Below are 50563 nucleotides of genomic sequence, written 5' to 3'. Positions count from 1 at the left end.
CACACCAATTGAAAAATACAGGGAACTGCTTCCTGACAGATGGGAAAAGGCTAATGACTAAAAAGGGATCATTAGCCTTTTTATTTTAATACACTATATAGAATCGCGGAGACGCTTACCGTGAAAGGATGGGTGAAGGGAACACCCTTCACCTATAAACTGCTTATAGATAGGATAATACAAGGAAAAGTGAAGGGTGAAGAAATTGTTCATTATAACTCTTCGCATACCCGCATTTCCATACCTTTATATACCACTACAATCTTGTGTAGTTGCGTGGAGCCGATAGCTTGTTTCACCGTGTCCGTGTCGGCATAGCGGTTGGCTTGGGCGATGGCTTCTTGACGCAATTCCTCCACACGGTTTTCAGAATCGCGATATTTGGCGTACTTCAACTCAACGATGTAGCTGTGCTTCATGTCAGAATATATGTCCAACATGGGACAGAGGAAAATATCGACGTAACCCGCTTGTGTATCTTGCTCGGAGATAGGGCGGTAGAAGCGGTTTTGCGCGGTCATGGCCAAGGTGAAGCCGTGAACGAAGAATTCGCCCTTTTGCTTGTCACGCTGGGATGCATAACGTTTTAGGCAGTCGGCAATGTAACCGAAATAGGCTTGCCAATTGCCATCATAGGCGAGCTGGCTTGAAAGTTCGCTCTTTTCGTAGCTGCTGAAATTCAAGTCTGCGTCGTTGTAGGTATTCAGCAAATAAGTGTAGAGCTGCTCTTGAACCACCAGGTTCGGAATGGTCAGTTTGGTCTTGCCTTTATATATTCCGCTAATGGTCAACATTCCGAAATAGTAGAGCAGGCTTATAAAATTGTCAGGATTGGTGATGTTGACGGCAGGGAAACCTTTCTTCAGTTCGCCAGTGATATAACCTTGACTCACTAAAGTTTGAATGACGGAAGCATCGTGTGCAAACTCCTTATCCTTTCGAATGAGCATACGCAGCTTTTCATAATCGATGCGTATATTATCTTCTATCATTTCTCGTGGCGCTTTGCCGTTATCTATGTAATTCTTCACGAAGTAGAGCACCATGTTGGAGTTGTACATGGTAGTTTCACCGTAACAATCCTGTGCGAAGCAATAATTGTCGTACCATGGTTTCATTATTTCTATCAGTTCGTCAACAGTATGGCGGAAAGGGCTGTTCGTTGAATAATAAGTCAGCATTTCGCGCACTTCTTCTTCGGTGAACCCCATCATTTGGTTAAATTGGGGGGTAAGTGAGTAGTTTGTGCCGATGTTGAAGCCACTCGTCAGGTCATCCATCGTTACGGGGCTTACACCGGTGATGAAACAACGTTCTATGCTGGAATAAGTTCCTGCCTTCACCTTATTGAAGAAAGCACGCAGATAACCTTCGCCATGCGTTTCATCAGTGTAGCGGTGCAAGCTTTCCGCATCGGAAAGGATGGCGTTGGTGAAGTGGTCGTATTCGTCGATGAAGAGATACATTTTCTGTCCGGCACGTTCGCACTCCGAAACCAAATAGTCCAGTTGGTTGACAGCCCCGTCCTTTTCGTCCAATCGTTCTCTGATACCTTGTGGCAGGAGGTCGGAATAGACTTCACAGAAGAAGTCGAAGCGGATTTGGCAATGTGCATCCAGTCCTTTTCGATAATCGTTCAGTTCGCCGGTGATACCTGAAAAGTTGAGGTAAAGCACTAGGTAGCTGTTACGGTTTGCTGTGGGATGCTTCCCGATGTAGAGGTCGCCAAATAAGTCGTCGAACTTATCGCGGGTACGCACATCGTAGTAGTGTTGGAGTACGTTCAGCGTGAGACTCTTGCCGAAGCGGCGGGGACGGATGAAGAAGAAGAACCGGTCTGCCTGCTCTATCATAGGAATGAAGCGGGTTTTGTCTACATAATAATAGTCTTCGCGGCGGATGACTGCGAAGTTCATCATACCGTAAGGTAAACGCTTTCTGTTGGGTACTATATATTCCATTGGATCCATTTTCTGTCCTCCTGCTGATTTCTTTTTTATAACTTGCTTATTAATAGCGTTAACGACACAAAGATAGTAAAAGTTCTTGTTGGGTACGAGGCATCCTCAAAAAAGTATTGGAAAAACTCATTCACACTAAGAATTGCAGCCTTGGCAAAGCTATTCTGAAACAGTAGTGAAGGGGCGGAAATAATTCTCGAGATTAGCTTGTATTTACTGAAAGATACTGTATTTTTGTGCAGAACTAAAAAACAGATTATGTTGGACATTATTTTGATTGTAATTAGTGCCCTTTGTATGATAGCCGGGTTAGCAGGTTGTATTCTGCCGTTTCTTCCCGGTCCGCCTATTGCTTATGTGGGGTTGGTCATTCTGCACTTCACGGATAAGGTACAATATTCTACGACACAATTAATCGTATGGCTATTGATTGTAGCTGTTTTGCAGGTATTGGATTATTTCACTCCGATGCTGGGAAGTAAATATAGTGGCGGTAGTAAATGGGGGAATTGGGGATGTATTGTAGGAACTCTTGTCGGTCTTCTTTTCTTGCCTTGGGGTATTATTCTTGGTCCGTTTCTAGGGGCGGTGATTGGTGAACTATTAGGAAATAAAGAGTTCTCGCAGGCACTCAAATCAGGTGTGGGTTCTTTACTCGGATTTATATTCGGAACTTTACTGAAGTTCCTTGTCTGTGGCTATTTTTGCTATCAATTTATCATAGGTCTTATTCGGTAACCTATTTGATGTTGTAAAACATTCGTAAGAATAACCTATCTATTGCCTTTACATAGAGTACTAAATCGATGTGCGTTCGTCTTTATTGAAGTAGCACATTGAGGTAGTACCATGAAAAAGACTTTTACTTATCTTTCTTTTATCATTTTCTTGGGGTGGTTTCCCTCGCTTTTTGCGGGAGAAATTTATGTATCCCTGCAGGGGAATGATAAGAATCCCGGGACAAAGGAAGCCCCGTTTTATACATTAAACCGGGCGATCAAACAGGCTCGTGAATGGCGTAGACTGAATCGGCCGGAAGTAGCCGGAGGAATTTATATTCGTTTGGAAGAGGGTGTTTATGCCCAGCGCAATTCTCTGTTTCTTCGTCCGGAAGATAGTGGGACACCCGATTCTCCAACGGTGATTTGTGCAGTAGATGGTGCTCACCCTGTAATTAGTGGTGGAGTTGCTGTTACGGGGTGGAAGCGTGGATGTAATCATCCGGCAATTCCTGAAAAGTTAAGGCAGAAGATATGGTCGGCAGAGGCTCCCCTAATAGGAAATAGAAGAGTAGAAACCCGGCAAATGTGGGTGAACGGTCATAAAGTTCAAAGAGCTGCGCAATTTCCTGACGGAGGATTGGAACGAATGATTGACTTCAATCCGGAAGAGCAGACAATTACGATCCCCGTTTCTCAAAGTGTAAATTCGGAAAGACTTCAAAATGCCGGTCAACTGGAAATGATTGTCCATCAACGCTGGGCAATTGCTATTTTGCGTGTGAAAAGTATAGACGTGAAAGGCGGACAAGCTGTAGTTCGCTTCCATGAACCTGAAAGTCACTTGGAGTTTGCGCATCCCTGGCCGCAACCCGTCATCGGAGGAGAGAAAGGAAATTCTTCCTTTTGCCTGACCAATGCACTGGAATTGCTGGACCAACCCGGTGAATGGTTTCAGGAATATCCTTCCGGCACGATTTACTATTATCCGCAGGCGGACGAAAATATGGAAACAGCTGAAGTGATTATCCCTGCCTTGGAAACTTTAGTGACCATAGACGGTACATTGTCTCGTCCGGTAAAACATATACAATTTAACGGAATTACTTTTGAGCATACCTCCTGGATGCGTCCTTCTTATCAGGGACACGTCACCTTGCAAGGGGGATTTCCTTTATTGGATGCCTATAAACTACAAGAACCGGGGCTTCCGGAAAAAGCAGAACTGGAAAATCAAGCTTGGATCACCCGTCCCGAAAGAGCGATACGTGTAAGAGGTGCCGAACATATTGATTTCAAGCATTGCACCTTCCGTCATTTATCGTCCACCGGACTGGATTATGAATGGGCAGTCACAGCATCGAGCGTCGAAGATTGTCAATTTACGGATATTGGAGGAACGGCTTTACTGGTCGGTGCGTTTCCGGACGGAGGATTTGAGACGCACGTCCCTTTTATTCCTGCTGACGTACGGGAATTATGTTCCCATATTACTATCAGAAACAATTTCATTAGTAATGTGACTAATGAAGACTGGGGATGTGTAGGTATCGGCGCCGGATATGTCAGAAACATGGATATTTCTCATAATGAAGTCTGCCATCTGAACTATTCAGGGATTTGTGTAGGCTGGGGATGGACATCGCTGGAGAGCGGAATGTGCAACAACCGGATAGAAGCAAACTATGTACATCACTTTGCCCGTCGGCTATACGATGCAGGCGGTCTGTATACTCTTTCCAACCAGCCGGGTTCCGTCATGCGAAATAATCGGATCGAATATTTAATCGAAGCCCCCTACGCTACGAATGACCGGGCTTTTTATATCTATCTGGATGAAGCTACGGACGGATATACAATGGAGAACAACTGGTGTCCTGCTGAACGTTTTGATTCGAACCGCCCCGGGAAAAAGAACGTGTGGAAGAATAACGGCCCTCAAGTGGCGGACAGTATTAAATACAAAGCCGGAAGAATAAAGCAAGATTGAAACAAATCAATGGATTAACATAGTCATCAATGTACTAGTATAGCAATCAATAAACTAGTGTAATAATCATTAGAACTAGACTAGTATGGTAATCATTCAAACTAATATGATAATTATAGTAATCAATAAACGATATTTAATCAATAAAATAGATGAAACCAACGAACTACCATTTATTTGATTTCCTTGATTTCGATACCGAGTTATTAAGGAATGAGTCGCTTTGGAAAGCATACAAGCCAACGGCTGTTTATGAAAAGGAAGGAGATATTTACGTAACAGTTCCCTTTCAGAAGCAAAAGCTGGCTAACGATATGATGGCGGATACCGATGTTCCCCAGGAGGAATATACGTTAATCATCCGTCAGTATAACATCGGCATCACCCGCCTGTTTCTTGGCTTCGGCGATTATGTACTGACAGATGAGTCGGAAATGCTACAATTCAGTGACCGGATTCAGAAAGTGCCCCTGTTTATAAAAGAACAAAAAGGAAAATGGATTCTTTCGACGGAAGACGGAACGAAGCGTGCCATTATCAATGTGGAAGAGCCTCTATTAGACCGATGGAGCGAATTGCTTCCCGACCCTCAAGAAACGCTTGACATCACTTTATACCCTGACGGAAAGCGTGAAATCCGCTTGTCAGCCTACGACCATTTTTCGCCTCCCCGCTACGATGCGCTACCTGTTGCCTTTTGCAAACGCGACGGTCGGAAAGAACGTGCAACGCTTTCTTTTGAATGTAAGCCCGATGAGTGTTTTGCCGGAACCGGAGAACGTTTCTTTAAAATGGACTTGAGCGGACAGACTTTCTTCCTGAAAAACCAGGATGGGCAAGGAGTCAATAACCGGCGTACTTATAAGAATATCCCTTTCTATCTATCCAGCCGCATGTATGGAACATTCTACCATACATGTGCTCATAGCAAGCTCTCGCTGGCCGGACATTCCACCCGTTCCGTCCAGTTTCTAAGCGACCAGGCATTGTTGGATGTATTTGTAATAGGCGGTGATACGATGGAAGATATTCTTCGCGGTTATCGTGACCTGACCGGCTATCCGTCTATGCCTCCTCTTTGGAGTTTTGGCGTTTGGATGAGCCGTATGACTTATTTCAGTGCCGATGAAGTAGACGAAATATGCGACCGCATGCGTGCCGAACACTATCCCTGTGACGTAATTCATCTGGATACGGGCTGGTTCCGTACCGATTGGCTCTGCGAATGGAAATTCAATGAAGAACGGTTCCCCGATCCGAAAGAATTCATCGGGCGATTGAAAAAGAACGGCTATCGTGTCTCTTTATGGCAACTTCCATACGTTGCGGAAAATGCAGAGCAGATTGATGAAGCCAGAGCCAATGATTATATAGCCCCATTGACCAAACAACAAGCGACCGATGGTTCCAACTTCTCCGCCCTGGATTATGCCGGAACAATCGACTTTACTTATCCGAAAGCAACCGAATGGTACAAAGGACTATTGAAACAACTCCTGGATATGGGAGTAACCTGTATCAAAACCGATTTCGGTGAAAACATTCACATGGACGCCCTCTATAAAGGTATGAAGCCGGAATTGTTGAACAACCTGTATGCCCTGCTTTATCAAAAGGCCGCTTACGAAATTACGAAAGAAGTGACAGGTGACGGCATAGTCTGGGCACGTTCCGCATGGGCGGGATGCCAGCGTTATCCTTTGCATTGGGGAGGCGATTCCTGTAGTTCCTGGGATGGAATGGCAGGTTCTCTGAAAGGCGGTCTACATTTCGGCCTGTCGGGATTTGCTTTTTGGAGCCATGATGTTCCCGGCTTCCATACATTGCCCAATTTTATGAACTCGGTAGTAGCAGATGATGTGTACATGCGTTGGACCCAATTTGGCGTATTCACATCGCATATCCGTTATCACGGAACCAATAAGCGTGAACCCTGGCACTATCCGGCCATAGCTCCGTTGGTGAAAAAGTGGTGGAAATTGCGTTATTCGCTCATTCCATACATCGTAGAACAAAGTAAACTAGCCATAGAAAGCGGCTATCCGCTCTTGCAGGCACTCATTCTGCATCATCCGGAAGATAAACTTTGTTGGCATATAGATGATGAATACTATTTCGGCAATGATTTCCTGGTAGCTCCGGTGATGAACAGCGAAAACCTTCGGGATATCTATCTTCCCGAAGGAAAATGGGTGAACTTCTTTACGGGAGAACGTTTGGAAGGAGCATGCTGGTTGAGAGACGTGTATGTTCCGTTGGAAGAAATGCCCGTATATGTGCGTGCAAATGCCATGATCCCCATCTATCCGGAAGACGTGGACTGTACGGATGAAATGGATTTAAGCAAGAGCATAGCTTTACGCATAGATAATGATTATAAAGGATTTTGGAATAGTTCACCACAGATTACACAGATTGACACAGATGATAAGGGGAGATAAATCATATCTGTGTTAATCTGTGTAATCTGTGGTGGACTATGATAGATTGTGGTAGAAAATTAATTAATTTAGTATAGTATGAAAACATGGAAGAGTAATTTAGAAGAAACAAAACAACGTTATATAAATTGGTGGAACCATAAAGGAATCATTCTCAATATGTGGGAACACTTCCAGGAAGGAGTGCAACCACATGCAGAGATAGTACCTCCTGCGCCGGCAAAAGATTTGTCGCAAAAATGGTTCGACCCTCAATGGAGAGCTGAATATCTGGACTGGTACGTAGCGCACAGCAGTCTGAAAGCGGATATTCTTCCGGTTGCGAATACCCAACTGGGTCCCGGTTCTCTAGCCGCCATTTTAGGCGGAGTGTTTGAAGGCGGGGAAGACACCATTTGGATTCATCCCAACCCGGATTTCACCGATGAAATAGTCTTTAACCCCGAACACCCGAACTGGATTCTTCATAAAGAACTCCTGAAAGCCTGTAAAGCGAAAGCCAACGGACACTACTTTGTCGGTATGCCCGACCTGATGGAAGGATTGGATGTCCTGGCCGCACTGAAAGGAACGGATAGGGTATTATTGGACACAGTGATGCAGCCCGAAATCCTGGAACAGCAGATGCAGCAAATCAACGACATCTACTTCAAAGTATTTGATGAACTATACGACATCATCCGTGAAGGCGACGAGATGGCTTTCTGTTATTTCTCGTCCTGGGCTCCCGGAAAGATGAGTAAACTGCAAAGTGATATTTCGACCATGATTAGTCAGGATGATTATCGCCGGTTTGTGCAACCTTTTATTCGTGAACAATGTCAGAAGATTGATTATACTCTTTATCATCTGGATGGAGTGGGAGCCATGCATCACCTGCCTGCTTTGCTTGAAATTGAAGAATTGAATGCGATTCAATGGACCCCCGGAGTGGGCGAACCACAGGGAGGATCTCCCAAATGGTACGATCTGTATAAGAAGATTCTGGCAGGAGGAAAGAGCGTGATGGCTTGCTGGGTGACATTAGACGAACTAAAACCCCTATTGGATCATATCGGCGCGGACGGTGTACATTTGGAAATGGATTTCCATAACGAAAAGGAAGTGGAACAGGCCATGCGGATTGTCGAAGAATATACCGGTTCTTCTACCGCTGTAAATACCAATGAACATCAACAGGATGCCGACTTGGCAGCTACCGAACAGGAACGTATTTGTATACGGGAAGAACAACATCGGGAAGAGGATAAACTGAAACCTCTGTATGAAGCCATTGTTGCCGGGAAACTGGAACCTGCGGTTGAAATCACCCGGCAAGCTATTGCGGAAGGAGTAGCTCCCCAAATGATTATCAATAATTATATGATTAAAGCAATGGGCGAAGTGGGACAACGTTTCCAGGATGGAAAGGCTTTTGTTCCCCAACTGTTGATGGCAGGACGTGCCATGAAAGGGGCTTTGGAACTACTGAAACCTTTATTGGCAGAAAGTGCTTCCACTACAATCGGTAAGATTGTCATCGGTACAGTGAAAGGAGATCTCCATGATATTGGTAAAAACCTGGTGGCTTCCATGCTGGAGGGGTGCGGCTTTGAAGTCATAAATATTGGTATTGATGTGACTTGTGACAAGTTTGTGGAAGCTGTGAAGGAAAACCATGCTGACATCTTGTGCATGAGCGCATTGCTGACTACTACCATGACGTATATGAAAGAGGTTATCCAGGCATTGGAAGAGGCCGGTATTCGTAATCAAGTGAAAGTGATGATTGGCGGAGCACCCGTCAGTCAGGGGTTTGCTGACGAAATCGGTGCGGACGGATATAGTGATAATGCGAATACAGCCGTGGCAGTTGCCAAAGAACTGATTGGAAATAAAAAATAGAATAAAAAGGCACGGATTACACGGATCAACACGGCTCTTAATTACATAGCCTATTAAAACCGTGAAATCCATGTAATCCTTGCCTGAAAGAAAATTAGATTTAAACTTACGTTACTTATTTAATACTTGAATTATGCATGTGAAATTCTTAGAGACATTAGATTGGAGTATTCTGATTGCCTACTTCCTTATTTTGATAGCTATTGGTATATGGGCAAGTTCAAAACGAAAAAAGGGGAGTAGTCTTTTCCTTGCGGAGAATTCGTTGAGATGGTATCATATCGGCTTCTCCATGTGGGGGACAAATGTCGGACCTTCCATGTTGATAGCTTCCGCAAGTGCCGGATTTACTACCGGTATTGTTTCGGGGAATTATGCCTGGTATGCATTTGTCTTTATATGTCTGCTTGCTTTTGTCTTTGCTCCCCGATATTTGGGTAGTCGCATCACGACATTGCCCGAATTTATGGGAAAACGTTTCGGACAATCTACCCGTAACATCCTTGCCTGGTATACCATTATTACCATTCTTATTTCATGGCTTGCATTGACTTTATTTGCCGGTGGAGTTCTGATCCGTCAGGTCTTCGATATTCCTATGTGGCAATCGGCATTGCTGTTACTTGTCATCTCCGCTTTCTTCACGATGCTCGGCGGACTGAAAGCTGTGGCCTACACGAATGTATATCAAATGATACTGTTGATTGTAGTATCAGCCACACTGGCTATCATGGGAATCTATAAAGTGGGCGGTGTAGGAGCACTGGTGGACGCCGTTCCGGCGGATTACTGGAATCTTTTCCATCCAAATGATGACCCGGCTTTTCCTTGGCTACCTATTATCCTGGGTTATCCTATTATGGGAGTTTGGTTTTGGTGTACGGATCAGTCGATGGTGCAACCGGTTCTTGCTGCCAGGAATCTCAAAGAAGGACAGATGGGAACCAACTTTACCGGATGGTTGAAAATATTAGATGTACCTTTTTACATTCTTCCCGGCATTATCTGCCTCGCTTTATTCCCACAATTGGAGAATCCCGATGAGGCTTACATGACAATGGTGACTCATTTGTTCCCGACAGGAATGGTCGGCTTGGTATTGGCTGTATTGACAGCAGCATTGGTAAGTACTGTCGGCTCTGCGTTGAATGCATTAAGTACGGTATTCACGATGGATATCTATGTGAAGAAAATCCGACCGCAGGCCAAGCAGAAAGAGATTATCAGAGTGGGACAAGTGGTTACGGTAGTCGGTGCACTAATCTCTGTGATAATAACCATAGCGATCGACAGCATCAAGGGACTGAATCTATTTAATGTTTTCCAGTCTGTACTGGGATTTATAGCTCCTCCGATGGCAGCTGTATTTCTCTTTGGCGTGTTCTGGAAACGCACCACTACTCTGGCAGCTAATATGGCTCTGACATTGGGAACTGTGTTCAGTATCGGAGTGGGAATTTTGTATTTATGGGTATTTCCGGCCGAACAATATAATGCGTGGCCTCATTTTATGCTGCTTTCCTTCTACTTATTCGTTATCATCGGAATAGGCATGATAGTAGTCAGCCTGTGGGATAAGTCTCCGCAATTGGGCATCTTGAATATGGAAAAGATAGAGGACAAACCTGCACGAATTGTTCTTATCCTATGGGGATTACTTATTGTGACTATGATCGGGCTTTACATCTTCTTCAATGGCCACTAGTTTTTATTCACCACAGAGGACGCAGAGGACACAGAGATTATTATCTAATAATAAAAGACTCTGTGTCCTCTGCGTCCTCTGTGGTGAAACTATTTTCTGCGAAAACAATTTTCGTACGTACACAGCCCGCAAGTATATTCCAGCTTACGGACATGAGAACCCACTCCAATAATACCACTTACAGATTTGATGGGAATCATCAGACTGGAATCAGTCAACTGAATACCACAAGGCGAAGCAACCGGAAATAAGGAGAATAGTTTTTGTTGTTCCGATACGTGCCATCCGCAATAACCGGGGCTGTACCTATTAGTGTGTTTCCAACCTCTTTTTTCGATAAATACAGCCAACTCCTCTTCCATGCAATCAGCAGCCTTTTCTGCAATGATGCTCCCCAATGAATCTGCTATATATATTTTCACCATGTCATCCTCTTGCTGGAGGAGATGTTGGAACTCCTCAAATTCAACTCCGGCAGTTGCGGTAAAAAAGGCAAAAGCTTCCGAACCCCGTAATTGGCGGGTAATGGTTTTACCGATTGAGAGAACCGTATCTTTTACTGTCAATGTTGCTTTTTCGGTGTCGAGCAGTCCATCGGCGATGAAAAAGAAAAAACGGGGACGAAGAAGGGGAGTGGTACGGTCCAGTAAAGTATTTATTTCCTCTATAACCATTCCATCCGGCATAGAATCTTTATATCCCATCGCCTCGTAAATTTCGAGTGATGGGATCTGTAGTTTCTGATAAGTGAGTTCCTGTTCAAACATTATTGAATTCTTCCAATGCGGCATAAAATGCGTCTATATTTGCTGAAGGTGTGAGGGGTGGAATATCACAACCACTTGACAATACGAAGTTGGGATATGCACGAGTAGCTTCTAATAGTTGCAAAGTCGCTTCTTTCATAGTTTCCGGGCCTGCCATCTTGAAAAGACTCACCGGGTCCAGATTTCCCATTGCCAGTGCATCGGTCGGAACCTCTTTCAACGCTTCCTCCATCTTAATTTTATTCCCGAAGTGGTAAGCGGCTGCACCGGTATAAACCATCGCTTGCGTGCAATTCCCTGTGTTTCCGCAATTATGAAGTACTACGGCAAAGTGATCATCCTGTACCTTCTCTACTATTTCTTTCACAAATAAAGAAGAATATTGCAGGCAATCTTCGTTGGATAACAATCCCGCAGCAGGTTCAGCCATGATTACACCGTTCACACCGGTTGCTTTCAATGCCATACAATAGCGGGTGATGAAATCACTGCATTTTCTTAACAACGTATTGGCTGCATCGGGATTAATATAAATCAGCATCATGATTTCCGACATATCATACAAACGTCCGGCCAGCGAATAAGGACCGATGCAACCGGCAAAAACCGGGCGGTCTGTAATATTTCTGGCTGTCAGCATATTTGCTTTAAGATATTCCGGGATTCTTCCTTTATTCAACGCCGGAACTTCCAGCTTTTCAATAGCAGCTTCATCCGCCAGTAAACGGCCGGACACACTGGGCACCTCATTTTTCGGAAAGATAATCTCTGCCCCGAAAGCTTCCGCTTCTACCGTCAGATCCATGATAACGGTTGCTGCCGCAGCCGGATACTTGTCACAAAGAGCTTTGATAGCCTCATAATGAACCTGTCCGTTTGTTACCGCATCATGCACCGTTTTCCCGATAAATTCGATACCCGGATGTGTCATGATCGGAATTGCAATCGTTTCCTTACCTTGGATCGTTTGGCTGATCCATTCTTTCATATTCAGTTTACCCATAATTTTAGTTTTTAACTTCGTCTTGTAATAAAGACGAAGTTACCCCTCTTTTGTAATCTCGTATATGATAAAATCTGATACCGGTATAAAAAAAGCTGCCCTTCAGAAAGAAGAGCAGCTTTACACCTATTTGATTTATCTTCAGGCTTTATTTTACCGGAATCTTATCAATACGATTCTGATGACGGCCACCGTCAAATTTGGTAGAGAAGAACTCTGTCAAAATCATATCCGCTTCTTCAGTGCTGATGAAGCGTCCCGGCATAACCAGTACATTAGCGTCATTGTGCTGACGGGCCAGGTGCGCAATTTCTGCATTCCAACAGAGAGCAGCACGAATTCCCTGGTGCTTGTTCAGCGTCATATTGATTCCGTTTCCACTGCCGCAGATAGCGATACCGGGATAACATTCTCCCGATTCCACTGCAAGAGCCAGCGGATGAGCATAATCCGGATAGTCTACGCTAGCGGTAGAGTTAGTTCCGAAATCCTTGTAAGCCCAGCCTTTTACTTCCAGCCAGCCGCGAACATATTCTTTCAGTTCAAAACCGGCATGGTCGCATGCTAATCCGATTGTTTTCATTAGAGCATTGCTTTTACCTGGTTATATACGTTCTCGGCAGTAAATCCAAGTTTTTCATCCAACACAGTGTAAGGAGCAGAGAAACCGAAAGATTCCAATCCCCAAACTTTACCGTGGCAACCTACCAGACCTTGAAGAGTGACAGGCAGACCGGCAGTCATACCGAAAATCTTCGCATCTGCCGGAAGAATAGCTTCCTGATATTCTTTCGGTTGGTTGCGGAACAGACCTTCAGAAGGAGCAGATACAATGCGTACCTTCACGCCATCTTTGCGAAGTAACTCTGTGCCGGCTACCAATGTAGCTACTTCAGAACCTGAAGCCACCAGGATAACATCCGGATTTTCGTCGGAACCTGCTACGATATAAGCACCCTTGGCTGCTTGTTCGTAATCTGTTCCTGCCGGTAAATTGGCAATATTCTGACGAGAGAAGATTAATCCTGTAGGAGTAGACATATTTTCCATAGCAAGTTTCCAAGCAATGGTTGTCTCTTCTGCATCAGCCGGACGAAGTACCAACATAGAGTTGTGTCCCTTATGGTTTTTCAGTTTTTCCATCAGGCGGATTTGAGCTTCCTGTTCTACCGGTTCGTGAGTAGGACCGTCTTCACCTACGCGGAATGCGTCGTGTGTCCAGATGAATTTCACCGGTTGTTCCATCAAAGCAGCCATACGTACGGCAGGTTTCATGTAATCGGAGAATACGAAGAATGTACCGCAAGCAGCGATTACACCACCATGGAGAGACATACCGATACAGATACAAGCCATTGACAATTCAGATACACCTGCCTGGAAGAATGCTCCGCTGAAATCACCTTTCTTGAAAGAATGAGTCTTTTTCAGGAAACCGTCAGTCTTGTCAGAGTTAGAAAGGTCGGCCGAAGCAACGATCATGTTTTCTACCTGTGTAGCAAGTGCGCCCAATACGGTTGCAGATGCAGCACGAGTAGCGCTACCTGCTTTCTGTTCGATAGCAGCCCAGTCCACTTTCGGAGCTTTGCCCGAGAAGAAGAGTTCCAGTTTTGCTGCCAGTTCCGGGTTTGCTTTCGCCCATGCAGCTTTCTTTGCATACTTTTCAGCAACGATCTTTTTCAGTTCTTCTGCTCTTTTTGCATACAGTTCGGCTACTTCCGGGAATATAACGAACGGGTTAGTAGGATCACCACCTAGATTCTTGATTGTATTTACATAAGCGTCGCCGCCGAGAGGAGCACCGTGTGTAGCGCAGTTAGCTTCATAGCTGCTGCCGTCTGCCTTGCGTGCACCTTTACCCATTACGGTTTTACCGATAATCAGCGTCGGGCGTTCTTTTTCAGCCTGTGCTTCTTTGATTGCTGCACGGATTTCGTCAGGATCATTACCGTTGATACTAAGTACGTTCCATCCCCATGCTTCATATTTCATGGCAGTATCTTCAACGGTTACGTCTTTCGTTTCTGTAGAAAGCTGAATATCGTTGGAGTCATAGAACATAATCAGATTGTCCAATCCCAGTGCACCGGCAATACGTCCGGAACCTTGAGAGATTTCTTCCTGAATACCACCGTCAGAGATGTAAGCGTAAATGGTCTGATTCATCACCTCGTCGAAACGGGCTTTCAAGAATTTGGCAGCGATAGCAGCACCTACTGCAAAAGTATGTCCTTGTCCCAGCGGACCGGAAGTATTTTCGATACCACGCATGATGTCCACTTCAGGGTGTCCCGGAGTAGGGCTTCCCCATTGACGGAATTCTTTCAGCTCGTCCAGCGTGAATTTTCCTGTCAATGCCAACGTAGAATAAAGCATCGGAGACATGTGGCCCGGGTCGAGGAAGAAGCGGTCACGTCCTTCCCAACGGGGATTTTCAGGATCGTATACTAGAAACTCAGAGAAGAGTACATTTACAAAATCAGCACCACCCATGGCGCCACCCGGGTGACCGGAATTGGCTTTCTCAACCATTGAAGCAGCAAGAATACGGATGTTATCCGCTGCACGATTCATAAGTTTGTTATCGTTCATATCATTAAAATTTAATTGATTTCTATCAGATTGTTCGCAAAGATAACTCTTTATGTGGATTTAACAATCCCAAAGAGCTATCTTTTTTATCGACAATTTTACGGTCTTCTTGTTTGTGATACAATAAGTAATTGCCCTAAAATTACTGTAACTCTAAAGTAACAATGGACTTAGCAGGAAGTTTTACCTTCATTGTACCTTTATTGATTTTTACCTCTTTGAAAGGTGCCGGTTTTACAATATTAGGGTTTTCAAAAGAATTGTAATCGGTCAGTTTTGCAGAGGTCAGAATCTCTCCGACTGCTTTTTTGGCTTTCGTATCACCCAGATTGATGGTGATTTCCTGTGCTTCATCAGCATCTACATTGGAAAGAGAAATATGGATCACCCCATCTTTATTTTTGGAAGCTGTGGCGCTCACCATCGGTACAGTGCGGTTATCACGTACACTTATCTTTTCGCAAGTCAGGTCGATAGGAAGATAAGTGGCATCCTGATGTACTTTATACATCTTGAAGACATAATAAGTAGGAGTGAGCACCATTTCTTTGTCTTTTGTCAGAATCATCGATTGAAGTACGTTGACAATCTGTGCGATATTTGCCATCTTCAAGCGGTCTGTATATTTGTGGAATACATCAAGACTTAAAGAAGCCACGAAAGCATCACGCAACGTGTTTTGCTGATACAGATGTCCTTTGATGGTTCCCGGTTCTTCATCCCACCAGGTTCCCCATTCGTCCAGTAAGAGGGCGATTTTCTTGTCCTTGTCATATTTGTCCATGATGGTACAATGTTTCTTGAGTACATCTTCCACTTCCAGACATTTGCCCATCGTCCAGTAATAATCATCCTTGTTGAATTGAGTGGCTGATCCTTTGCTGCCACTCCATCCGGTTACGGTATAATAGTGCAGAGAAAGACCGTCCATCCGGTGTCCTACACGATTCATCAATACATCTGTCCATTTGTAATCATAGTCACTTGCACCACTGGCAATTTTGAACAGACGGTTGCCGTCATAGTTACGGCAATAAGTAGAATAACGACGGTATAAGTCCGCATAATATTCCGGACGCATGCTGCCACCACAGCCCCAGCTTTCATTTCCTACTCCCAGATATTTGAGTTTCCATGCTTTGTCACGACCATTCTTACGACGAAGATTGGCCATGGGAGAGTCCCCGTCGGAGGTCATGTATTCCACCCATTTGGCGAGTTCTTCTACGGTACCGCTACCTACATTTCCACTCACGTATGGTTCGCAACCCAGCATTTCGCAAAGATTCAAAAACTCGTGTGTTCCGAAACTGTTATCTTCAATGGTTCCGCCCCAGTTGTTGTTCACCATCTTCGGACGGTTCTCTTTCGGACCAATGCCGTCCATCCAGTGGTATTCATCGGCAAAGCATCCGCCCGGCCAGCGAAGGACGGGAACGGACAAGTCTTTCAGTGCATTGAATACATCTGTGCGGTATCCCTTAATATTGGGAATATCCGAGTTTTCGCCTACCCAAAGACCGCCGTAGATACATGAACCCAGGTGTTCGGCAAACTGGCCGTAAATTTCCTTCGGTATGATTTCTTTGCCTTGGTCGGCATGTACGGTTATGGTAGCACTCTTTTGTGCAGAAAGAGATACAGATGCTGCCAGAAAAGCCGTGCTGACTAATAGTTTTGCTTTCATAAATGGTATTTGTTTAATGATTATTTTAGTAAACGAACTTCATAAACGGCAGAGGTCCATTCCGTCCCGTCAGGGATAAAACGTATCGGACAACTACCCGTATTCAGTTTTTGAGGCAGAACATAAGAAAGAGTAATGAAACCGTCTTTATCTGCTTCACTGATAGTCGGATGAATAGCCAACTTTTCGTTATTCAAAAGAATAGCCACTTTATTGCGGTCATCTTTCCGTATTGTAATCAGTATGCGGCTTGCTTCCTCTTTCACTTTCAGCTGATAGCCGAACCAACCTTTGGCACGTCGGAAATGCCGGTCTTTATTCGTCCCTGTTTCTGCCTGTTCATACTGGATGCCATGGTCAGACTCCGGCTGCTGTTCGCCAGGGAAGATAAGGTCAATGGTTTGATTAGCCAATTCTGTTGCTTTTCGTTCAGCCGTTGCCATCTCTTCCTGAATCGCTTTAAACTGCTCTTCGCTTGCCTGCCGGAAATAAACGGCATAACGGGAATTATGCAGGCGGAAGAACGGAACGAGTTTCAATGCTTTGCCTTGTGCAGGATACACCTCTCCGTTATAGCTGAAAGTAATCCGGCTATTCTGTTCTTTCTGAAGAGATTTGCAGATTGAATCAGGATTTCCTATCAGCATCGGAACTTCTTGTAAAGGAATTTGTTTGCCATGAGCGATATGGCCGCCACGACTGTCATCGGCATATAAACCATCAAGATATTCAGTGCCTGTGGAAGCTGCAAGAACGATTGGACCATATAAGAAAGCATAATAATCTTTCTTGTCGGGAATCTGTTCCACGCTGACTTTCATAGGCAAGTGGAAAGTAATGACATCCCCTTTTTTCCATTTGCGGGAGAGAGGAAGATACTGGTTACCTTTTGCCATAACGAACATTTTTCTTTTTCCATTGATGCTGACGCTATATCCTTTGGATTGGTTCGCCCATTCCGGAATACGTATCATTAAAGTACGTTTTTTCTTAGGCGCTTCATCTATTCGCAAAGTTACCTTGTCGTCATCAGGGAAACGGGTTTCCTGTGTCAAAATAATGCCTTGCTCTTTCCAGGTCAGTTGTGAAGGAATGAAGAGATTGACATAAAGTGTGTCTTTCCGATACGCATAGATAAATTCACCGTATTTGGTATGATTCTCCAAGCCTGAACCTACACAGCACCACATGGATGTTTCCGGTTGTGAGTATACACGATAGTGTCCTGGACGCATAGGAGTGAAGTAGACAAATCCACCTTTATCCGGCTCTTGTGACGCTAAGATATGATTGTAAAGCGCACGTTCGTAATAGTTTACGTAGTTTGGATCAGGTTCGTTTGTTTGATTCGGATTGTGAGAATTCTGATAAAGCATTTTAGTAAGCCGGAGCATGTTGTAAGTATTGCAGGTCTCCGGTCCTTGAACGTCGTTCAGCATGGACGTGAAGTTATCCGACGGATGGAAATGTTCGCGGACGCTATTTCCTCCGATGCAGACGGAACGGTGATTGACTACCGTGTTCCAGAAAAAACGGGCGGCATGATCCCATTCTGCAGCATGATTCCAAGTCTTGTCGTCTTGTGACACTTCGGCTATTCGCTTGTAGCCGATCACTTTTGGAATCTGTGTGTTGGCGTGCATTCCCGTCAATTTGTCTTCCTCTTTGATAAGCGGGTCTAAGATAAGCTTGTGGGAGAAACGGCGTGCCAGTTCCAGATACTTCTTGTCGCCTGTGATTTCGGCCACGTCAGCGAACGTTTCGTTTAATCCGCCATGTTCGCTACGAAGCATATCCTGCATTTGTTCGTCGCTCAAGCCGGAAGTGATATCGATCATCCAATCTGTAAAAGCGATAAGCATTTGGCGTGCAAGGTCGCTTCCTGCATAGAGATATGCATCCCGCAATCCGGCGTAAGTCTTATGTATGTTGTATAGAGGCACCCATTTGCCGTTAAGGTCGAAACCTCCGGCACGGATCTTTCCTGCTTTTATATCTTTCCAAAGTTGAAGGCTTCCCGGAGTTCCTCCGATGAATCCTGTGCCGACAGTTTGTTGTGCCCGGTTCAACTCATTCAGCATGTAGTTGAGGCGATTATAGACTGCGGTATCTCCGGTGGCGGCATACATCATGGAAAGTGCGGATAAATAATGTCCGCCGATATGTCCGTCCAATCCGGTATTTTCCCAATTGGTGTAGCTGGGGGCTTTAGGCTGTAACCCTGCTTCGCGGAGAAAAGGAGCGAGCAGACGGTCGGGGTCTAATGCAAGTATGTAATGTAAATCAGTCTGTTGAGCTTGCAGAAACGGACTATCCAATAGTTTCACATTCTGTAAAGGGAAGTAAGACACTTGTGGGGCGTTTTGAGCTTTGCCCAGTGAGATGGACAGCACAAGTGCAAGTATGAACGAGGTGGTTTTCATGATAATAGTCTCCCCATCTCCCTCTCCAAAAGAGGAGAGGGGTGGAGATAATTAATGTTTGTACTTAGTTAGAATTGACTCTTGATAAACAGCGATTTATCGGCAATCTCTGATGAACAACAATGGATTGCCGACTGTCAATTATTTAAATTTGACTGCTGCCTCTTCGATAGGCAATCCTGCCTTATAGTTTTCGATGTATGTATTGAAGCCGGCTACATCTTCGGGTGTAGGTGATACCTCGATACCCGCGTCACCGACAAATACGCTTTCATCCAGAAAATCGGCAAGAGATTGTTTCTTTTCATTGTTCACGAGGTAAGAACCTAACAGGGCAATACCCCAGGCACCACCTTCGCCGGCTGTTTCCATCACAGAAATAGGCGAGTTGATAGCTGCAGCAAGTATTCTTTGACCTACTCCTTTGGTTCTGAATAATCCTCCGTGACCAGTAATTCTGTCCACTTTGATTTTTTCTTCGTTGAACAGGATATCGTTGCCAATCTTGAGTACTCCTACTGAAGCATATAGGTGAGTCCGCATAAAGTTTGCCAGGTTGAATTTGTCATTTGCCGAACGTACAAACAACGGTCTTCCGTCAGCAAATCCAGTTACAGGTTCGCCTGAAATATAATTGTATGAAAGCAAACCTCCGCAATCGGTATCACCGGTGAGTGCAATATTGTAAAGTTTGCTATAGATTTCATCCATATTTACAGGTATGCCCAGAAGCTCCTGATATTCCTTGAACAGGTTGACCCACGCGTTGAGATCAGAAGTACAGTTGTTGCAATGCACCATGGCTACCAGACTTCCGTCAGGAGTGGTCACCATGTCAATCATTTCGTATGGCTTCGACAAATCTTTCTCCAATACGATCATAGAGAATGAAGAAGTACCTGCCGATACATTTCCGGTGCGTTGTTTGACTGCATTGGTTGCCACCATTCCGGTACCTGCGTCTCCTTCCGGCGGACAAACCGGTATTCCTGCCTTCAAATGACCCGATACATCGAGCTTTTTACTTCCTTCCGGAGTGAGGACACCAGCATTTTCACCTGCCGACAATACTTTAGGCAGAATATCTTCCAGTTTCCAGCTATATTCTTTCGGAGCAATCAGTTTATCGAACTTAGCCACCATTTCAGCTGAATAGTTGTGGGTTGTCGGATCGATAGGGAGCATACCCGATGCGTCACCGATACCCAATACCTTTTCGCCAGTTATCTGCCAATGCACATAACCTGCCAGAGTAGTCAGGAAATCAATGTCATTCACATGCGCTTCATTGTCCAGGATAGCCTGGTACAAATGAGAAATGCTCCATCGCAGCGGAATGTTGTAGACAAACAGTTCTGATAAGGCTGCTGCTGCCCGACCTGTATTCGTATTTCTCCAGGTGCGGAAAGGCACGAGGATTTCTTCTTTTTTATTGAACGGCATATAACCATGCATCATGGCGCTGACACCGATAGCAGCCAGCGTCTCAATCTCTACGCCGTATAAGTTCTTTACGTTAGCGCGAAGGTCAGCATAGCAATCTTGCAGTCCCGACCAGATAGCTTCAATATTATAAGTCCAAAGTCCGTCAACTAACTGGTTTTCCCAAGTGTGGCTACCTTGAGCAATAGGCTTGTTTTCTTGGTCAATCAAAACTGCTTTAATTCGTGTTGACCCCAGTTCTATACCAAGAATGGCTTTGCCTGCTTCGATGGTTGATTTTGCATCTAATTTCATGTTGAAATCAATATTTTAAGGTATAACGATAATGATAGAAAAAATCAAGTTTCGCAGGTGCTTAATAATTGGATTAAGCTCTTGCGAAACTTGAGAGATCGGCTTTTTAGCAAAGCGCTTTATTCAACATGTAATACACTTCGTTCATGCGCAGTTCTTTTTTGAAGCAGCTGATCGTAGTATCCTTGTTGATATGTACCATTTCGATACCTGCGATTTCAGCGTAATCTTCCCAATATTCTGCTGTCAGGTCGTAAGAGAAGCAAGAATGGTGAGTTCCACCAGCCAGGATCCATGCACCTGCACCCACTTCGAGGTTAGGCATCGGAATCCAGAGAGCAGAAGCAACCGGCAACTTAGGCAGCGGTTTCGGTTCGATACATTCCACATCGTTCACAATCAGGCGGAAGCGGTTACCCATATCTACTACTGTAGCAGTGCATCCTGCGCCTGTCTTTGAAGTAAATACCAATCTTGCAGTCTGGCTCTTGCGGATACCTATACCGAGGAAGTGTACTTCCAGGCGCGGTTTGTTGGCTGCGATAAGCGGGCAGATTTCTAACATGTGTGACTGCAGGATAGAGCTGTTGGCACCGTCGAAGTTCAGCGTGTAGTCTTCCAGGAATGAACAACCTCTGGGAAGTCCCTGATTCATTACCCATACTGTACGGTACAGAGCAGCCGATTTCCAGTCACCTTCAGCGCCGAATCCGTAACCTTCCGCCATCAGACGTTGTGAAGCAAGCCCCGGGATCTGATCGAAACCATTGTATTCGATGTCGCCCAAATCGTCGAAGTTGGTCGTAAATCCTTTAGCGCCTTTAGCTTTCAGGATAGCACGCATGGCAAGTTCTGCTTTAGCGGCATTCCATACTTTCTGATAAGCTTCAGTCGATTTGTCTTCCAAAGAAGCATCGTGGTCGTATTCTTTGAAGTAGGTAGCTACCAATGCATCTACATCTTCATTCTTGATTTCTTTGTGGTATTCCATCAATTCGCTTACCGGACAATAATCTACATGGTAACCCATACGTTGTTCAGCTTCCACTTTATCACCGTCGGTTACAGCTACATTGTTCATCTGGTCGCCGAAACGGATAATCAGCATATCCTGTGAGTCTGCCCAACCGGCACAAACACGCATCCAGACAGCGATCTTGTGCAAAGTGTCTTCCTCTTTCCAGTGACCTACCACTACTTTACGACGGATGCGCATACGGGTACAGATATGTCCGAATTCGCGGTCACCGTGAGCTGACTGGTTCAGGTTCATGAAGTCCATGTCCATTGTATCCCAAGGAATTTCCTTGTTGAACTGTGTGTGCAGGTGTAACAATGGTTTCTTCAACTGTTGCAGACCATGAATCCACATCTTAGCAGGAGAGAAAGTATGCATCCAAGTGATTACACCGATACATTTTTCATCGTTATTGGCTGCTTTGAATACAGTTTCCACTTCTTTAGAAGAGTTGGCAGTACCTTTGTATACCACCTTGACAGGGAGTTTACCGGATTCATTCAGTCCGTTTACCATTTCATTAGAATGTGCGTCTACTGCGATTACTGCGTCACCTCCGTACAGAAGCTGTGCTCCTGTTACGAACCATACTTCATATTGATCAAATACGTTATTCATAATGTTATTGCTTTAATTTTTAATATTTGTTTTTTTAATTGTTACTGTCCATAATAAGCATTCGGACCATGCTTGCGGCTGAAATGTTTTTCTACCAGCAACGGGTTCATTGTTAAATTCGGGTTTACCGCATAAGCGATACTTGCCATTTTGGCTACCTGTTCCATTACCACAGCGTTGTGTACAGCATCGTGCGCATCTTTTCCCCAAGAGAAAGGACCGTGATTTTTTACTAACACTCCCGGTGTATGTACAGGATTCAATCCTTCAAAACGTTTCACTATCACATTACCGGTTTCCAGCTCGTAAGCGCCTTTCACTTCCGCTTCCGTCATATCTGCCGTGCAGGGAATAGCGTCATGGAAATAATCCGCATGAGTTGTTCCGATGTTCGGAATGTCGCATCCTGCCTGTGCCCAGGCAGTCGCATAAGTAGAGTGAGTGTGTACCACTCCGCCAATCTCCGGAAATGCTTTGTAAAGTACTACGTGAGTAGGAGTATCCGAGGATGGCTTCAGTCGTCCTTCAACGACCTTGCCATCCAAATCCACTACTACCATATCTTCGGCCTTCATATCATCATAACTTACACCACTGGGTTTGATTACTACCAATCCGCTTTCACGGTCGATAGCAGAGACATTGCCCCAGGTAAAGATGACTAATCCATGCTTTACCAATTCAAGATTGGCATGAAATACTTTTTCTTTTAGTTCTTCCAGCATAATGATTATATTTTAAATTTCGGGTCTTTGCGGTAAGCCTTGCCGTTGAACTTATACAAGGCAGCGCCCCGTTTGGAACCCAGTTTATCAATTTTATCAGTCTTTTCTATATAATCCATTTCAGCCACTCTTTTACGGAAGTTTCGTTTATCCATTGTTTCACCGTAAATGGCCTCATATAAACTTTGTAATTGGGATAATGTAAAGAGTTTCGGAAGCAGATTGAATCCGATAGGTTCTACGGATGCTTTCTGTTTCATCAGTTCCCGTGCTTTTTCTACCATTTCAGGATGGTCGAAGATAAGCGGGGGAAGTTCGTTCATATTCACCCAGTAAGCATTGTGCTTCTGAACCAGTTTCCGGTCATACTCATTGATGTTAATCAATGCATAGTAAGCCACGGAGATAACCCGTTCACCCGGATCGCGGTCGATTGCTCCGAAAGTTCCTACCTGTTCCATGTAGACGTTTTCCAATCCGGTAAGCTCATGCAATACACGTTTGGCGGCATCATCCACACTTTCATTGTTTTGCACAAATCCTCCCATCAGTGACCATTCACCCATTGCCGGCTCGAAGTTTCTCTTTAACAATAGCAAGCTGATTTCCCCTTCGTTGAAACCAAAGATGATGCAGTCGATGCCGACATAAAAGGTGGGATTCGAGCTATAATAAGCCTCCCCCCGGTTCTTTCCAAAAGAGAGGGAGTTTGAGCTTATCATTGACTCTTGTGAATTATCTTTATCCATTTAGATTGTGATTTTAGTTATAATAAACCAGTCTTTCCGTTGGCAAGACTATTTTTATATTCCTTCAACCTTTCCCAAAGAGAAGGTTGAAGGAAGGGCTTATTTTTTACCAGAAATACCAGTAGAAAGCACCTGTAATAGCCAGAATAATTACAGTATGAATAATATCCCAGTGATTCCAGCTTGCACGTGTAGCTGCTTTTTGTTCTTTGGTAGCTGTACCGAATACTAATCCCTGAATCTTTTCTGCAGTCGGAGCTTTGGTTGCCAGGCTGACCACGATTACTACAATAATGCAGAACAAGAACATCCATCCACAGAAGAATAACCAGTTCATATCATAGAACAAATATTTGAATGTAGAATCTGCTACTTCACCTGCATTGCTATAATATACTTTTGCACCGAGGCGAGTTAAACCGATTACCATACCAGCAATCAATCCCCACATACCACCCTGGGCGGAAGTACGTTTCCAACAGATACCCAGTAAGAAAGCCGCAGCGATACCAGGAGCTAGTACGGATTGAACGTCCTGCAAATAAGTATAAAGTACATCGCCTACACTACGCATGATAGGAATCCAGAGAATACCTAAAATAACGATTACAACCGTTGCAACCTGACCGATACCTACCAGTTTCTTCTCCGGAGTTTCCGGTCTGAAACGTTTGTAGAAGTCGATAGTAAACAGCATGGCTGATGAGTTAAACAGAGATGCAAGAGAACTCATCAAGGCAGCAAGAATACCACATACTACCAGACCTTTCACACCGGCAGGCAATAATTTGGCTACTAATGTCGGGAAAGCGGCATCGGCATTTGCTGTTCCGTTAGCCAGCATCGGCAAGAAACCTTCGCCACCGGCACCGATATATTTTTGATGTAATGCAAATGCGATCATACCAGGAATCAAGAAAAGGAATACAGGCAACAATTTCAGATAAGCACCGAAAATGGTACCACGACGAGCTTCCATTTCATTTTTACCTGAAAGTACACGTTGAACGATGAACTGGTCGGTACACCAGTACCAGAAACCGATAATAGCCGAACCGATCAAAGCGCCCAACCAAGGGAAGTTTGCATCATCATTACTACGGATCAGGTTAGTCATTGTATCACCGTAATTATTTACGGTAACAGCCCCACAGACCCTCATCATTTCGTCCCATCCACCTAATTCTTTGAAGCCGAGTACCAGAATTATTAATGATCCTAGCAGTAGGATAGGGGTTTGAAGAACAGAAGTGTAAAGAACTGATTTCATACCACCGAAGATCGTATAAAGTGCAGTTAACACTACCAGACCGATAGCTGCAATCCAGAAGAAATCAATTCCCCAAAGCTCTTTGATACCGAATACTTGTTGGAATACAAGACCACCGGCATATACAGTCACAGCTACTTTGGTTAACACATAACTCACCAAAGAGATGACCGACAGGATGGTACGTGATTGAGGATTATAGCGGCGTTCCAGAAATTCCGGCATTGTATATACCATGCTTCGTGTGTAGAAGGGTACAAACACCCATCCCAGAATCAAGATCATCCATCCCTGAATTTCCCAGTGTGCCATAGCCATACCACTGGATGCACCGGCTCCTGCCAGTCCGATCAAGTGTTCCGAACCGATGTTGGATGCGAAAATAGAGGCACCGATCGCAAGCCATGTTGCGTCGCGTCCGCCCAAGAAATAATCTGCCGAGTCATTTTGTTTTTGTCTGACTACCCAAACAATAATACCGATCAGAGCCAGAAAAAAAACTCCGATTACTAGCCAATCTAATGCTTCCACAATAAATATGATTTATGAGTTAATATTATTTCTCTACAGAGAATTTGAAAATACATTCACTATTATAAGTTTGTCCCGGTTCCAATACAACAGAAGGCCAGTCTGCCTTGTTAGGGCTGTCAGGATAATGTTGTGTCTCCAGACACACAGAAGCACGTTGGTTGTAAACGATGCCTTTCTTTCCGGTTACGGTTCCGTCGAGGAAGTTTCCTGTGTAAACCTGTACACCCGGTTCGTTGGTATATACTTCCAGAGTAATACCGCTTTCAGGTGAAGTGAGTTTTGCGGCAACTTGCGAAAGATCTCCCTTTGTGTTGAGTACCCAGTTGTGGTCATATCCTTTTCCGTTCTTCAGTTGAACGAAATCGTAGTTGTCGATCTCTTTACCTACAGCTTTCGGAGTGGTGAAGTCCATCGGAGTGTCTTTCACCGGAGCGATTTCGCCTGTAGTCATAAAGGTACTGTCTACCGGAGTATAATAGTCTGCGTTCACATACAATATATTGTCGGTTGAAGCTTTTGACGGATCACCAGCCAGGTTGAAGTAAGAGTGGTTGGTCATATTGATGATCGTCTTTTTATCGGTAGTTGCGCTATATTTGATGTCGATAGCGTTGTCTTCAGTCAGTTTGTAAGTCACTTTAGCTGTCACATTACCCGGGAAGTTTTCGTCTCCGTCCGGTGAGACAAGTGTCAGTTCCAGCGTTGTCGGATCAATCAGATTAGCTTCATAAACTTTGTATTGCCAACCTTTCGGGCCTCCGTGCAGGCAGTGGCCGAAATTGTTTTGCGGCAGTTGGATCGTGTCGCCGTCCAATGCGAAACGTCCTTGGTTGATACGGTTTGCATAGCGTCCGATAGAAGCACCGAAGTCGCTGGGTACATTAATATAGTCAGCAATGCTGTCAAAGCCTAAAACTACATCTTGCATCTTACCGTTCTTGTCGGGTACCATGACAGACACGATACGTCCTCCGAAGTTAGTGATACATACTTCCATGCCTGCCTTGTTCTTTAAGGTGTAAAGAGCTGTTTTGGCATTGTTCACTTCTGTTTGAAATTTTACCGGGTCAAGACCGGACAAGGTCAGCTCGGAAGCCGGCTTGTTATTGCACGCAACCAGCATCAGCGCGGCAAATCCTGCAAGTAGAAAATGTTTTTTCATGGTTTTATTTTTAATGTAAATGAGATATTTATCTTATTTTGGGTGTAAAAGTAACACTTTTGTTTGGTGTATCAAATACACTCTTGTATGTTATGCAGCATAAACGGTATATTTTATGATTTCCCATACACCTTATTATATATATAAATGTACGCTTTCCATCCGTTTATTTTTCATATAATAGAGCGGGTTAATAGGTGTTTTTTGATCTGGTTTCGTATTATAAATATCAGATACGGATGGAAAATTGTGCAAATGAATGGAATTTGATCCTTTTTGACCGATATACACCTGTTAATGATAAAATCGGGTACGGGGAAAATAGAGAATCTGATTATCTTTGCATTTTAACTATATATAATTTTTTATTGAGAACCATGAGAAGATACGCAAATTTATTGGCAGTATTAGCCTTGTCTACTAACCTTGCGCTTCATGCGCAAACTAATGAGTTGGTGATACAGACGAAGAAGCTGGGTGCAGAAATCCAACCTACTATGTACGGACTCTTTTTTGAGGACATCAACTATGCTGCCGACGGCGGACTTTATGCCGAACTGGTGAAGAATCGTTCCTTTGAATTTCCACAACACCTGATGGGATGGAAAACGTACGGAAAAGTATCCTTAATGAATGATGGCCCTTTTGAACGCAATCCACATTACGTACGTCTTTCTAACCCCGGACATGCACATAAGCATACCGGATTGGATAACGAAGGTTTCTTCGGTATCGGTGTCAAGAAGGGGGAGGAATATCGCTTCTCCGTTTGGGCGCGTTTGCCGCAAGGAAGTACGAAAGAAACATTGAGGATCGAACTTGTAGATACCCAATCAATGGGCGAACGCCAGGCACTTGTTGCAGGGAATCTTACGATTGATTCTAAGGACTGGAAAAAATACCAGATAATCTTGAAGCCCGGCAGTACTCATCCGAAATCCGTACTTCGTATTTTTCTTACTTCCAAAGGAACAGTAGATCTGGAGCATATCTCTCTTTTCCCGGTTGATACTTGGAAGGGACACGAAAATGGTCTTCGTAAAGATTTGGCACAAGCATTGGCGGATATTCATCCTGGAGTCTTCCGCTTTCCCGGTGGTTGCATTGTAGAAGGTACCGACCTGGAGACTCGTTACGACTGGAAAAAATCAGTTGGCCCGGTAGAGAACCGTCCCTTAAATGAAAATCGTTGGCAGTATACTTTTACTCACCGATTCTTCCCTGATTATTATCAAAGCTATGGATTGGGATTCTACGAATATTTCCTGCTGTCTGAAGAAATGGGTGCGGCACCTCTGCCGATTCTGAATTGCGGACTTTCCTGCCAATATCAGAATAATGATCCGAAAGCTCACGTAGCCGTTTGTGATTTGGATAACTATATTCAGGATGCACTCGACCTGATTGAGTTTGCTAATGGAGACGTGAATACCAAATGGGGAAAGGTACGTGCCGATATGGGACATCCTGCTCCGTTTAACCTGAAGTTTATCGGTATCGGTAACGAACAATGGGGAAAAGAATATCCCGAACGTCTCGAACCGTTTATCAAAGCCATTCGTAAAGCTCACCCGGAGATTAAAATAGTAGGTAGCTCCGGTCCGAATTCCGAAGGAAAAGAATTTGATTACTTGTGGCCTGAAATGAAACGTCTGAAAGCCGATTTGGTGGACGAACATTTCTATCGTCCCGAAAGTTGGTTCCTGGCACAAGGTGCCCGCTATGACAACTACGATCGTAAAGGTCCGAAAGTCTTTGCCGGCGAATATGCCTGCCATGGAAAAGGAAAGAAATGGAACCATTATCATGCTGCTTTGCTCGAAGCTGCTTTCATGACCGGATTGGAACGTAATGCTGACATCGTTCACATGGCTACCTATGCTCCGCTTTTCGCTCATGTGGAAGGATGGCAATGGCGTCCTGATATGATTTGGTTCGATAACCTGAACTCTGTGCGTACCACTAGCTATTATGTACAACAACTGTATGCGCAAAACAAAGGAACAAATGTACTTCCCCTTACCATGAACAAGAAAAATGTAACGGGAGCCGAAGGACAGAACGGACTCTTTGCCAGTGCTGTTTACGATAAGGATAAGAATGAACTGATTGTAAAGGTTGCCAATACCTCCGCCACAGCTCAACCGATTTCCTTGAATTTTGAAGGATTGAAGAAACAAGATGTACTGTCTAATGGTCGTTGTATCAAACTTCGTTCGCTTGATTTGGATAAGGATAATACACTTGAACAACCTTTTGCCATCGTTCCGCAGGAAACTCCGGTATCTATTGAAGGCAATGTGTTTACTACCGAATTGGAACCCACTACGTTTGCAGTATATAAATTTACGAAGAAATAAGTAGAACTAATTAGATGTTATTAGATTAATAGATTTTAGATTTTTGTTAATTGTAAAAAGTAAGGGCGGCTCCCATCACGGAAGCCGCCCTTCTTAATTATTTAATAACGAATAAATTCTTATTCCAGTCTACGAGAACCGTCACCGATTACTACGTCATACACTTTCGGGCTTCTGCCGAATTTAGCTTTGAAAGCAGCTTTTGTTTTTTCAACGAAGTTATCGTACAACTCATCCTTAACAAGGTTGATAGTACAACCACCGAAGCCGCCACCCATAACGCGTGAACCGGTTACACCGTACTCTTTAGCGCAGTCATTCAGGAAGTCGAGTTCTTCGCAGCTTACTTCGTACAACTTGCTCATGCCGTGATGAGTTTCGTACATCTTCTTACCTACAGTTTCGTAATCATCCTTTTCCAATGCCTCGCAAACATCGAGTACACGTTGGATTTCTTCGATTACATATTCTGCACGCATATAGTCTTCAGCGCTGATATCAGCTTTCGCTTCTTCTAGCATAGCCATTGTACAGTCGCGCAGGAATTCTACGTGCGGATGTTTTTTCTGGATAGCGGCAACAGCAGCTTCACAGCTTTGGCGACGCTTGTTATAAGCAGAAGAAGCCAATTCGTGCTTAACCACTGAATCCATCAGAACCAGACGATAACCTTCCGGATGGAATGGGAAATACTGATACTCCAGTGAACGGCAATCCAGACGGATCAAACTACCTGCTTTACCGAATACGGAAGCAAACTGGTCCATAATACCGCAGTTCACACCACAATAGTTATGTTCTGTAGCCTGGCCAACTTTAGCCAATTCGAACTTATCTATCTTGTTTTCACCAAACAGTTCGTTCAGTGCGAAAGCATACGTACTTTCCAAAGCAGCAGAAGAAGACATACCTGCACCCAGAGGCACATCACCTGCGAAAGCAGTATTGAATCCCTTCACATCAACGCCACGTTTAATCATTTCACGGCATACACCGAAAATATATCTTGCCCAGCTGGCGCGTGGAGCATCTTCTTCATTCAAACCAAATTCTACATAATCCTTCAAGTCGATAGAGTAAGCCTTTACTTTGTCAGTACCGTTAGGTTTGATTTCAGCAATCATCCCTTTGTCTACCGCTCCCGGAAAAACGAATCCACCGTTGTAGTCAGTGTGTTCACCGATCAGGTTGATACGGCCCGGAGAAGCATATAAAAATCCAGTAGTTCCGTCAAAGTGTTTAATGAATCGACTTCTTACGTATTCTGTATCCATGATATTTATATTTTAAAGGTGAATAAATTGAATTCTATTCTATTCTATGTGATTATTCCACAGGAATATCCTTATTTACATTCTTGCAACCTACCAAACCGTAGAACAACAGGTAAGCCAGAGCAGCGATAATCAACCAGTAGCTAGCCATATAACCTACAGAGTCAGAGATGCTTTGTTGGATCAACGGCAATACACCACCACCAACAACCATCATCATAAAGATTCCGGAAGCCTGTGCTGTATATTTTCCTAAGCCTTCTACTGCAAGGTTGAAGATACCACCCCACATTACAGAAGTACAAAGACCGCAAAGTACAAGGAACAAGGCGCTTACAGGAACCTGTGCCATCATAAAGCCTTCGCCTACAGTGTAACCCGGCATTGAAACCGTTACATCTTTCGGAGTGAAGATAGCGATCAATACGAAAATGATAGCAGTAGCAGAAACAGCGATCAACTGTGCACGGCTGGAAACCTTACCACTGATAGCACTACTTGCAGTACGCCCCACAAGCATCAGCAACCAATAGATAGCAGCGATAGCACCACCGATAGCAGCACCGTTCATCATGATACCGGCACCTTTATCGCTTGAATCGGCAAGATAGAAGTTCAGTGTACCCGGGATACCAATTTCAATACCTACATAAATAAAGATACCGATTACACCCAGTAAAGTGTGACGGAAGCTCCATGGACTGTGAGAGAATTTTTCTTTCTTCACTCCACCTTTCTGAAGGTGTGGTTCAGGAATAGCAACAAATGAGATAACGATAAATGCAGCAACGAATACACCCATAGCAACGAAGAGCAGAGGAGCAACGTCAGACATAGCAGTACTTGAAGTAACAGTACCGATCAAAGCACCTACGAAAAGCGGAGTCAATGTACCAGACAAAGAATTAAGAGCTCCACCAGTCTGAATCAACTGGTTACCTTTGTTACCACCGCCACCGAGAAGGTTCAACATCGGGTTTACCACTGTGTTAAGCATACAAACGCAGAAACCGCAGATAAATGCACCAAGCAGATAGATTACAAAGTTTAATTTGATAACATACTCACCGAATGCGAATACTTCAGCACCTGCTCCGAATAAGCTGGAAAGATACTGTGTGAACAAACCGAGGAAACCTACTGCCATTGCAATCAAAGCAGTCTTCTTGTAACCGATCTTAACGAGCATGTTACCGGCAGGAATTCCCATAAACAGGTAAGCCAGGAAGTTCATCATATTTCCCATCATACCTAAAGTGTTCGAACCCGCATATTCATTTCTCCAGATTGTTCCGAATGGAGCAGCGAGGTTTGTTACGAAAGAGATCATCGCAAAGATGAAGAACATCGTGATAATTGCGACGAGATTACCGTTCTTTTTTTCTTGTGTCATGGTTCAAAAAAAATGTTAGTTTATAAAATTAGGTTAGTTATTTTTCAAGTCTTATTCTTCTACCGTAAATTTGTAGACAGTGATCTGTTGGTATTCATCACCCGGCAGCAAAGTGGCCGATGGGAAATGCGGTTTGTTCGGAGTATCCGGGAAACACTGTGCTTCAAAGCAGATAGCGCTTCTGGCAGGGAATGTAGCTCCGTGTGCACCTTCAAATCCGTTGAGCCAGTTGCCCGTATAGAGTTGTACACCCGCTTCGGTGGTATATACTTCCATGATACGTCCGCTTTCCGGATCCTTGCAAGTGGCAGCCAGGTCGAGCGAACCGCTTTCCATCTTGTTCAGTACATAACAGTGGTCATATCCTGCACCGAAAATCAGTTGCTGGAATTTGTCGTCGATACGTTCGCCTACAGTGTGTGGAGCACGGAAATCCATCGGAGTACCCTCTACTTTGGCAATTTCACCGGTAGGGATGGAAACTTCGTCGATAGGCGTATAGAAATCAGCGTTGATCGTAACGATGTGGTTGTTAACGGTAGGAGTAGGGTTGGAAATACCGGCGAGGTTGAAGAAACCGTGGTTAGTCAAGTTAACGACTGTAGCTTTGTCGGTGGTAGCGCGGTATTCGATAGTCAGTGCATTTACTTCATTTTCCAGGCGGTAAGTCATTTCCACTTCCAGATTGCCGGGGAATCCCTCTTCACCGTCAGCAGAAACATAGTTGAATTGCACTGTGCTCTCATCAATCTGGACAGCATCCCAAACACGGGCGTGGAAACCGGTAGGTCCACCATGCAGAGAGTTAGGTCCGTTGTTAATCGTGAGTTCATGTTCTTCGCCGAACAAGGTGAATTTTCCTTTCGCGATACGGTTGCCGTAGCGTCCGATAGTAGTGCTTAGGAAAGGTTCCGGGCTGTTGATGACGTGGTCGATGCTGTCGTGTCCGAGGATTACATTAGCATACTTACCGTTTTTGTCCGGTACCATGATAGAAAGAATGGCGCATCCGTAATTGGTTACAGCTACTTCCATTCCCTTTGTATTTTTGAGGATAAATAAATCAGTTTTCTTATCATTTATATCCTTTTGGAAATCTTTCCGGCTGAGCCCTGATAGATTCCCTTCTGTTGGGAATGTGTTATTCATGTCTGGTATTATTAAAAATTTCCTGCAAATAAAGGGAAATTCTTTCTTTCTCACAAATTATTCCGACTAAATATAACAGGTGCTTTAGGAAAGTTTAGCTTTATTACTTCATCTTCTTTGGATGCAAGGACAAAAGATGATTTCTTAAATGAATTTTCATCCTCCTTTTCTTAAAAACTGAACTATTTTTTGTATGTTTGTTCCCGGATTGTAACAATCCGAGCGAATTTAATCTAAGTTTATAACAAGAAAAACAAAAATGTATCCATTAAAATTCGAACCTATTCTGAAGCAGACGCTTTGGGGGGGCGACAAAATTATTCCGTTCAAGCATTTGAATTCAGACTTGAAAGGAGTAGGAGAAAGCTGGGAGATTTCCGGTGTTGAGAACAATGAATCCGTAGTGGCTAATGGCCCGGATAAAGGTTTAACCTTGGCCGATATGGTAAGAAAGTATCGTGAGGAACTGGTTGGTGAAGCGAATTATGCCCGTTTCGGCAATAAATTCCCACTGCTCATTAAGTTCATCGACGCCAAACAGGATTTGTCAATCCAGGTACACCCAACAGATGAGTTGGCGAAGAAACGCCACAATTCGATGGGAAAAACCGAGATGTGGTATGTGGTAGATGCCGACAAAGGAGCTAAATTGCGTTCAGGATTCTCTGAACAGATTACCCCGAAAGAATATAAAGAACGCGTGTTGAACAATACGATTACCGACGTATTGCAGGAATATGAAATTCATCCGGGTGATGTATTCTTCCTTCCTGCCGGACGTGTGCACAGCATCGGGGCAGGTTCTTTCATCGCCGAGATTCAGCAAACTTCTGATATAACTTATCGTATCTACGATTTCAACCGTAAAGATGCGAATGGTAAAACCCGCGAACTTCACACCGATTTAGCCCGTGAAGCCATCAACTACGAAGTATTGGATGACTATCGTACTAAATACGAACCGTTGAAGGACGAACCGGTAGAACTGGTTGCCTGCACTTACTTCACGACTTCTCTGTATGACATGACTGAAGAAATCAGTTGTGACTATTCCGAACTCGATTCATTCGTGATCTTTATCTGTATGGAAGGATCATGTACAATGAGAGACAATGAAGGTAATGAACTGACTGTTAGTGCAGGAGAATCTATCCTGTTGCCTGCTACCACGCAAGATGTCACTATCACTCCCGAAGGAGGAAGTGTGAAATTGCTGGAAACATACGTATAAGATAATAGCGTACAAAATGAAGGTCATCCGACTTTGTTTCATCCTCATGATGGGCAAAGCCGGATGACTTTTTTTATTACTAATAGAATAAAAACGGCAAAAAACTCTTTAACTATATTTATTAAAAAGTTTATCTGGAACACACAAAAAGATTCGTTCTTTTGCCGCTTGCCAAATGGCATAATATATAAAATAACTAGTGATGTAATGAGGAACAAAAATGGATTTAGCCGATGTGCAGAGTTCTACATCGGCCGTTTGCGAAAGGAGGGACGCTATTCTACGGCGCATGTCTACAAGAATGCCCTCTTCTCTTTCAGCAAGTTTTGCGGCACGCTCAATGTGTCGTTCAGACAAGTCACCCGGGAAAGTTTACGACGCTACGGGCAGTATCTTTACGAGTGTGGCTTGAAACCCAACACGATCTCTACGTATATGCGTATGCTTCGTAGTATTTATAACCGGGGAGTAGAAGCGGGCATTGCGCCTTATGTGCCGCGACTGTTTCATGATGTTTATACCGGTGTCGATGTTCGCCAGAAGAAGGCCCTGCCTGCTGTCGAATTGCATAAGCTTCTGTATGAGGACCCCAAGTCGGAGCGTTTGCGTCGTACACAGGCTATTGCTGCCCTGATGTTCCAGTTTTGTGGAATGTCGTTCGCTGATCTGGCTCACCTGGAGAAATCAGCTTTAGAACAGAATGTGTTGCGATACAACCGTATCAAAACTAAAACCCCGATGAGTGTGGAAGTACTTGATACAGCCAGAGAAATGATTAACCAGCTTCGCAATAGGGAAGATGCACAACCCGATTGTCCGGATTATCTGTTTGACATCCTTAGCGGCGATCAAAAACGTCTGGATGAAAGAGGGTACCGGGAATATCAGTCCGCTCTTCGCCAATTCAATAATTGTTTGAAGGACTTGGCAAGAGCCTTGCATTTGCAATCTCCAGTCACTTCCTATACACTTCGCCATTCTTGGGCAACGACAGCGAAGTATCGGGGAGTACCTATTGAAATGATTAGTGAATCATTGGGCCATAAATCTATAAAAACCACACAAATCTATTTGAAAGGCTTTGGACTTAAAGAACGTACAGAGGTAAATAAAGGGAATTTATCTTACATTAAAAACTGTTGTGTAGGCAGGGTGAAAAGTGCAAAGTATTAGTATTCAGAACTAAAGTATGTGTGTTACTTCTTAGGTAACGGAACTTAAATTTGACGCAAAGATAGACAAAAACATAAATAGTAAGCAAATATTCTTCCACTTTTTTTCGTTTTATCTGAAATATAGGAAAAAAACTATCCGAACATGAAATAACTTTATTTTCATGTTCTAAACTTTTTATTGCCTAATCTCTGGATTTTTCCTGTTGAGTATTAGGCAGTTCCTTTCTTGTGCCCTATTCCTATATGTGATTTCCATTTTTATAGAGACGCGCGCCTTGTGTGTGTATTGTCCGTTACCTAAGAAGTAACGGAATAACATGGGGTAAAAAAACATGATTTTAACAAAACCAAAATCACTTAGTGCTGGGCCTAGCGATGGGACAGGGGAAGGCGTAGCACACTCTAAACGCTGGTATGTTGCTCTGGTTCGTATGCACCACGAGAAGAAGGTAGCCGAACGTTTAGACAAAATGGGGATCGAGAATTTCGTCCCTGTCCAACAAGAAATTCATCAGTGGAGTGACCGGCGCAAGGTAGTTGAGTCTGTCCTTCTTCCAATGATGGTGTTTGTGCACGTAAATCCGAAAGAACGCAAAGAAGTTCTGGGTTTTTCTACAGTGAGCCGTTATATGGTGATGCGTGGTGAGAGCTCTCCGGCGGTGATTCCAGATGAGCAGATGGCTCGTTTCCGTTTCATGCTCGACTATTCCGAGGAAGCTATTTGTATGAACAGCTCTCCTTTGGCACGTGGTGAGAAGGTCCGTGTTGTGAAAGGACCTCTGACCGGGCTGGTTGGTGAACTGGTCAATGTCGATGGCAAAAGCAAGATTGCCGTCCGGCTGAATATGCTGGGATGCGCTTGCGTTAATATGCCTATTGGTTATGTCGAGGCTATCTGCGAGAAAAACTAATCCCGTCATCATTTATCCACCATTTACATGAATACGAAATTATCCGGTGCTTTTGCACTGATATTCTTTTTCTTCTTTCTCTCGGCTTGCCAGTCCTATAAGAAAGTGCCTTACTTGCAGGATGCGGAGATTTTGAAACAGGCGAATACGCAAGTTGCGCCTGTTCAGGACGCAAGACTGATACCGGGTGATGAAGTTTCCATTCTTGTTTCCACTTCCGATCCGGTTGTTTCGCAGCCTTTCAATGCGCAAGGCAGTACGTTTCTATTGGACGATCAGGGAAATATCAATTATCCGGTTTTAGGTAAACTTCCTTTGAACGGTTTAACAAGTCGTGAAGCTGAAAACCTGATAACGGATAGACTGAAATCTTACGTGAAAGAAAGACCTACGGTAGTAGTCCGTATGTCCGGTTTTAAAGTTTCCGTTTTGGGCGAAGTGGCCTCTCCCGGTGTTTATCCGGTAGTGAATGAGCAGATCAATGTGCTCGAGGCCCTTGCCATGGCAGGAGATTTGACTATTTATGGTGTTCGTGATAATGTAAAACTAATCCGCGAAGACAGGAATGGGCATAAACAGTTTGTTACACTCAATCTGAACGACGCGGATTTGTTATTATCTCCTTACTATCAGTTGCAACAGAATGACATCCTGTATGTCACTCCTAATAAAACCAAAGCGCAGAGCGCAGACATCGGAACAAGTACGACGATGTGGGTTTCGGGATTTTCCATTCTGGTATCTATTGCCAGTTTGCTGGTCAATATACTTAGATAATACCATCTAATTCTCGGTACTCCTCCGTACAATTAAAACACGGACACTCCTTCATCGGATTCAAATCATGATGGCCTACAATCAACGTCTTAGGAAATATTTTCCTCAATTCGCGGAGCAGACCGAGCAAAGAAGCCCGTTGTGCCAATGTACGCGTGTCTTTGGGACGTCCCGCCATATCCAGCCCTCCTTCGTAACAAATACCTATCGAATGGGTGTTATGGTCACGGCAGTGTGCCCCGACCTTTTCCAGAGGACGGCCTTGGTAGATTTCTCCATCCCGGGTGATGTAGAAATGATAGCCGATGTCACGGAATCTCCGGTGAAGGATATGATCTTGACGGCAAGCCTCCGCCGAAAGGGACTTTCCTTCCGGCGTGGCACTGCAATGAATGATAATCAGAGTGATGGTACGCATAAGGCTACATACAGCTCTGTACTCCGATCAGACCTCCGATAGCGGTGGCAACGGTGATAATCACTTTGATGATGAAGCTCCATACGGAGCGGGGAGAAGATGAATTACTCATGATGTTACTTTTTTAAAGATTAAAAATAAAGGATTTAGGATTAAGCAGCCGGATCAGGCGCTTCACCGCCACCATCCGGTTTCGGATCAGGGGTATCACCCGAATCAGAACCTCCTCCGGCAGTTGTTGGTTTCTGATATTCGGCCTGCTGTTTCAACTGGCTGTCGAGTTTCAGGTTGGTGGTTGACAAATTACCGGTAGCACGGGCTTTCAGACGCATACCAGTGATGTTTTTCTCCAATGAGAAATCTTCCAGCGTATCAGCTGCCTTACTGCGGATGCCCACACCAAAGATGGCAAGGTCGTCGATTTTCACACATTTGCCGTCGAGCAGCAGTTCCTTGATGCAGTCTACCATGTCGGAAAGCACACCTTTGATGACACCACCGGAATACGGTGAATTGTGTTTTGACATGTGTTCGGCAAGCTTAGCCAAATCAAACGTCTCGTCGCTTACCGCACGGGCGAACCACTTGCCTGCATTCAGGCCTTTTTGCTGTTGGTTTTGATAAATTTTGTAACGAATCATAAAACAATAAATTAAAGGGTTAAACATTGTGTCCGGGGGATTCTTTTCCCTTTCGACGATACAAAGATACAACCCTGAAACCCGCAGAAATCAATAGTCTACAGTTGCACGCGATTGTTGTCAATTATGCGCAGTAACGGTCGGTTATTCAATGGAAAAACGTAGGATATGTGAATATGTTTTGTTATTTTTGTAATTGTAAATCAGAAACTTATTCATCATGAACGAATTCAAAATACGCGCCTACGGTCGCATGGAACTGGCTCAACTTTATTCTCCGGAACTAACTGACATTGCTGCATATCGAAAGATGAAGAAATGGATCTCTTTATGTCCCGGACTTCTGCAACGCCTGTACGACTTAGGTTACGAATCAAAGCGCCGCTCATTCACCCCGTTGGAGGTGAGAGTGATTGTAGATGCCTTGGGAGAACCTTAGAAGAGCGGAAAAGTAAAGCACCGCTTTAGCAATCGTAAAGCTATGCTTTACCACTTCTAAAGCGCCGCTTTAGGATTCATGAAACGTCCTGTTGTTATATAAATGCAAAAAATGCACTTTTTCCGAGGGTTCCCTAACACACGCACACATGCGTACGCGTATAAACGCCTTTATCGTCTGTATTGATAAGCAATCCTTTTTTTATCAGACGGTTCAGCCAGCTAAGAGCAGTGTTAGGTTTGATTTTCATCTTTTCAGCCTGCTCCAACAACTGTGCGCGGGTGAACTGGTTGCCCATTATTTCAAAAAGTGCATCCCGGTCGGCATTGGCTCTATGTTTGACCTCTGTGGAAGGAAGAAAAGATAAGATATGTGTGGCATGACGATAGAGCGGAGTTACAAGTTCCAGCACCGCATGGAAATCTTCAGCGGTGATTGTCACATCCCAACGGGTGATAATGCCGTCTTTGATATTATCGGCGGCAATCTCCTTGTCAGGAGTCAGCAGAGGGGTGGAAGAACCCTTGAACTGATAAGGCTGGTCGCATTCCAATGCACGAATCATAGCTATTTCTGCCATGATACGGCATGTATTGACAGCCAGTCGGGCTATGGAACTGCTCATTTCGTTATCGTTGGCAAGTCCCGAGCGGAAAAACAGATCGGCAAAGAGGGCATTGAACTCTTGCTTTTGCTCATCAGTGAGCCGGAGCGTATGAAGCCCGTGTGCTTTCATCAGGTCCAGTTGCTTTTTCCATTCCAGGCCTATGTCTGTGAAGATGGCTTCCAGATCGGTTTCGCCACTTTCAAACTGGTTGATCCATGTCCATATACCGTGCATATAATAAAACAGCTGGCGCGAGAAAAGACCGTTCTCTGTCGAGGGAATGAGTGGTTTTACTTGTGCGGGCGTGCCGGAAAGCAGGAGGGAGAGATAGCTTTTCTTTACTTCCCGGTATTCCTGGTCGGTGCGCCGGTTGTACGACAGGCGGTCGTGGTCGAATGCTTTGCGGAGTGTATCGCTCCAGTGTCCGTATTCAGAACCGATAGCAGCGGAGATGGTATCCGCTTCGGTTTCGCAGATAAGTCCTGTGCCGTTGGCATCCATGATATTTTGCAGAATACCTGTTCCGGTGTTATTGCCCGAGATGAGAAACATTTTATTCTTGGGCATTTGAGGAGCTTCCACTTTGCAGCGCTCCTTTCCCATAGTATCATAGGCGGCTTTCTCTTTTTTGTAGGCCTTGACCTCTTCCGCTACTTTTTGGCGGATCTCGTCATGAATAGGCTCTACAAGCAGCCGGATGAACGAAAGAATTCCCTTACCCGAGGCGGAAGGGGCTACAATAAAACTTTGCAGGCAAGGAGACTGGAGTTTGCCGGCGTATGGACATCTCACATATCGCTCCATGCTGGCACCTATGGCGGTCAATGCTCCGAGCAGCATGACATCGCGTTGTGTGGGGCTGGTGGCATAACTCATGATGAGCAACAGGATTTTCGGCCAGTCCGCTTCGGTGAAAGAGGGCAATGGCTGGTTCGGGTCACTCCCGTCCTGCAGTTCTTCGGATTCGTCCGGTTCTTCATTGTCCACCTTATTATATACATGCGTGTGTGTGAGATTTTGGGACGGTGCATTTCCTGCATTTTTTGCATTTTTCCGGTGGTTCATCACTCCCTCTTTGCAGAGAGTTACACCCGCCCTTTCAGCAAGATGGAATGCAGTGCCCAGATGGACATCTCCATGCCGGGTAGTAAGTGCATTGGAGAATATCCGTTCGGCATGTTCCCGTTCGTACTTGGCAGACACCCGGCACAACCGATGGAAAAACTCGCGTCCCGCTTCTCCGCAATCCGTTGCGATGGCGAACGCCAGTTGTACATATTCAGCATACGTAGGGGCAATATCCGCTCCTGCAGTTTCAACCGCCTCACAGAGGCGGCATAACGATTCAATTTCGTCCATAATTTTAATTTATAGTTTTTAATATCTAATTATTTGTTGTTTCTAAACAACGCTCCCGGATCATGACTAAGAAAACAAGACCTTACAATGTCCTTACCGGAAAAGTCTACCCCTTTGCGTTTTTCTCCGAATGGAGGAGGTGTTTCAGTACCATAGAGCAACACAGTGAACATCATTGCCAGCTTCATATTTTCGATGATACTGTTTGTGTCGTTAGCCATGGGTAAATGATCGTAGGGTACGAATGCTTTTACACCCCGTCCGCTGGGACTGATAAACGTGAGTACAGGATGCAGAAGGTGGTCATTAAACAATGTACTGCGCATTTCCACTGCCTCCTGATAGGAGTCGAGATGGTCGATATCTACCACCACCAGATGTGAAGAAGCTACGAAACATTTGCTGTTGCGACGCGAGAACGTACCACAGGGAGTCACGTATGGCAATAGTGATGCTTTTGCTGTCCGTATATCTCCGGAATTGCGTACTTGTTCGGTCAGAATTTTGAGATTCTCGTTGCAGGTTATCATTTGAAAAACTTGTTCTACGGAGACTTCGCAGGAGGGAATAAGTGTTGCAGGAGTAACAATCCGCCCCAGTTCATTTTTGATGGGAGCAATGGGAGGCATGAAATAAGACATTCTGAAATCGTTTGTCATAACATTTATATTTTTTGATTATCGTCTTGAATTTTCAAAACGCGGTGCGAAGGTAGAAATAGCTTTTAAATATATCGTTCAGACATGTCTGAACAGATATGCATAAAATTAACATATAATACAATGTATTTAACAACTAATAAAATTATAAACATGAAAAAATTTAATCATCCCGTACTGGGCCATTTTATCGCAGAGCAGTTTGAACGTGCTCACTTGTCAATAGAGGCTATGCGTAAAGAAATCCACATGGGAAAACCCACTTATTACAAGATGACATCTGGGGAGATTTACGTCTAAGTGATTTTACCCGTCTTTTTTCCTATTACTATGACAATCTCACAAAAGAAGAGTTTCGAGCCAAAATGGTAGAATGGGGAGAACTTTATATTGAGTATAGGGAGAAAAATGAGGATATGGATGAAAATCTAAATCAAGAATAAAGTAATGCAGGAAGTCCAACGTTTTAATAAAGTCCTAAAATCTTTTGTCCTTTCAGGGGACATCATCTTACTGAACTTACTGTTGTGGGTGTTTGGTTCTCTTTGGGGAAACCGTTCTCCTTTTGAGTTTTCCATGCCTCTTTTCCAGAATATGGCTTTGATGACTTTATGTTATCTGGTTTGCAACATTCGTTCTGGAGTGATTCTTCATCGTCCGGTGGTTCGTCCGGAGCAAATAATGCTTCGGGTGGCACGGAACATGATTCCTTTTGTATTGATGGTGCTGGGCCTTTCGTACATATTCCATTTTGAATGTGTTAACCTGCGTCAGCTGGGGGCATTTTATGTAGTTCTCATTATCGTTATTATTTCTTATCGCCTGACGTTTCGTTATATTCTGGAGCTTTATCGTAAAAGTGGGGAAAATGTCCGAAAGGTAGTACTGGTGGGTAGCCATGAAAATATGCAGGAACTTTATCATTCCATGACGGATGATCCGACATCCGGATATCGTGTACTAGGATATTTTGAAGATTTTCCATCAGACCGCTATCCTATGAATATAGCTTATTTGGGACAGCCGTGCGAAGCTGTTGATTATTTGACCCGTAATGCGGGAAAGGTAGATCAGCTTTATTGCAGTCTTCCTTCCGCCCGTAGTACTGAAATTATGCCGATTATCAACTATTGTGAGAACCATCTGATTCGTTTTTTCAGTGTTCCCAATGTCCGGAACTATTTGAAACGGAGAATGTATTTTGAAATGCTGGGTAATGTTCCGGTACTTTCTATCCGTCGTGAGCCACTTGAGTTATTGGAAAATCGTATTGTGAAACGTGGCTTTGATATTATTTGCTCGCTACTGTTCCTTTGTACCCTTTTCCCGATTATATATATCATTGTGGGGCTGGCAATAAAGATAAGTTCTCCCGGACCTGTCCTTTTCAAACAGAAACGAAGCGGTGAAGATGGTCGTGAATTCTGGTGCTATAAGTTCCGTTCGATGCGGGTGAATGCTCTAAGTGATACACTTCAGGCTACAGAACATGATCCTCGTAAAACCCGAATAGGCGATCTGATTCGCAAGACGAATGTGGATGAACTTCCTCAATTTATTAATGTACTGAAAGGGGATATGTCTTTAGTGGGTCCCCGTCCGCACATGTTGAAGCACACAGAAGAATATTCTCATTTGATAAATAAATATATGGTTCGTCATTTTGTTAAACCGGGTATTACAGGCTGGGCACAGGTGACAGGTTTCCGTGGAGAAACGAAAGAGCTTTGGCAGATGGAAGGACGTGTGCAACGTGACATCTGGTATATCGAGCATTGGACGTTTCTTTTGGATCTGTATATCATGTATAAGACTGTGTATAACGTAATCCGTGGGGATAAAGAGGCGTATTAGGTCAGAATTGGAATTTGAATAAAAATTAAATCAATAGTTGTAATTTACATGAGTAGGTGGTTATGAGAAAATTGAAACGATTGACTTTGGGTGCGTTACTTGCTTTTTTGCTGGTATCCTGCCAATCATATAAGAAAGTGCCTTATTTGCAGGATACGGCTTTTGTGAATGATACAGAACAGAGTATTCATCAGACAGGTGTGAAGGTTATGCCCAAGGATTTGTTGACGATTGCCGTGTCTTGTTCTACTCCGGAACTGGCTGCACCTTTCAATCTGGCAAATTCGGGTACTGCTAGTGGAACGGAGGGAAAGACAGTGGGACAAGGAATCGAGTCAACTGCTCTACAGCAATATTTGGTAGATAATCAGGGGAATATCAACTTTCCAGTGTTGGGTGAGATTCATGTAGGTGGATTGACAAAGCTGGAAATAGAAAACCTGATTGTAGATAAGTTGAAGGTTTATTTGAAAGAAGCACCGCTTGTAACTGTACGTATTGTAAATTATCGGATTTCGGTATTAGGGGAGGTCACCAAGCCAGGCAGCTTTGTAGTCTCTAACGAGAAGATTAATTTGCTGGAGGCGCTTGCCATGGCAGGTGATTTGACTATTTATGGCATGCGTGATAATGTGAAATTGATCCGGACAGGGCAAGATAACAAGCAGGAAATTATTACTATGGATTTGAATAAGGCTGAAACGGTACTGTCTCCTTATTATCAGTTACAGCAGAATGATATAATTTATGTGACACCTAATAAGACTAAGGCTAAGAATTCGGATATAGGAACCAATACGGGATTATGGCTGTCTAGTACCTCTATTCTGGTTTCACTAGCAAATATATTGGTAATTTTATTAAATAAGTGATTAGTAATGAAAGAGAATTCGTATAACAATAATATGAGTGATTTAGATGAAGAGAAAGTAAATTATCAGGAAATTCTCTTTAAGTATATTATTCATTGGCCTTGGTTTGTTGCTTCCGTTTTAGCTTGTTTGGTTGGTGCTTGGATGTATTTACATTTTCAGACTCCTGTTTATCAGGTTTCTGCTTCCATCATGATAAAAGATGATAAAAAGAGTGGGAGCGGAAATGCTGCTGATATTGAAAGTTTGGGATTAGGTGGAATGATTACTTCTGCGCAGAGTATCGATAACGAGATAGAAGTGCTACGCTCCAAGACAATCTTGAAAGAAGTTATTAATAATCTCGAACTTTATATTACTTATTATGATGAGGATGAGTTTCCTAAAAAGGAATTATATAAGACTTCTCCAGTAGTCGTAAATCTGACGGCACAGGAGGCCGATAATTTGTCGGATGTAGCTTTTGTTAATATGAAACTTGCACCAGAAGGTGGTTTGGATGTAAATCTAAGGGTAGGTGTATATGACTATAATAAACATTTTGATAAACTTCCAGCAGTGTTGCCTACAGATGCGGGTACATTTGGGTTTACCTTGAGAGATTCCTTGTCGAATGGGAGGGTAGAAGGACAAAATACGATACGGAATATCAGTGCTATTGTTAGTCAGCCATTTGTGGTAGCAAAAGGATATCAGGGGGTATTGAATATAGCACCTACCTCTAAAACAACGTCTGTTGCAGTTGTTTCACTAATGAATACAAATATACAGCGTGGTCAGGATTTTATCAATAAACTGATGGAGATGTATAACCGTAATACGAATAATGATAAGAATGAGGTTGCGGAGAAAACAAAGGAATTTATCAATGAGCGTATTAAGATTATTGATGAAGAACTTGGAAGTACAGAAGATAAGCTGGAAGCATTTAAAAGAAATGCCGGATTAACTAATATCGGTAGTGATGCCCAATTAGCTGTTGAAGGAAATGCAGAATATGAAAGGAAACGTGTAGAAAATGGAACTCAAATTAATTTGATTCGTGATCTTACTAAATACATCAATAACCCGTCAAATGAATATGAAGTATTACCTGCTAACATTGGTTTGTCTGATAATGGTTTGACTACTCAGATAGATCGTTACAATGAATTAATTTTCGAACGTAAGCGTTTGCTACGTACTTCTACGGAGAATAATCCGATGATTGTAAATCTAGATACGAGTATTCGTGCTATGAAAGCGAATGTACAAGCTGCTATTGATGGTACTTTGCAAGGTTTACTTATTGTAAAGGCTGATCTGGATCGTGAGGCTAGTCGCTTTTCTCGTCGTATCAGTGATGCTCCGGGCCAAGAACGTCAGTATGTAAGTATTGCGCGTCAGCAGGAAATCAAAGCAGGACTTTATCTAATGCTTTTGCAGAAACGTGAAGAGAACGCTATAACTCTAGCAGCTACCGCAAATAATGCTAAGATTATAGATGAACCGGTAGCTGAAGGTGGACCGGTTTCTCCAAAGCCTAAAATGATTTATATGATTGCTTTAGTGGTAGGAGTGGGATTGCCTGTTGGTGTTATTTTCTTACTTGGTCTGACTAAGTTCAAAATAGAAGGGCGTGGTGATGTTGAGAAATTAACAAGTCTACCTATTGTGGGTGATGTACCTTTGACTGATGAAAAAACAGGCTCTATTGCAGTGTTTGAGAATCAGAATACTTTAATGAGTGAGACTTTTCGTAATGTCCGTACTAATCTACAGTTTATACTTGAAAATGGTCAGAAAGTAATTCTGGTGACTTCAACAGTTAGTGGTGAAGGTAAGTCTTTTATTTCTTCAAATCTTGCGATTAGTCTATCTTTATTAGGAAAGAGGGTAGTAATTGTAGGGCTTGATATTCGTAAACCCGGTTTGAATAAAGTCTTTAATATCCCTCGAAAAGAGCAGGGGATTACTCAATATCTGTCAAATCCTGAAAAGAATCTAATGGATTTCGTTCAGCCTTCGGATGTTAGTAAGAATTTATATATTCTTCCTGGTGGAACAGTACCACCTAATCCTACGGAATTACTGGCTCGTGATGGTTTAGATAAAGCGATTGAAATATTGAAAAAGAACTTTGATTATGTAATTTTGGATACTGCCCCTGTTGGTATGGTGACTGATACTTTGCTTGTAGGGCGTGTAGCTGACTTATCCGTTTATGTATGTCGTGCTGATTATACTCGGAAAGCAGAGTTTACCTTGATTAATGAGTTGGCTGCTGATAATAAGCTTCCCAATATCTGTACCGTTATTAATGGTCTTGATCTTCAAAAAAATAAGTATGGCTATTACTATGGTTATGGTAAATATGGCAAGTACTATGGCTATGGTAAGCGTTATGGCTATGGATACGGTTATGGCGAGCATAAAATAAAGGAGGAGTAAATATCTAAAATGTAAATATTTAGCTTGTTAAGTTCTGATTTTCAAGTAAATCATATTTTTACATTAACTAGGGAATTATTCTCTGTTACTAATCTGATTATTAAAATTTTAAGAACGTAAATATGGAAGATAAATCTATTTCAATTATTATACCTATTTATAATGCAGAGTCCACTTTAAAAAGATGTATTGATAGTATTATTAAGCAATCATATAAGCAATGGACATTGATTCTGATTAATGATGGTAGCACTGATGATAGTCAAACCATTTGCCATAATTATGAAGTACGAGATAATCGTATATTACTATTGAACAAAGAGAATGGAGGCGTTAGTTCTGCTCGAAATCTAGGTATAAGAACTGTGCAAACGGATTATCTTATTTTTGTAGACTCTGATGATTTTCTTGAAAAGAATTGTATTGAGAATCTACTTGTTGGAGCAGATTGTGATATTAGCTTCATAAATACTGCAAGATATAGCCTAGATACTGGAACTGTATGTGGAATGATGACAAATATAGTTGAAAATAAATATTATAAAAGGTTAACGGGGGGGGGTAAAATCCAATGATATTTTTTCTGCTGGTATTCCTTTTGCAAAGCTTTACAAAACAAGTATAATAAAAGGACATAATATCTGTTTCGATGAACGCATTAAGAATCATGAGGATCATCTGTTTTTCTTTGACTATTTACTTCATTGCGACTCTATGTATTTATGTTCAGAAATAGGCTATTATTGGACATTTCGCGAGAACTCTAACTCTTTATCACATACCATACCTACAAGTAGGAATATGCTTATAGCTGCAGAAGGGTTTATGCAAAGATATCCTGCCCTTTTTGAACATTTTAATGTCTATGATCAGGATTATATTAGTCGAGTTACTACAGAGTATGGAGTGGGGTCATATCGAGCAGCATGTTATAGTTTGTATTATTATAAAACACCTAAGATAGATCGTTTGACGTTTTTAAAGGAACAAGTGCCGGTTATGAGAAGGCTGTATAATAAGTATGGATATGCTCCCAATAATAAAAAGCATAAACTGATTTTTATCTTTCTCTGTTTACCCATTCCTGTTCGTATTAAAGATGTTTTACTTTCTAGAGTCTGGTAACTACTAAAGTATATTTTATATGTTAAACATTTCCCCTTTCTTTGATAGACAATATAAGGTTTATAGTGAAAATGTAAAGAGTAGGAATAAGTTACATTACCTTATAGGACTTTATGTCCGTTGGAAACAGCATTTCAAGTATGAACGTGCTGTTCGTATAGCACGTAAGCATGGTGCGAAGGTTGGTGAAGGTGTTATTATGCCTTTGTCATTGGCTCGTTGTGCAAATTCTAATCTCACAATAGGTAATCACGTTAGCATTCAAACAGATAAGATAGATTTGCGTGCTCCGGTTACTATTGGCAGCCATGTTATTATAGGCTCGGAAACGGAAATCATCACAAATTCTCATAATTATTGACTCTGTTCTTTGGGAACATAAACATTATGGCATTCAGATTGATGATTATGTATGGATACCTACAAAAGTTCTTATCCTTCCCTCTTGTCGGCATATTGGTGAAGGTGCAGTTATTAGTTCGGGAAGTGTAGTGGCAAAAAATGTTGAACCGATGTCGGTAGTAAGTGGAAATCCTGCTAAAGAATTAAGGAAACGTAAGTGTGTGCACTCTGAATTGGTGGTGGAATCGCTGTTGGGAGGGGATTATTTAATATATAAAATGTCTCGCAATTATAAATGAAACAATCACATAATATTTGCACTGATATACGTTGTGATTATACCCGAATCATAGAAGTATCCGTAAGGGTTATCATTGAAATCTCTATAAAAAAAGATTCCCAATTGATAAAATCTAATGTTTTCAGCCGTTTCAAGCATGTAAGTACGTTGAGCATGAAGGGATCAAAATGACTATTTAATTTGGACATTTACTAATGTCGACTACAAAAACATCAAAGGTCTTATAGGTACATAGTGAGTACTCACATGAGTTGTAATCTTTTTAATTTTATGTTTTATGGGATTGATAGAGGGGGGGAATAAACGAATAGCTCAAAATACTCTTTTACTTTATTTTCGTATGCTATTCATGATGGTTATATCACTATATACCAGTAGAGTGATATTGCAGGTGCTGGGAGTAGAAGATTATGGTATCTATAGTGTAGTAGGGGGATTAGTGTCTATGTTTTCGTTAATATCCAACTCTCTTTCTAATTGTATTGGACGTTTTATTGCATTTGAAATAGGACGAAATGATCTGATGAAGTTAAAAAAAACTTTTTCAGTCGCTGTTTCAATATATATCATCTTGGCTTTAGTAACTTTTGTCGCTGTAGAAGCAGTGGCTGTATGGTTCTTGAATACAAAAATGAATATTGCTAAAGAAAATATGATAGCGGCTAATTGGGTTTTACAGTTTTCTTTATTGACTTTTATTGTGAATTTAATTAGTATACCGTATAATGCTACGATAATAGCTCATGAAAGAATGAGTATATTTGCCTATATAAGTATATTTGAGGCTATTTCTAAGTTAGTGGTTGTATATTTACTATTATTATCTTCCCATGATCGTTTGATATTATATGCATTTTTGCTTTTTCTTCTTTCATTGTTTATTCGTATTATATATGGAATATATTGCAAAAGACAATTTGAAGAGTGCTCCGTAAATTTTATCTGGGATAAGCCAATTGTACTGGAAATGTTTAATATGGCGGGATGGAATTTTTTAAGTAGTATGGCTGATATTTTTAAGTCACAAGGCGTCGCCATTCTTATTAATTTATTTTTTGGAACATTTGTTAATGCAGCACAGGCTATTGCTCAACAAGTTAATAATGCTGTAAATCAGTTTTGTAATAATTTTATGACAGCAATAACACCGCAAATAACAAAATCTTATGCTCAAGAAAATTATATGCGAGTGGAGAAGTTATCTATGATTGGTAGCAGATTTTCTTTTTATCTTGTTATGTTGTTTTCGCTGCCTATTTTATATGAAACAAACTTCATTTTGGAGTTGTGGTTAGGCGTGGTACCCACTTATACTATAATATTCGTTCAATATGCTTTAATACAAACTGCATTTGAAGTTTTATCTAGAACTCTTATTAATATAATAATGGCTTCTGGCTATGTTCGTAAATATCAAATAGGAGTTAGTCTTTTGTTATTTGCAAATTTTCCCTTATCGTATTTCTTGTTGAAAATGGGTTTTGATGCAGACAGTGTATACATTGTAGCAATATTAATAACAATTTCTACTTTGTTATGGCGATTCTATATAGCACATACCTTGATGCATTTTAATGTTAAATATTATGTGAAAAATGTCTTTATATATCCGATATTAATTGCTGTTATTTGTTCCATTCCATATTCTATTATCGTCTATCATATGCCTATAGGAATATGGCGCTTTGGATTTTCCTTAATAATAGGTATAATTTTTACACTGCTTATTATTTATTTAATAGGAATAAATAGTAGAGAGAGGATGTTTGTAAATTCATTTATAGTTGGTTTACGTAATAAAATATATAGAAACAATAGATATGATACCTAAAATAATTCATTATTCATGGTTCAGTGATGCTCCTATTCCTGAACATATTCAAGAGTTAATGGTTACATGGAAAAAATACCTTCCAGATTATGAATTCCGTTTGTGGAATGGCAAAGCTTTGGCAGAGATTAATTGTCCCTACGCTAATGAAGCTGTTAGTGTAAAGAAATGGGCTTTTGCAGCTGATTTCTTACGTAATTACGTAGTTTATAAGTATGGTGGTATTTGGCTTGATACAGATATTGAAGTTTTTAAATCGTTTGATCCTTTCTTGAACAATAGAATGTTTATAGGAGCAGAGGCTAACTTTCATGGATTACCGAAGAAGCGTTATGTTACTTCTCACTGTTTTGGTGCGGAGGCTGGACACCCTTTTTTGAAGTTGTGTGTAGATTATTATATTAATCGCCATTTTATTCATTCTACGAAT

General features: G+C 42.8%; 41 protein-coding genes (1 of these 41 running past the window's edge). 20 read left to right on the top strand and 21 right to left on the bottom strand.

Going from position 1 to position 50563, the window contains the following annotated elements; all coding sequences use genetic code 11:
• Positions 1–212: 212 nt before the first annotated feature.
• Entirely contained in the window at positions 213–1970 is a 1758-nt protein-coding gene (locus tag N5O98_RS07590; protein ID WP_118161144.1) for an AAA family ATPase, read from the bottom strand.
• Between the two features lie 249 nt (positions 1971–2219).
• Between N5O98_RS07590 and N5O98_RS07585 the strand changes: the two genes are divergently transcribed.
• From N5O98_RS07585 to N5O98_RS07565, 5 genes are all read left to right on the top strand, one after another.
• A complete protein-coding gene (locus N5O98_RS07585; protein ID WP_118161143.1) occupies positions 2220–2699 on the top strand; it encodes a DUF456 domain-containing protein in 480 nt (159 codons plus the stop codon).
• A 111-nt stretch (positions 2700–2810) separates the two neighbouring features.
• Positions 2811–4670: a right-handed parallel beta-helix repeat-containing protein gene (locus N5O98_RS07580; protein WP_118161142.1), complete on the top strand. Its 1860-nt coding sequence runs from the start codon at positions 2811–2813 to the stop codon at positions 4668–4670.
• Between the two features lie 152 nt (positions 4671–4822).
• Positions 4823–7111, top strand: a complete 2289-nt coding sequence (locus tag N5O98_RS07575; protein WP_118161141.1) for a glycoside hydrolase family 31 protein — start codon at positions 4823–4825, stop codon at positions 7109–7111.
• Between the two features lie 78 nt (positions 7112–7189).
• Entirely contained in the window at positions 7190–8995 is a 1806-nt protein-coding gene (locus N5O98_RS07570) for a corrinoid protein (protein ID WP_149948973.1), read from the top strand.
• Between the two features lie 133 nt (positions 8996–9128).
• Positions 9129–10700: a sodium:solute symporter gene (locus N5O98_RS07565; protein ID WP_022199859.1), complete on the top strand. Its 1572-nt coding sequence runs from the start codon at positions 9129–9131 to the stop codon at positions 10698–10700.
• A gap of 89 nt (positions 10701–10789) precedes the next feature.
• Here the strand turns inward: N5O98_RS07565 and N5O98_RS07560 are convergent, their stop codons facing one another.
• The 12 genes from N5O98_RS07560 to N5O98_RS07505 all read right to left on the bottom strand — a co-directional run bounded on the left by N5O98_RS07560 (position 10790) and on the right by N5O98_RS07505 (position 26985).
• On the bottom strand, positions 10790–11467 hold the full coding sequence (locus N5O98_RS07560; RefSeq protein ID WP_004309180.1) for a vitamin B12 dependent-methionine synthase activation domain-containing protein: 678 nt from the start codon (positions 11465–11467) through the stop codon (positions 10790–10792).
• The gene (locus tag N5O98_RS07555) at positions 11460–12470 is read right to left on the bottom strand and encodes a methylcobamide--CoM methyltransferase (protein ID WP_004309179.1); all 1011 of its coding nucleotides are present in this window, start codon (positions 12468–12470) and stop codon (positions 11460–11462) included. The genes N5O98_RS07560 and N5O98_RS07555 overlap by 8 nt, the downstream gene beginning before the upstream one ends.
• Before the next feature lie 148 nt (positions 12471–12618).
• The gene (rpiB, locus tag N5O98_RS07550; RefSeq protein WP_004309178.1) at positions 12619–13053 is read right to left on the bottom strand and encodes a ribose 5-phosphate isomerase B; all 435 of its coding nucleotides are present in this window, start codon (positions 13051–13053) and stop codon (positions 12619–12621) included.
• On the bottom strand, positions 13053–15062 hold the full coding sequence (locus N5O98_RS07545; RefSeq protein ID WP_032855878.1) for a transketolase family protein: 2010 nt from the start codon (positions 15060–15062) through the stop codon (positions 13053–13055). The genes rpiB and N5O98_RS07545 overlap by 1 nt, the downstream gene beginning before the upstream one ends.
• A gap of 142 nt (positions 15063–15204) precedes the next feature.
• Complete coding sequence (locus N5O98_RS07540) at positions 15205–16749, bottom strand: alpha-N-arabinofuranosidase (protein WP_004309176.1); 1545 nt, start codon at positions 16747–16749, stop codon at positions 15205–15207.
• A gap of 20 nt (positions 16750–16769) precedes the next feature.
• Entirely contained in the window at positions 16770–19172 is a 2403-nt protein-coding gene (locus N5O98_RS07535; protein WP_004309175.1) for a beta-L-arabinofuranosidase, read from the bottom strand.
• Between the two features lie 141 nt (positions 19173–19313).
• Positions 19314–20909 (bottom strand): xylulokinase, encoded by a 1596-nt coding sequence (locus tag N5O98_RS07530; protein ID WP_004309174.1) that lies wholly within the window; start codon positions 20907–20909, stop codon positions 19314–19316.
• A gap of 106 nt (positions 20910–21015) precedes the next feature.
• Complete coding sequence (araA, locus tag N5O98_RS07525; protein ID WP_004309173.1) at positions 21016–22545, bottom strand: L-arabinose isomerase; 1530 nt, start codon at positions 22543–22545, stop codon at positions 21016–21018.
• 41 nt (positions 22546–22586) lie between these two features.
• A complete protein-coding gene (locus tag N5O98_RS07520; protein WP_004309172.1) occupies positions 22587–23270 on the bottom strand; it encodes an L-ribulose-5-phosphate 4-epimerase in 684 nt (227 codons plus the stop codon).
• A gap of 5 nt (positions 23271–23275) precedes the next feature.
• Positions 23276–23992, bottom strand: coding sequence for an NUDIX hydrolase (locus N5O98_RS07515; protein WP_008770909.1), 717 nt, complete (start codon positions 23990–23992; stop codon positions 23276–23278).
• Between the two features lie 133 nt (positions 23993–24125).
• Positions 24126–25820, bottom strand: coding sequence for a sodium:solute symporter (locus tag N5O98_RS07510; protein WP_004309170.1), 1695 nt, complete (start codon positions 25818–25820; stop codon positions 24126–24128).
• Between the two features lie 25 nt (positions 25821–25845).
• A complete protein-coding gene (locus N5O98_RS07505) occupies positions 25846–26985 on the bottom strand; it encodes an aldose epimerase family protein (protein ID WP_004309169.1) in 1140 nt (379 codons plus the stop codon).
• A 377-nt stretch (positions 26986–27362) separates the two neighbouring features.
• Here N5O98_RS07505 and N5O98_RS07500 point away from each other — a divergent pair, with 377 nt between their 5' ends.
• Positions 27363–29345: an alpha-L-arabinofuranosidase C-terminal domain-containing protein gene (locus tag N5O98_RS07500; RefSeq protein ID WP_032855884.1), complete on the top strand. Its 1983-nt coding sequence runs from the start codon at positions 27363–27365 to the stop codon at positions 29343–29345.
• Between the two features lie 119 nt (positions 29346–29464).
• Here the strand turns inward: N5O98_RS07500 and galK are convergent, their stop codons facing one another.
• The 3 genes from galK to N5O98_RS07485 are packed head-to-tail and all read right to left on the bottom strand — an operon-like array spanning position 29465 to position 33161.
• Entirely contained in the window at positions 29465–30619 is a 1155-nt protein-coding gene (gene galK, locus N5O98_RS07495) for a galactokinase (protein WP_004297463.1), read from the bottom strand.
• Between the two features lie 52 nt (positions 30620–30671).
• Complete coding sequence (locus N5O98_RS07490) at positions 30672–32012, bottom strand: MFS transporter (RefSeq protein WP_004309167.1); 1341 nt, start codon at positions 32010–32012, stop codon at positions 30672–30674.
• A gap of 51 nt (positions 32013–32063) precedes the next feature.
• Positions 32064–33161 carry an aldose epimerase family protein gene (locus N5O98_RS07485; RefSeq protein ID WP_004307294.1) on the bottom strand — a complete coding sequence of 366 codons (1098 nt, stop codon included), beginning with the start codon at positions 33159–33161 and terminating at the stop codon, positions 32064–32066.
• Positions 33162–33420: 259 nt separating this feature from the next.
• Here N5O98_RS07485 and N5O98_RS07480 point away from each other — a divergent pair, with 259 nt between their 5' ends.
• The 4 genes from N5O98_RS07480 (at position 33421) to N5O98_RS07465 (ending at position 37255) form a co-directional block, all read left to right on the top strand.
• On the top strand, positions 33421–34392 hold the full coding sequence (locus N5O98_RS07480) for a type I phosphomannose isomerase catalytic subunit (protein WP_004309166.1): 972 nt from the start codon (positions 33421–33423) through the stop codon (positions 34390–34392).
• 207 nt (positions 34393–34599) lie between these two features.
• Entirely contained in the window at positions 34600–35565 is a 966-nt protein-coding gene (locus tag N5O98_RS07475) for a tyrosine-type DNA invertase cluster 3b (RefSeq protein ID WP_004309165.1), read from the top strand.
• A 334-nt stretch (positions 35566–35899) separates the two neighbouring features.
• Positions 35900–36478 carry a UpxY family transcription antiterminator gene (locus tag N5O98_RS07470; protein WP_022199872.1) on the top strand — a complete coding sequence of 193 codons (579 nt, stop codon included), beginning with the start codon at positions 35900–35902 and terminating at the stop codon, positions 36476–36478.
• A 27-nt stretch (positions 36479–36505) separates the two neighbouring features.
• Positions 36506–37255, top strand: coding sequence for a polysaccharide biosynthesis/export family protein (locus tag N5O98_RS07465; protein ID WP_004309163.1), 750 nt, complete (start codon positions 36506–36508; stop codon positions 37253–37255).
• Here N5O98_RS07465 and N5O98_RS07460 read toward each other — a convergent pair.
• From N5O98_RS07460 to N5O98_RS07450, 3 genes are read right to left on the bottom strand one after another with little or no spacing between them, the layout of a single operon-like run.
• Positions 37248–37673: an N-acetylmuramoyl-L-alanine amidase gene (locus N5O98_RS07460; RefSeq protein WP_004309162.1), complete on the bottom strand. Its 426-nt coding sequence runs from the start codon at positions 37671–37673 to the stop codon at positions 37248–37250. The two genes, N5O98_RS07465 and N5O98_RS07460, sit on opposite strands and share 8 nt — an antisense overlap.
• Positions 37674–37677: 4 nt before the next feature.
• Positions 37678–37785: a smalltalk protein gene (locus N5O98_RS07455; RefSeq protein ID WP_004297473.1), complete on the bottom strand. Its 108-nt coding sequence runs from the start codon at positions 37783–37785 to the stop codon at positions 37678–37680.
• Positions 37786–37825: 40 nt separating this feature from the next.
• On the bottom strand, positions 37826–38314 hold the full coding sequence (locus N5O98_RS07450) for a DNA-binding protein (RefSeq protein WP_004307288.1): 489 nt from the start codon (positions 38312–38314) through the stop codon (positions 37826–37828).
• A gap of 220 nt (positions 38315–38534) precedes the next feature.
• Between N5O98_RS07450 and N5O98_RS07445 the strand changes: the two genes are divergently transcribed.
• The gene (locus N5O98_RS07445) at positions 38535–38753 is read left to right on the top strand and encodes a DUF4248 domain-containing protein (RefSeq protein ID WP_004297475.1); all 219 of its coding nucleotides are present in this window, start codon (positions 38535–38537) and stop codon (positions 38751–38753) included.
• Between the two features lie 133 nt (positions 38754–38886).
• Here the strand turns inward: N5O98_RS07445 and N5O98_RS07440 are convergent, their stop codons facing one another.
• Together N5O98_RS07440 and N5O98_RS07435 are read right to left on the bottom strand one after the other, a co-directional pair.
• Entirely contained in the window at positions 38887–40719 is a 1833-nt protein-coding gene (locus N5O98_RS07440; protein WP_118161133.1) for a DUF3987 domain-containing protein, read from the bottom strand.
• A gap of 29 nt (positions 40720–40748) precedes the next feature.
• Positions 40749–41378: a BT4734/BF3469 family protein gene (locus N5O98_RS07435; protein WP_004307286.1), complete on the bottom strand. Its 630-nt coding sequence runs from the start codon at positions 41376–41378 to the stop codon at positions 40749–40751.
• 153 nt (positions 41379–41531) lie between these two features.
• On the opposite strand from N5O98_RS07435, the gene N5O98_RS07430 reads away from it, so the two are divergent.
• From N5O98_RS07430 to N5O98_RS07390, 9 genes are all read left to right on the top strand, one after another.
• Positions 41532–41678, top strand: a complete 147-nt coding sequence (locus N5O98_RS07430) for a hypothetical protein (RefSeq protein WP_162487412.1) — start codon at positions 41532–41534, stop codon at positions 41676–41678.
• A gap of 147 nt (positions 41679–41825) precedes the next feature.
• Positions 41826–43232: an undecaprenyl-phosphate glucose phosphotransferase gene (locus N5O98_RS07425; RefSeq protein ID WP_004309158.1), complete on the top strand. Its 1407-nt coding sequence runs from the start codon at positions 41826–41828 to the stop codon at positions 43230–43232.
• Positions 43233–43288: 56 nt separating this feature from the next.
• A complete protein-coding gene (locus N5O98_RS07420) occupies positions 43289–44104 on the top strand; it encodes a polysaccharide biosynthesis/export family protein (protein ID WP_032855875.1) in 816 nt (271 codons plus the stop codon).
• Positions 44105–44110: 6 nt separating this feature from the next.
• Positions 44111–46534, top strand: a complete 2424-nt coding sequence (locus tag N5O98_RS07415; RefSeq protein ID WP_004309156.1) for a GumC family protein — start codon at positions 44111–44113, stop codon at positions 46532–46534.
• 122 nt (positions 46535–46656) lie between these two features.
• A complete protein-coding gene (locus tag N5O98_RS07410; RefSeq protein WP_050541662.1) occupies positions 46657–47109 on the top strand; it encodes a glycosyltransferase family 2 protein in 453 nt (150 codons plus the stop codon).
• Between the two features lie 226 nt (positions 47110–47335).
• The gene (locus tag N5O98_RS07405; RefSeq protein ID WP_032855874.1) at positions 47336–47659 is read left to right on the top strand and encodes a hypothetical protein; all 324 of its coding nucleotides are present in this window, start codon (positions 47336–47338) and stop codon (positions 47657–47659) included.
• Between the two features lie 19 nt (positions 47660–47678).
• On the top strand, positions 47679–48020 hold the full coding sequence (locus tag N5O98_RS07400; RefSeq protein WP_224262794.1) for an acyltransferase: 342 nt from the start codon (positions 47679–47681) through the stop codon (positions 48018–48020).
• 559 nt (positions 48021–48579) lie between these two features.
• Entirely contained in the window at positions 48580–50133 is a 1554-nt protein-coding gene (locus N5O98_RS07395; RefSeq protein ID WP_004309155.1) for a lipopolysaccharide biosynthesis protein, read from the top strand.
• A protein-coding gene (locus N5O98_RS07390) for a glycosyltransferase family 32 protein (protein ID WP_004309154.1) crosses the window boundary here: on the top strand, positions 50123–50563 show its 5' portion. 372 nt of this gene lie beyond the right edge of the window; 441 of the gene's 813 nt are visible here — the first part of the coding sequence; the start codon lies at positions 50123–50125; its stop codon lies off the right edge, out of view. Before N5O98_RS07395 ends, N5O98_RS07390 begins: the two co-directional genes overlap by 11 nt.

It is taken from the genome of Bacteroides sp. LFL-34 (genome assembly GCF_027257075.1).
Lineage (GTDB): Bacteria > Bacteroidota > Bacteroidia > Bacteroidales > Bacteroidaceae > Bacteroides > Bacteroides ovatus.
The sequence above is the reverse complement of the archived record's forward strand: the minus strand, read 5'-3'. Positions and strand labels throughout refer to the sequence as shown.

Excerpts from the sequence above, each read along its gene's own strand:
- N5O98_RS07590 (WP_118161144.1), bottom strand. The coding sequence starts at position 1,970 with ATGGATCCAATGGAATATATAGTACCCAACAGAAAGCGTTTACCTTAC.
- N5O98_RS07585 (WP_118161143.1), top strand. The coding sequence starts at position 2,220 with ATGTTGGACATTATTTTGATTGTAATTAGTGCCCTTTGTATGATAGCC.
- N5O98_RS07580 (WP_118161142.1), top strand. The coding sequence starts at position 2,811 with ATGAAAAAGACTTTTACTTATCTTTCTTTTATCATTTTCTTGGGGTGG.
- N5O98_RS07575 (WP_118161141.1), top strand. The coding sequence starts at position 4,823 with ATGAAACCAACGAACTACCATTTATTTGATTTCCTTGATTTCGATACC.
- N5O98_RS07570 (WP_149948973.1), top strand. The coding sequence starts at position 7,190 with ATGAAAACATGGAAGAGTAATTTAGAAGAAACAAAACAACGTTATATA.
- N5O98_RS07565 (WP_022199859.1), top strand. The coding sequence starts at position 9,129 with ATGCATGTGAAATTCTTAGAGACATTAGATTGGAGTATTCTGATTGCC.
- N5O98_RS07560 (WP_004309180.1), bottom strand. The coding sequence starts at position 11,467 with ATGTTTGAACAGGAACTCACTTATCAGAAACTACAGATCCCATCACTC.
- N5O98_RS07555 (WP_004309179.1), bottom strand. The coding sequence starts at position 12,470 with ATGGGTAAACTGAATATGAAAGAATGGATCAGCCAAACGATCCAAGGT.
- rpiB (WP_004309178.1), bottom strand. The coding sequence starts at position 13,053 with ATGAAAACAATCGGATTAGCATGCGACCATGCCGGTTTTGAACTGAAA.
- N5O98_RS07545 (WP_032855878.1), bottom strand. The coding sequence starts at position 15,062 with ATGAACGATAACAAACTTATGAATCGTGCAGCGGATAACATCCGTATT.
- N5O98_RS07540 (WP_004309176.1), bottom strand. The coding sequence starts at position 16,749 with ATGAAAGCAAAACTATTAGTCAGCACGGCTTTTCTGGCAGCATCTGTA.
- N5O98_RS07535 (WP_004309175.1), bottom strand. The coding sequence starts at position 19,172 with ATGAAAACCACCTCGTTCATACTTGCACTTGTGCTGTCCATCTCACTG.
- N5O98_RS07530 (WP_004309174.1), bottom strand. The coding sequence starts at position 20,909 with ATGAAATTAGATGCAAAATCAACCATCGAAGCAGGCAAAGCCATTCTT.
- araA (WP_004309173.1), bottom strand. The coding sequence starts at position 22,545 with ATGAATAACGTATTTGATCAATATGAAGTATGGTTCGTAACAGGAGCA.
- N5O98_RS07520 (WP_004309172.1), bottom strand. The coding sequence starts at position 23,270 with ATGCTGGAAGAACTAAAAGAAAAAGTATTTCATGCCAATCTTGAATTG.
- N5O98_RS07515 (WP_008770909.1), bottom strand. The coding sequence starts at position 23,992 with ATGATAAGCTCAAACTCCCTCTCTTTTGGAAAGAACCGGGGGGAGGCT.
- N5O98_RS07505 (WP_004309169.1), bottom strand. The coding sequence starts at position 26,985 with ATGAAAAAACATTTTCTACTTGCAGGATTTGCCGCGCTGATGCTGGTT.
- N5O98_RS07500 (WP_032855884.1), top strand. The coding sequence starts at position 27,363 with ATGAGAAGATACGCAAATTTATTGGCAGTATTAGCCTTGTCTACTAAC.
- galK (WP_004297463.1), bottom strand. The coding sequence starts at position 30,619 with ATGGATACAGAATACGTAAGAAGTCGATTCATTAAACACTTTGACGGA.
- N5O98_RS07490 (WP_004309167.1), bottom strand. The coding sequence starts at position 32,012 with ATGACACAAGAAAAAAAGAACGGTAATCTCGTCGCAATTATCACGATG.
- N5O98_RS07485 (WP_004307294.1), bottom strand. The coding sequence starts at position 33,161 with ATGAATAACACATTCCCAACAGAAGGGAATCTATCAGGGCTCAGCCGG.
- N5O98_RS07480 (WP_004309166.1), top strand. The coding sequence starts at position 33,421 with ATGTATCCATTAAAATTCGAACCTATTCTGAAGCAGACGCTTTGGGGG.
- N5O98_RS07475 (WP_004309165.1), top strand. The coding sequence starts at position 34,600 with ATGAGGAACAAAAATGGATTTAGCCGATGTGCAGAGTTCTACATCGGC.
- N5O98_RS07470 (WP_022199872.1), top strand. The coding sequence starts at position 35,900 with ATGATTTTAACAAAACCAAAATCACTTAGTGCTGGGCCTAGCGATGGG.
- N5O98_RS07465 (WP_004309163.1), top strand. The coding sequence starts at position 36,506 with ATGAATACGAAATTATCCGGTGCTTTTGCACTGATATTCTTTTTCTTC.
- N5O98_RS07460 (WP_004309162.1), bottom strand. The coding sequence starts at position 37,673 with ATGCGTACCATCACTCTGATTATCATTCATTGCAGTGCCACGCCGGAA.
- N5O98_RS07455 (WP_004297473.1), bottom strand. The coding sequence starts at position 37,785 with ATGAGTAATTCATCTTCTCCCCGCTCCGTATGGAGCTTCATCATCAAA.
- N5O98_RS07450 (WP_004307288.1), bottom strand. The coding sequence starts at position 38,314 with ATGATTCGTTACAAAATTTATCAAAACCAACAGCAAAAAGGCCTGAAT.
- N5O98_RS07445 (WP_004297475.1), top strand. The coding sequence starts at position 38,535 with ATGAACGAATTCAAAATACGCGCCTACGGTCGCATGGAACTGGCTCAA.
- N5O98_RS07440 (WP_118161133.1), bottom strand. The coding sequence starts at position 40,719 with ATGGACGAAATTGAATCGTTATGCCGCCTCTGTGAGGCGGTTGAAACT.
- N5O98_RS07435 (WP_004307286.1), bottom strand. The coding sequence starts at position 41,378 with ATGACAAACGATTTCAGAATGTCTTATTTCATGCCTCCCATTGCTCCC.
- N5O98_RS07430 (WP_162487412.1), top strand. The coding sequence starts at position 41,532 with ATGAAAAAATTTAATCATCCCGTACTGGGCCATTTTATCGCAGAGCAG.
- N5O98_RS07425 (WP_004309158.1), top strand. The coding sequence starts at position 41,826 with ATGCAGGAAGTCCAACGTTTTAATAAAGTCCTAAAATCTTTTGTCCTT.
- N5O98_RS07415 (WP_004309156.1), top strand. The coding sequence starts at position 44,111 with ATGAAAGAGAATTCGTATAACAATAATATGAGTGATTTAGATGAAGAG.
- N5O98_RS07410 (WP_050541662.1), top strand. The coding sequence starts at position 46,657 with ATGGAAGATAAATCTATTTCAATTATTATACCTATTTATAATGCAGAG.
- N5O98_RS07405 (WP_032855874.1), top strand. The coding sequence starts at position 47,336 with ATGCTTATAGCTGCAGAAGGGTTTATGCAAAGATATCCTGCCCTTTTT.
- N5O98_RS07400 (WP_224262794.1), top strand. The coding sequence starts at position 47,679 with ATGTTAAACATTTCCCCTTTCTTTGATAGACAATATAAGGTTTATAGT.
- N5O98_RS07395 (WP_004309155.1), top strand. The coding sequence starts at position 48,580 with ATGGGATTGATAGAGGGGGGGAATAAACGAATAGCTCAAAATACTCTT.